This is a genomic window from Actinomyces sp. AC-20-1, assembly GCF_023369555.1.
GTDB lineage: Bacteria > Actinomycetota > Actinomycetes > Actinomycetales > Actinomycetaceae > Actinomyces.
Genome location: NZ_JACJVC010000016.1, coordinates 1 through 57,671, shown reverse-complemented (window position 1 = coordinate 57,671; position 57,671 = coordinate 1). Strand labels below are relative to the sequence as shown.

Here is a 57,671-nt window from a genome sequence, read left to right as displayed (position 1 = left end):
GCGGTCCTCACCGGGCGGGCGGTGCCCGGCGCCTCCTTCGCCGTCGGCGAGCTGCGCCTGCCGCGCGCCGTCATCGGGCTGCTGGCCGGCCTGGCCTTCGGGATGGCCGGGACCACCTCCCAGACGATGCTGCGCAACCAGCTCGCCAGCCCGGACATCATTGGTATCACCTCGGGGGCCTCGACCGCCGCGGTCTACTGCATCCTCGTCCTGGGCTGGTCCGGCACCCGGCTCAACCTCGTGGCCGTGGCCGCGGGGCTCCTCACCGCGGGCCTCATCTTCGTCCTCTCCGGGCGGGGCCGGGCGCAGGGCGGGCGCCTCATCCTCATCGGCATCGGCGTGTCCTCCATGCTCGGCTCCGTCACCGCCTACCTCCAGCTCACAACCTCCCAGTACAACGTCGCCGCCGCCATGCGCTGGCTCAGCGGGTCCCTGTCCTCCTCGCAGTGGTCGGAGGTGCCCTACCTGGCCGGCGCGGTGCTCGTGTGCGCGCTGCTGCTGGGCGGTGCCGGACGCGACCTCAGGGTCCTGCCCCTGGGCGACGAGACCGCCACCGGCCTGGGGGTGGGCGTCGAGCGCACCCGCCTCCTGCTCGTGCTCACCATGGTGGCGCTGTCCGCCTTCGCCACCGCCGCCACCGGCCCCATCGCCTTCGTGTCCTTCCTGTCCGGCCCCCTGGCGGCCCGGCTCGTGGGGCGCACCGACCGCACCCTCCTGCTGCCGGCCGGGCTCATGGGCGCCGTCATCGTCCTCGGCGCCGACCTCGCCGGGCAGCACCTCTTCCCGACGACGCTGCCCGTGGGCGTGGTCACCGGGATCGTTGGCGCCCCCTACCTGGTCAGCCAGCTCATCCGCATCAACCGACAGGGAGCCTCCGCATGAGCGACCGCGCTGTCAGCCGCACCCTGGCCACCCGTGGCCTGCGCTCGGGCTACGGGCGCCGCGTCGTCGTCGACGGCGTGGACCTGGCCGTGCCCACGGGGGCGATCACCGTCATCGTGGGCGCCAACGCCTGCGGCAAGTCCACGCTGCTCAAGACGATGGCCCGGATCCTCGCCCCCAGCTCCGGCTCCGTCCTGCTCGACGGCGAGGCCATCAGCACGGTGCCCACCCGCGTGCTCGCCCGGCGCCTGGGGCTGCTGCCCCAGCAGCCCATCGCCCCTGAGGGCATCGCCGTCGCCGACCTCGTGGGACGCGGACGCCACCCCCACCAGGGCCTGTTCTCCTCCTGGACCGCCCAGGACCGCCAGGTCGTCGAGGAGTCGCTGACGGCCACCGGCACCACCGACCTCGCCGACCGCGCCGTCGATGAGCTCAGCGGCGGCCAGCGCCAGCGCGTGTGGATCGCCATGGCGCTCGCCCAGCGCACGGACGTTCTCCTGCTGGACGAGCCCACCACCTTCCTGGACCTCACCCACCAGGTCGAGGTCCTGGACCTGCTCACCGACCTCAACCGCACGCGCGGCACCACCGTCGTCATGGTCCTGCATGACATCAATCTCGCGGCCCGGTACGCCGACCACCTCATCGCCATGCGCGAGGGGAGGATCGCCGCCAGCGGGGCCCCGGGCGAGGTCCTGTCCGCCGGGCTCATGAGGGACGTGTTCAACCTCGACGCCATGGTCATCACCGACCCGGTCTCGCGCACCCCGCTCATCGTCCCGCGCGGGCGCCACCACGTCCTCGACGGCGGCGCCGTGCCCCAGGAGGCCGTGCCCGACGGCGACGTCCCCGTCGCGTCCGCCACCGCCCCGGAGGCCCGGGTCTCATGAGCGCCCCCTTCCCCTTCTTCCACGTGAGGGTGGCCGCCGTGCGCGACCTGTCCCCCTCGATGCGCCGCCTCACCTTCACCGGCCCGACCCTGGACGACTGGGCGGACACCGGCTGGGACCAGCGCATCAAGCTCGTCCTGCCCGCCCCCGACGGCGGCTACGCGCACCTGCCCGCCTCCGGCCCCGACTGGTACCGGCAGTGGCTCTCACTTCCCGAGCCCCAGCGCCCGCCGATCCGCACCTACACCACCCGGGCGGTGCGGCCGGCAGGACAGGGGCTCACCGGTGACGGGACGGCCACGGAGGTCGACGTCGACATGGTCGTCCACACCGGGCCTGACGGCCCCGAGGGGCCGGCAGCCCGCTGGATCGAGGCGGCCGGTCTCGGCACCGGGGCCGTCCTGCTCGGCCCGTCCCGCTCGTGGCTGGCGACGCAGGAGCCCGGCGCCCATCTGCGCGGCGGCATCGACTTCGTCCCGCCCGCCGTCACCGAGCGTTTCCTCCTGGGCGGAGACGAGACCGCCGCTCCTGCCATCGCCCGCATCCTCCAGGACCTGCCCCGGGAGGCCCGGGGCGTGGCCGTCGTCGAGATGCCGCGTGCCGCCGACGCCGCCTACCTGCCCGCCCACCCCGGCTTCGAGGTGCGGGTCCTGGGGCGCGAGGGCGCCGCGCACGGCTCGCTACTGGTCGAGGGCGTGGCCCGGGCCGTGGCCGAGATGTGCCCGGTGGGACGGCCGCACGAGGTCGAGGAGATCGGCCTGGACGAGCTGTTGTGGGAGGTGCCGCGCCACGCCAAGGGCGGGGCGGCGCTGTCGCGCACGAGCCTGTACGCCTGGCTGGCGGGGGAGGCCTCGGCGGTACGAGCCATGCGCCGCCACCTTGTGGCCGAGCGGGGCCTGGACCGGCGCACCGTCGCCTTCATGGGCTACTGGCGCCTGGGCCGGGCGGAGGGCTGAGCAGCCGGGCGGCGCTCAGCCGACCTGGGACGCGCTCGACGACGTTGGCGTCACAGCAGACGCGATGAGACGCCGCGAGGCCCGACACCGACCGTTGACGCTGGGGCATTCCTTAACCGGCCTCAGCGGTCACAGCCCGATGCGCCGACGCGACGGTCCCGGATCGACGTCGAGTTGTGGGAATGCTCAACGTCCTCGCATATGAGTACCAGGCGGTGGATACTGGTCCGGTCCACGAGACAGCGGCGCCCACGGTCCTCGTGCTGCTCGTCGAGCTTGACCGGCTCCTCGATGTGTGACGCTCTCCTGCATGCCAGACCCGCGGGGGAGGGCGGAATCACAGAGCCGGTCGCACCCCGGGCGACCACGGCCGATGGGCGTCGCCGCCCGCCCGGTGCTGGTCGGCGGGGCCGCAGAGACCACCGCATCCGAGGAGGAGCACACCATGAGCACCACCCTGAACACCGTCGCCGTCATCGGCGCGACCGGGACCATCGGTCGTCTCGTCGTCAACGAGGCCCTCAGGCAGGCAATCGCCGTGCGTGCCCAGACCCGCAGCGCCGCCCGCGCCCGGCGGGTGCTGCCCGGTGGCCGCGAGGGCGCCGCCGGCCTCACGGTCGTCGAGGCGGATCCGACGAGCTCGGCCGACCTCGCGAGCCTGGTCACAGGTGTCGACGCCGTCGTCCTCACCCACAGCGGGGACAGCGACGGACGTGACGGCGAGTCCTTCTACGAGGTCGTGCTCGCGCTGCTCGACGCCCTCGACGCGGTTGGCGAGGGCGCCGCGCACGTGCACCTGAGCCTCATGACCTCCATGAACGCCTCCCGCCCCGGTGGCACCTACCCCTTCATGGACTGGAAGCGCCGCGCCGAGCGCCTGGTGCGCGCGAGCGGGCGGCCCAGCACGATCATCCGTCCCGGCTGGTTCAACCACCAGGGCGCCGAGGACACGGGCATCGAGATCCTCCAGGGCGACCGCGTCACCTCCTCGCGCGGCGTCGACGCCGCGCACGTGGCCCGGGTGCTGCTCGCAGCCGCCGCCTCGCCGTCGGCCCTCGGTCGTACCGTCGAGGTCTTCTCAGCGCCCGGCCCCGCCGTCAGCGGCCCGGAGGACGTTGAGGCCCTGTTCGCCGCCACCCGGCCCGACGACGCCACCGGCTGGGGCGTCGACGACCAGCGGCACGTGCCCCTGTCCGAGGAGCCCGCGCGGGTCCAGGCCGACGTCGCCCGATTCGACCGGTGAATGGGGCGGTGAACATGACGGCTAAGAGCATCTGGGACCGTCTGAGTGACGGTGACGACGTCAGTCTCTTCGAGCAGGAGTACACCGACATCGTGCGGGTCGAGTTCGCCCGTTGCCGGGACGTCATGTTCCGCATCAACCACACCCCGCCGGCCGACCCGGGCCTGCCGGCGCTGTGGGCCGAGCTGCTGGGAGTCGAGGGTGGGCTGGATCCGAGCATCCGGCTGCTCGCCCCCGTGCAGATCGACTTCGGCAGGCGCATGCGCATCGCCCCGAATGTCCTTATCAACCACAGCTTCACAGCGATGTCGATCGGTGGCATCGATATCGGCGAGGGGACCTTCATCGGGCCCAACGTCTCCATCGTCACCGACAACCACCGCCTCGATGACGTCACCGTGCTCAACTGTCACCCGGTGCACGTCGGACGCCGGGTGTGGATCGGTGTGGGCGCGTCCATCATGCCCGGGACGAGTGTCGGTGACGATGCCGTTGTCGCCGGGGGCGCGGTGGTCACCAAGGACGTTCCCGCCGGCGCCGTCGTCGCCGGGGTCCCGGCCCGGGTCATCCGCCACAAGGGCTGAGGGCAGTGACGGCACGCTCCGGGCATGTGGGCGGTGCTCGCGGTCACCGAGGTCTTCCGGTCCTCGAGGACCTACGCGCCCATCGGGTCAGGATCTGGGATGCTGAGCCCATGACTGCTGTCACGGCCGCCGACACGTGCGCCAGGGACACGGGACGTCGGTCGACGCGGGCCGTCACCGTGCTCCAGGGGGACCTGCGCGCCGCGCTGGCGCAGGCCGGCGACCCGCAGCGCGCCGAGCAGCAGCGGCGCTATCTCAAGTCGAAGATGCCCATGTACGGCGTCGGGGTTCCCCAGACCCGTCGCCTGGCCGTCGAGGTTGCACGGCGCCACCCGTCACTGTGGGTCGATGCCGCCACCTGGGAGACGACCCTGCGCGTCCTGTGGGACGGCGCCGAGCGGCGTGAGGAGCGCTTCGCGGTGCTCGCCGTCATTCGCGCCCGGCTCGGGGGCGGACACGCCGAGAGGGCGCGGTCCCTGGAGCTCTACCAGCACCTTGTGCGCAGCGGGGCCTGGTGGGACCTGGTGGACGAGACGAGCCACGCCGTCGGCGCGGTGCTGCTCGCGCACCCCGACCAGGCCGACCGGATGCGCCGCTGGGCGCGCGACGAGGACCTGTGGGTCAGGCGCAGCGCCATCATCTGCCAGCTCCAGCACAAGGACCGCACCGACCGGCGCCTGCTGACTGACGTCATCGAGGCCAACGAGGGTGACCCGGAGTTCTTCATCCGCAAGGCCATCGGCTGGGCCCTGCGCGACCACGCCCGCACGGACCCCGCCTGGGTCCGCGCCTTCGTCGACACCCACCCGGGGCTGTCCCCGCTCAGCCGCCGGGAGGCGCTCAAGCACCTGTGAAGCGCGTCCGCGCGCGCCAGTAGGCTGGGCGCAGTATGAACGCGATGGACTCCCTCTTCGGCTCCCTGCCCATGCCCGGCCAGAGGGGCGGCGCCACACCCCCGGCCGAGGCCGCCCTGCCGGCCCTGGCCCCCGCCTCCCTCGACCTCGACGACGGCTGGGCCGACTCCCTGCTCGACGCCGAGGTCCCTGAGGACCCCGGCTACGAGCCCGACGACGAGGCCCCCTCTGCCCAGGAGCGTGCCTCGGTGGCCGGCGGCTGGGAGGAGCGCCAGGCCGAGACCGCCGCCCGCGTCGCCCGTGCCCAGGCCCGGGCCGCCGAGGCCCGTGCCCGTGACGGAGCGGACCCCGCCCCCGGCACGGGCGCCGTCGGCACCCACCGGGGCCTCGCCGTCGGCGACCCCGCCTCCCTCACCCGCGGCCTCAACGGGCCCCAGGCCGAGGCCGTCACCCACGCCGGCACCCCCCTGCTCATCCTCGCCGGGGCCGGAAGCGGCAAGACCCGGGTCCTCACCCACCGCATCGCTCACCTGCTCGCCACCGGCCGCGCCCGCCCCGGCGAGATCCTGGCCATCACCTTCACCAACAAGGCCGCCGCCGAGATGCGCGAGCGCGTCGCCTCCCTCATCGGCCCGGCCGCCGAGCGCATGTGGGTGTCCACCTTCCACTCCGCCTGCGTGCGCATCCTGCGCCGCGAGCACGACGCCCTGGGGCTGCGCTCCACCTTCTCCATCTACGACGCCGCCGACTCCCAGCGCCTCATCACGCTCGTCGTGCGCGAGCTCGGCATCGACTCCAAGCGCTTCACCCCCAAGACCTTCGCCCACCGGGTCTCCGACCTCAAGAACGAGCTCGTGACCCCCGCCGCCTTCGCCGAGCACGCCGTCACCTTCAACCCGCTCGAGCGCCACCTCGTGGAGGTCTACCGCACCTACCAGGCGCGCCTGGCTGCCGCCAACGCCCTCGACTTTGACGACCTCATCATGCGCACGGTCCAGCTCCTGCAGACCAAGCCCGCGATCGCGGAGATGTACCGGCGCCGCTTCCGCCACGTCCTCGTCGACGAGTACCAGGACACCAACCACGCCCAGTACGTGCTCGTGCGCGAGCTCATCGGCGGGCCCGGCACCTCCGGCGCCTCCTCGCCGCTCGCCCAGGGCGAGCTCACGGTCGTCGGCGACTCCGACCAGTCGATCTACGCCTTCCGCGGCGCCACCATCCGCAACATCGAGGAGTTCGAGCAGGACTACCCCAGCGCCCGCACGATCCTGCTCCAGCAGAACTACCGCTCGACCCAGAACATTCTCGACGCTGCCAACGCCGTCATCAGCCACAACTCCGGGCGCCGCAAGAAGGAGCTGTTCACCGACTCCGGTGCGGGCGCCCCCGTGGTCGGCTACGTCGCCGACTCCGAGCACGACGAGGCCCGCTGGATCAGCCAGGAGATCGACCGCCTCGCCGACGACGAGGGCGTGCGCCCGCGCGACGTCGCCGTCTTCTACCGCACCAACGCGCAGTCGCGGGCCCTGGAGGAGGCCTTCCTGCGCTCCGGGCAGCCCTACAAGGTGGTGGGCGGCACCCGCTTCTACGACCGCCGCGAGGTCAAGGACGCCATCGCCTACCTGCGCGCGGTGGACAACCCCGACGACGACGTGAGCGTGCGCCGGGTCCTCAACGTCCCCAAGCGGGGCCTGGGGGACAAGGCGGAGGCGGCTCTGGCCGAGCACGCCGCCCGCCACGGCGTCTCCTTCGGCCAGGCGGTCGCCGACGCCGCCGGGGCTCCGCGCCCGGCCGCCTCCGGCGGTGAGGCCGGCGACCTCGACGCCCCGGGCACCGAGCCTCCCGCCGTCGAGGGCCTGGCCACCCGGGCGCGCACGCAGGTGACCCGCTTCCACGAGCTGCTCACGGGCCTGCGCCACCAGCTGGCCGCGGGCGACGGCGTGGCGGACCTCCTCGACTCCGCCCTCGACGCCTCCGGATACCTCGCCGAGCTGCGCGCCTCCGACGACCCGCAGGACGCCAGCCGCATCGAGAACCTGGCCGAGCTGCACGCCGTCGCCACCGACTTCCAGGCCGCCAACCCGGACGGCACGCTGGCGGACTTCCTCGAGCGCGTGAGCCTCGTGGCCGACGCCGACCAGCTGCCCCCGGCCGCCGACCTCGCCGACGACGAGGCCCGCGAGGCCGCCGAGCAGGGGCAGGTCACGCTCATGACCGTCCACACCGCCAAGGGCCTGGAGTTCCCGGTCGTGTTCGTCACCGGCATGGAGGACGGCACCTTCCCGCACGCGCGCTCCCTGGCGGAGGACAGCGAGCTCGCCGAGGAGCGGCGCCTGGCCTACGTGGCCCTCACCCGCGCCCGTCGGCGCCTGTACGTCACGCGGGCGGCGGTGCGCTCGGCGTGGGGCGCCGCCCAGGCGATGCCGGAGTCGCGGTTCCTGTCCGAGATCCCCACCGAGGTCATGGAGTGGAAGCGGCTGGCCTCCTCCATGGACGCGCTGCGCGGGGGCGGGACCGGCTGGGGCGCCTCCTGGGACGAGGGTGGTTTCGGCTCCGGGCGGGGCTCCTACCGCCGGGGCGGGAGCTCGGGCGGCTACTCCGACGACGACGACTTCGCCCCCGCCGTCGGCTCGGGCCGCGCGAGCGGGCGTACGGGCCGGCTCGGGCGGGTCGAGACCTCCCAGGACCGCGTCCAGGCCAAGCGCGAGGCGGGCCGGGCCCGGCGCGGGGCGGCGGTGCCCACACGCCTGGACGGCTCGGCGTCATCGGCCCAGGAGACCCTGCCGGAGGCGGTCGCGGGCCTGCGGGCCGGGGACCAGGTGCGTCACAGGACCTACGGTGTCGGCACGGTCGAGCGGATCGAGGGCTCGGGCCGCTCGACGACGGCGCACGTGACCTTCACGATCGACGGCGCCCCGGCCACCAAGCGCCTCATCCTGCGCCTGGCGCCCATGGAGAGGGTCTGAGCCGGGGCCTCGCACCGAGGACCGGCCGTGCGAGGATCGGAGCGTGAACGTACCTGCTGTGCTTCCGCCAACGCCCGCTGACGCAGCCGAGGACGCCCGCCGCCCCGCGCGCCGTCCCTGGCTCCAGGCCCTCGCCCTGCTGGGTGTCTGCGTTGTGGCCGAGGCCGCGTCCGGCGTGCTCCTCGGCGCGGCGACGGCACTGGGAAGGGAACCGGGGGCCTCGCTCATGCTCCTCATCGGATCCTTCGCCGCCGTCGCCGTGGTCGTCCTCCTCGCGCCCTGGGTCGTGCGCCGCCTCACCGGTGAGCCCACCGTCCTGCTGAGCCGTCCGGGCGCGCTGGGCGAGCTGGCGGCCGGGCTCGTCATGGGCACGGTCCTCATCACCATGGTCTTCGCCGTGCTCGCGCTCGCCGGCGCCTACCGGGTGACCGACGTCGGCTGGTCCACTGGCATCACGGTCGGCCTCTACACGGGCCTCGTCGCCGGCTTCGCCGAGGAGCTGCTGTTCCGCGGTGTGCTGTTCCGGCTCGTCGAGAAGCGCGTCGGCACCCTCTGGTCGCTGGCGGTCAGCTCACTCGTCTTCGGCCTGCTCCACCTGGCCAACCCCGACGCGACCCTGCCCGGGGCGGTCGCGATCGCCGCAGAGGCCGGGATCCTCCTGGCCGCCTGCTACGTCCTCACCCGGAGGCTGTGGTTCGCGATCGGCGTGCACGCCGCCTGGAACTTCGTTCAGGGCGGCGTCTTCGGCTCGGACGTCTCCGGGTCGGGAACCGGCCGGGGGCTCCTCGAGGGCAGCTTCTCCGGCCCCGTGTGGCTCACCGGTGGTGACATGGGCGTGGAGGCCTCCGTCGTCGCCGTGCTCATCTGCCTGGTGGCAGGAGCCGCTGTCCTGGCCGTGGCGCGCCGGCGCGGCCTGCTCCTGGCCAGGGCGGAGGCACCGGGGCGCCGTCGCTGACCGACGGCGCCGGATGAGCGGGCGGTGCGGGCTCTGGCGGTCCCCAGGTTGAGGCCCGGCCGGAGCCCGCCCACCTGCTCAGCTGAGCCCGAGCGCCACCTGCGCCTCGAGACGGTCCATGGCGGGGGAGGACAGCACCAGGCGCAGCACGTTGCGGGCGGTGCGCTGCAGCTCGCCCAGGGTCAGGTGCTCACCGCTGGCGTCCTGGGGGTCGAAGGCCTCGAGGATGAACTGGTCGTGGCCGTCGTCGCGCTCCTGGTGCTCCCAGCTCAGGGCGCCCGGCATGAGGACGTCGTCCTGGGCGCGCAGGCGGTAAGCGGAGTCGGACAGTGCCGGGAAGCCCGGGTCCTGGGCGCTCTGGACCCACCAGTCGGTGATGACGACGCCCTCGTAGCCCCACTCGCCCCGCAGGATCGTGGTGACGAGGTCGTAGCTGTGGTAGGACCACACGCCGTTGACCTTGTTGTAGGAGGTCATGAGCGTGCGCGGGGCGGCCTCGGCCACCACCATGCGGAAGGCCCGCAGGTAGATCTCGCGCAGGGCCCGGGCGGACACGCGCGAGTCGTTGACCCAGCGGCTGGTCTCCTGGTTGTTGGCCGCGAAGTGCTTGGGGCAGGCGGACACCCCCTGGGACTGGACGCCGCGCACGTAGGCGGCCGCGCAGGCTCCGGTGAGCAGGGGGTCCTCCGAGTAGTACTCGAAGTTGCGCCCGCACAGGGGGTCGCGGTGGATGTTCATGCCCGGGGCCAGCAGGACGTCGGAGCCCTTGCGGCGCATCTCCTGGGCGTGCAGCGCCTCCATGCGCTCGATGAGGGCGGGGTCCCAGGTGGAGGCGAGCGCGGTGCCGCAGGGCAGCAGGGAGGCGAAGGCGGAGACGCGGATGCCGGAGGGCCCGTCCGTCGTCGTCACCGCTGGGATGCCGCGCTCGCGCAGCCGGGCGCGCACGCCGCCGAAGGCGCCGGCGTTGCCGGGCACGCCCAGTGGGGAGCTCATGGTGACGTCGCCGTAGGCGAGCTCGGCCAGGTCCTCGGGCTCCAGGGAGGCGATGAAGGCGTCGAGGCTGACGGTGCCGGCGGCCACGTCCTTGAGGGTGGAGCCGGTGGCGGGGGCCTCGGTGATGGGCTCGGGCAGTCGTGCGAGGACGCGCTCACGCAGGTCGGTGGTGCGCACGGGCGCGGGCTCGGTGGTGCGCAGGGCGGTGCCGTCGGGGGCGTAGGAGACGGTCCAGCGCTCGAAGGGGTGGTCGGGGTCGGGGGCGAGGGCCTCCTCGAGCTGCTCGAGGACCTCGGTCACGGCGACGCTCACGGTGCCGACGGGGGCGGTCTCGCGCACGCTGAGCCCCACGTGCAGCGTGTGCTCGCCGGCCTCGAGGACCCAGGCGTGGGGGTGCCCGGTGGTGCCGGAGTCGTCGAAGGAGGCCAGGCGCTCGACGGGGAAGGTGAGGTCGAGCTCCTCGCTGCCGCCGGGGGCGACCTGCCCGGTGCGGGCGAAGGCGACGAGCTGGCGCGCGGGCACGCCCAGGACGGCGCGGCTGGCGGGGGCGGCGTAGACCTGGACGACGGTGGAGCCGGGGCGCTCGCCCGTGTTGGTGGCGCTCACGCTCATCCTCACGGTGTCCCCGTCGCGCTCGGGGGCCGTGGCGGCCAGGGCGAAGGTGGTGTAGCCCAGGCCGTGGCCGAAGGGGAACTGGGCCCGCTCGGGGGCGAGGGTCTCGAAGTAGCGGTAGCCGACGAAGACGTCCTCGGTGTAGTCGTTGTGCTCCTTGCCGCCGAAGAAGGCGGAGGAGGGGTAGTCCTCGTAGCTGTAGGCGATGGTGTCGGGCAGGCGGCCGCCGGGCTCGACGGCGCCGGTGAGCACGTCGGCGACGGCCCGGGCGCCCTCCATGCCGCCGGGCCAGGCGATGAGGAGGGCGTCGACGCCCATCTCCTCGGCCCAGGACAGGTCCATGACGTTGCCGGAGTCGATGACGACGACGGTGCGCTCGAAAGCGGCCGTGGTGCGCGCCAGGAGGGAGCGCTCGTCGTCGGTGAGCAGGTAGGAGCCGGGCTCGAGGACGTTCTCCCGGTCCTCACCGGCGGCCCTGCCGATGACGACGACGGCGGTGCGCGCGCGCTGGGCCGCGGCGGTGATGGCCTCGTCGGCCAGGGGCATCTCCTCGTAGTGGCGCGGCCACTGGCCCCACTCGGCGCTCGGGGCGCTCTGGGCGGCGCACCAGGCGCGGTAGGTGTCGGCGAGCTCGGTGTCGACGGCGACGCCGGCCTCGGTGAGGCTGTCGAGGAGGTTGGTGGTGTAGGGCGGGTTGACGTCGCCCCCGGAGCCGTAGCCGACGGCGAACCAGTCGATCTGGACGCGGCCGAGGACGGCGACGTCCTCGCCGGGGGGCAGGGGCAGGACGTCGTTGTTGGTGAGCAGGACGGTGCCCTCGGCGGCGGCGCGGCGCGCGGTCGCCACCAGCTCGGGGTCGACCCAGCGGTCGGCCTGTGCGTCCGCGCTTGTGAAGCCCTGTGCGACCTCGCTCGTCGTCATGCTGTCTCTCCCTCGTGACGGGGCCGGCTCCGGTGCGCGGCCTGGGTCGCAGCCTATCGTCAGTCACTGTCCGTTCGGTAGGTATCGGAGGGGTAGGTGCGGCCTCCGGGACGGTGCGGCCGGGCTCAGGCGCTCGCCTCGCCGTCGGGCTCCTGCTCGGCCAGCTGCTCGAGCCCGGAGCGCGTGGACAGCGGCAGCGGCCTGAAGGCCAGGGCGACGACGGCTGCCACCACGAGGACGGGGGACAGGGCGAGCAGCACCGGCGCCAGGGCGTGCTGGTAGGCGTCGACGACGACGGCCGCCCGGGCCCCGTCCATCGCGCGCAGGGCGGCGGGGGTGAGCGAGGCGGCCTCCTGCGCGCTCATGCCCACCTCGGTCAGGCGGGCGGTCAGGCGGGTGGTGAACAGGACCCCGACGACGGCGCTGCCCACGGACACGCCGATCTCACGGAAGAAGTTGTTCGTGCTCGTGGCCGTGCCGAGCATGCGGGCGGGCAGGGCGTTCTGGATGATGAGGACGCTGAGCTGGAGGAACATGCCGATGCCCAGCTGGAGGACGAACACGCCGACGCCGAACCACCACACCGGGGCGTGGGCCGGGATGAGGGCGAGGAGGGCCATGCCGCAGGCGGCCACGAGCGAGCCGAGCACGGGGTACACCTTGTAGCGGCCCGTGCGGGTCACGAGCCAGCCGGAGACGACCGAGCCGAGGAACATGGCCACGGCCCCGGGCACGAGCACCATGCCGGAGGCGGCGGCGCTCACGCCGTGGACCATCTGGAGGTAGGTGGGCATGTAGCCGTTCATGCCGAACATGCACGCGCACATGAGGACGGCGACGACGGTCGCCACGACGAAGGTGTGGTTGGTGAGGACCTGCAGGGGGATGAGCGGGTCGTGGGCGCGGCGCTCGACCGGGACGAGCGCCGCCCAGGACAGGACGGACAGGAGGCTGAGGGCGAGGATGACGGGGCTCGTCCAGGCGTAGGTGGTCCCGCCCCAGGTCGTGACGAGCACGAGGGTGGTGGCGCCCAGGCTGGTGAGCGCCAGGCCTGCCCAGTCGATGCTCACGGTGGTGCGCCGCCCGGGCATCCTCAGGGCCAGGGCGACGGCGACCCAGGCGAAGAGGCCGAAGGGAAGGAAGAACCAGAAGACCGAGCGCCAGCCGAGGGCGTCGGTGAGCCAGCCCCCCAGGAGCGGGCCGAGGACCGCGGCGATGCCGAACATGGCGCCCATGGGGGCCATGTAGGTGCCGCGCACCCGCGGTGGGACGAGGTCGCCGAGGATGGCCTGGGAGCAGACCATGAGCCCGCCGCCGCCCAGGCCCTGCAGGAAGCGGAAGAGGACGAAGGTGCCCATGCCGGTGGCGAGGCCGCACAGGGCGGATCCGGTGACGAACAGGGCGATGGCGAGCAGGTAGAGCTGCTTGCGGCCGACGAGGTCGCCGAGCTTGCCGTTGACGGGCATGGAGAGGGTCTGGCCGAGGGTGTAGGCGGTGATGGCCCAGGACATGTGGGCGACGCCGCCCAGGTCCCCGATGACCGTGGGCAGTGCGGTGGCCACGACGGTGTGGTACATCGCCGTGAGGAACTGGACGGTCATGAGGCAGGCGTAGACGAGCCAGAAGCGGCCGTCGGGGCGGAAGGCCATGGCGTCCTGGCGGTGCCCGGCGCCGTCGTCCCGGGGTGTGCGGCTGGTCCGGCTCATGGGTCTCCTCGCTCGCGGCCCACGGGGTGGGTGGTGGGGCCGCAGCCTCAGTCTCCTGCGCCGCTGGAGGCGGGTGGCGCCCGTGTCGCCCAGGTGTGGCGAAGGTCGCCGTCGGGAACGGAAGCGCGACCCGGCCACAAGATCACGGTTCCATAACGGATGGTGAGTGGCTTTCTCCCGTCGACGCGCGTCGACGTAGTGTGGGTCGCGCCACGCCGTCGACGCGCGTCGATGTCAGCGGAGGGACCCCACCCTCCCGCCGTCGCGGCTCCCGTGTTTCAAGGAGGAAACCCCATGGCCAACGCATTCCCCCGCCGCCGGTTCATCCAGGGCTCAGCGATCGCCGCTACCCTCGCCGCGGCGGCAGCCTGCTCCGGAGGCTCCGGCAGCTCCGGAGGCTCAGGTGGCTCCGACGGCGGCGCCGCCGCCCTCGAGGGCACCGGCCCCATCACCTGGGTCCAGGGCAAGGACTTCTCCGGCGGCAAGGTCCAGGCGCGTCTCGACGAGTGGAACGCCGCCAACCCCGGCGAGGAGGTCACCCTCATCGAGCTCTCCTCCGAGGCGGACCAGCAGCGCCAGTCCTTCATCAACAACGCCCAGACCAAGTCCGACGCCTACGACGTCATCAGCGTCGACAACGTCTGGGTCGCCGAGTTCGCGGCCAACCAGTGGATCGTCGAGCTGCCCAAGGACGAGCTCCACTACGACGACGTCATCGAGGGCGTCTACAACACCGGCCTGTACATGGACCGGCTCTACGCCATGCCCTTCGCGACCGACTCCTCCATCATGTTCTACCGCAAGGACTTCCTCGCCGAGGCCGGCATCACCGAGGTCCCCACCGACTGGGACGGCATCAAGGCCGCCATCGACGCCGTGCGCAAGCTCCCTGGCCACGAGAGCATCGGCGGCTTCGGAGGCCAGTTCGCCAAGTACGAGGGCCTGACCTGCTGCGCCAGCGAGTTCATCAACTCCTTCGGGGCCGCCTACTACGACGACGAGAACAACGTCACCATCAACAGCCCCGCGGCCGTCGAGGGCCTGCAGTTCCTCATGGACGGCTTCAAGGACGGCTACATCCCCCAGCAGGCCCTGGAGTGGAAGGAGGAAGACGGCCGCAACGCCTTCGAGGCCGGCGACCTCCTCTTCTACCGCCAGTGGCCCTACCAGTACTCCAACAACGTCGAGGCGCTGGGCACCGAGAAGTTCGGCATCGCGCCCCTGCCCTCGCTCGGTGGGCACACCTTCGTGCCCACCCTCGGCGGCCACAACTGCGGCATCTCCGCCTACTCCAAGAACAAGGCCACGGCCCTGAAGTTCATCAAGTGGTGGACCAGCCCCGAGTCCGAGAAGTACGCCCTCGACACCCAGTCGAACGCCCCCATCAACGCGTCCCTCTACGAGGACCCCGAGATGCTCGAGAAGTTCCCCTACCTCACCACCCTGCGCGAGTCCCTCGACTCCGCCGTCGGCCGCCCCAAGGCCGTCTCCTACGGTGACGTCACCGCTGCGATCCAGGACGCCTTCTACCCGGCGATCCAGCAGCAGACGACCGCCGAGGAGGCCATCGCCGGCCTCGAGAGCGCGCTCAAGGCGATGGCCTGACGCACACGGCTCACGCCCAGGTCCTCGGGGGCGGCGCACCCGCCGCCCCCGAGGACCGGCAGAGCCCGGTGCGCAAAGGAGCCCCATGAGCACGAGCACGTACCCAGCCGCGGTTGTCAACCACCGGTCCAAGGCCTCCAAGGCGCAGGCCCGCCTGGCCTGGACGTTGATGGTCCCGACGATCGCGGTCCTGCTGATCGTCATCATCATCCCGGTCTTCCAGTCCCTCTACCAGTCCCTCTTCGGCAAGGCCGGGCTCGACCCCGAGACCGGCTTCGTCTCCGACACCGAGCCCTTCGTCGGACTGGCCAACTACACCGACATCTTCACCGAGGCCGGTGCGCGCTTCTGGACGGCCGCCTACAACACGACCCTCTTCGGCGTCGTCACCGTCGTCCTCGAGACGGTCCTGGGCGTCGCGATGGCGCTCATCATGCACAAGGCCATGCGCGGGCGCGGCTTCGTGCGCGCCGCCATCCTCGTGCCCTGGGCCATCCCCACCGCAGTCTCCGGCATCCTGTGGGGCTGGATCTTCAACCAGAACGGCGTGGCCAACGCCATCCTCGGGCAGCACATCATGTGGGCCTCTGGCGACGCCGCCGCCAAGCTCACCATCATCATCGCCGACGTGTGGAAGACCGCCCCCTACATCGGCCTGCTCACCCTCGCCGGCCTGCAGGTCATCCCCGACGAGGTCTACGAGGCCGCCAAGATCGACGGCGCCAACGCCTGGCAGCGCTTCACCCGCATCACCCTGCCGCTGGTCAAGCCCGCGCTCGTCGTCGCCGTGCTGTTCCGCACCCTCGACGCCCTGCGCATGTTCGACCTGCCCTACATCCTCATCGGCCCGCGCAAGAGCTCCGTCGAGACGATCTCCATGCTCGTGCAGGACGAGGCCTCCAACCTCCGCTACGGCTCCGCCGCGGCCTACGCGCTCATCCTCTTCCTCTACGTCTTCATCTTCGCCTTCGCCTTCGTCAAGATCACGGGCGCCGACCTCGGGGCCAGCGTCGAGAAGAAGAAGACCACAGGAGGCAAGCTCAACGCCTCCGTGTTCCTGCCCCGGCGCCGTCGCTCCCCCCAGCCCGCCGCCCTGACCGAAGGAGGACGCTCATGAGCACCGCGACCACGGCCGCGCCCGGGACCAGGAGGAGGAAGACCGACTGGGCGGGGATCCTCTCCTCCTTCGGCATCGTCCTCATCGTCATCTACTGCCTGGCCCCCTTCTACTGGATGATCGTGTCCTCGCTGCGGCCGGACACGGAGATCTTCGAGAACTCCTGGTGGCCGAGGAACCCCTCCTTCGAGAACTACGAGGCGGTCTTCTCCGCCAAGAACAACTTCGCCTCGGGTCTGGTCAACTCGCTCATCGTCTCGGTCATCGTCACCGTGGTGGCGCTCGCGGTCGCGACCTTCGCCTCCTACGCGCTGGCGCGCCTGAGCTTCCGCGGCAAGGGCTTCCTGCTCCTCGTGGTCCTGGCGACCTCGATGTTCCCGCTCGTGGCGATCATCGTGCCGCTGCTGAAGAACTTCGCCGCGTGGGAGTGGATCAACACCTACCAGGCGATGATCATCCCGGACCTGTCCTTCTCACTGCCGCTGGCGGTGTGGAACCTCACGAGCTTCTTCCGGCAGATGCCGCTCGAGCTCGAGCAGTCCGCCATGGTGGACGGCTGCACCCCGGGCCAGGCCTTCCGCAAGGTCATCCTCCCGCTGGCCGCCCCCGGCATCTTCACCACCGCCATCATCATCTTCATCGGCGCCTGGAACGAGTTCCTCGTCGCCGTGACGATGATCAACGACCCGGCGATGCAGCCCGCCACCGTGCTGCTGTCGAAGTTCACGGGCGCTGCCCAGTTCAACACGCCCTTCGGCTCCCAGATGGCGGCCGGAGTCATCATGACTCTGCCGCTGGTCATCATGGTGCTGCTCTTCCAGCGCCGCATCGTCGCCGGCCTCGCCGCCGGCGGGCTCAAGTCCTGAGAACCCGTCCCCGACCCCGCCGCCGCGCCTGAGGGCCCGCGCGCGGCGCGCGCCGTCCTGGCCCGCTCCTGACCCAGACAAGGACATCCTGCATGAGTGACGCACAGCCCCCCACCCGCACCGACCTCGACGCCTGGTGGCGCGACGCCGTCATCTACCAGGTCTACCCGCGCTCCTTCGCCGACTCCGACGGCGACGGCCTGGGTGACCTGAGGGGCATCACCTCCCGGCTCGAGCACATCGCCTCCCTCGGCGTGGACGCCGTGTGGATCTCACCCTTCTACCCCTCTCCGCAGGTGGACGCCGGCTACGACGTCGCCGACTACCGCGACGTCGCCCCCGAGTACGGCACCCTCGCCGACTTCGACGCCCTGACGCAGCGCGCCCACGAGCTCGGCCTCAAGGTGGTCATCGACCTCGTGCCCAACCACTCCTCCGACCAGCACGCCTGGTTCCAGGCGGCCCTCACCGCCGCCCCGGGCTCACCCGAGCGGGCCCGCTACCTCTTCCGCCACAGCCCGGACGGGCCCCCGAACAACTGGGGCAGCCTCTTCGGCGGCCCCGCCTGGGAGCCGGTCCACCCGCTCACCGGCCGGGAGGCGGACCGCGGCTGGTGGTACCTGCACCTCTTCGCCGCCGAGCAGCCCGACTTCGACTGGACCAACCCCGAGGTCCACGAGATGTTCAACGACGTCCTGCGCTACTGGGTCCTCGAGCACGGGGTGGACGGCTTCCGCGTCGACGTGGCCCACGGCCTGGTCAAGGCCGAGGGCCTGCCCGACGACGAGGTCGGCCCCGACCGCTGGGCCGACGGTGACGATGAGGGCGGTGGCCGGCCCAAGGCCCCCGACGTCGGCCCCATGTTCGACCAGCCGGGGGTCCACGACGTCTACCGGGAGTGGCGCGGCGTCCTGGACGCCATCCGCCCCGACCTGCTCCTCGTCGCCGAGGCCTGGGTGCAGCCGCCCTCGCACACGGCCATGTACGTCCGCCAGGACGAGATGAGCCAGGCCTTCAACTTCGACTTTCTCAAGTCCCCCTGGGACGCGTACCACCTGCGCGAGGTCATCGAGACCACCACCGGCCACAACGACGCCGTCGGCGCGCCCACGACCTGGGTCCTGTCCAACCACGACGTCGTGCGCCACACCAGCCGCTTCGGCTACCCGCCCGGCACGAGCACCGAGCGCGGCATCGGCCCCGGCAACCCGCAGCCGGATGAGGCCCTGGGGCTGGAGCGCGCCCGCGCGCTCACGCTGTTCGCCCTGGGGCTGCCCGGCAGCGCCTACCTCTACCAGGGCGAGGAGCTGGGGCTGCCGGAGCACACGACGATGGCCGACACCGCCCGGCAGGACCCGACGTGGCTGCGCACCGGCCAGCAGGTCCGCGGCCGCGACGGGTGCCGCGTCCCGCTCCCGTGGAGCGCCGACGGCCCCGCCTACGGCTTCAACAGCACGGGTGCCACCTGGCTGCCGCAGCCCGAGGGCTGGGGGCGCTTCGCCCCCGCCGAGCAGGATGGCGTTCCCGGCTCGACCCTCGAGATGTACCGCGCCGGGCTGCGACTGCGCCGCGAGCGCGGACTGGGCCGGGGGAGCACCGAGTGGCTCGAGGCGCCCGAGGGCGTGCTCGCGGTGCGCAACGGCCGGACCGTCCTCGTCCTCAACACGGGCGACGAGGACGTGGCGCTGCCCGTGGAGGGTAGTGTGCTCGTCGGCTCCTCGACGCCGTCCGGCCCGCAGGGCGTCCTGGCGGCCAACAGCTGCCTCTGGCTCGACGTCTGAGAGCCGCGGGCCCCGCCCACTGACCCGAGGAGGATCTGCGATGCCGGTGACGCGCGCGGACGTGGCACGGCTGGCGGGGGTCTCGCCCTCCACCGTCACCTACGTCCTCACGGGCGACCGCTCGGTGAGCCGGGGCACGCAGGAGCGGGTCCTTCAGGCCGTGGAGCGGCTCGGCTACCGCCCCAACGCCTCGGCCGCCACCCTCGCCTCGCGACGGGTGCGCAGCGTCGGCGTCCTGCTGCGCATGAGGCGCACCGCCGTCGAGGCCGGGGACCTGCCCTACGTCGACGGCATCCGCTCGCGCGTCGAGCCCGAGGACATCCAGGTCGTCATCCCCATGGGCCTGCGCGAGGACCCCGTCGGGGGCGTGCGGGCCCTCATCCGCTCGCAGTCCATCGGCTCGGCGATCCTCATGGACGTCGCTGCCGACGACGAGCGCGAGGAGGTCCTGCTGCACGAGGGCGTGCCCACCGTCCTCATCGGCCGCTCGGGACGCTTGGGCGGGGCCCCGAGCATCGACGCGGACTTCACGCAGATGGCCGTCCTGGCCCTGGACCACCTGGCCGCCCTCGGTCACCGCCGCGTCCTGCTGCTCACCCGCGTGGACGACGACGAGCGCTCGCGCGCCTACGTCCTGCAGCGCGGCGCGCTGCTGAGCGCCTCCCAGGACCGGGGCGTGACCGGGGTGCTGCGCTGCCTGCCGTCCAACCCGGTGCACGGGGCGCGGCTCGTGCACCGCAATGGGCTCGTGCAGGGCTGCACCGCCGTCGTGAGCAACAACCCGGCCGCGCTGTCCGGTGTGCTCGCGGGCGCCGCGACCCTGGGGCTGCGTGTGCCCGAGGCCTTCTCCGTCATCTCGGTCGGCGTGGACACCCGGCTGGGGGAGGGCAAGCGCCTGGTGACGGCCTCCGCCATCGACGCCCACGCCATGGGCTACGAGGCGGGCGACATGCTGCTGCGCCTCATCGCGCACCCGGGGCACGAGGAGCACCTGCTGCACGCGCCCCGGCTGCACGAGAGGGGGACGACGGCGCCGCCGCCCTCCCTTCATTGAGGCAGGCGCGCCTCACAGGCCCCAGCGCCGGAAGCCGCCCTCGGTCGAGATCACCTGGCCGGTGACCCAGGCGGCGTCATCGGTCAGCAGCCAGCAGATGAGCCGGGCGGGGTCCTCGGGCCGGGCGGGCACGCCCCCGGGGAAGGCCGGGGCGAGGGAGCGCTCGAGCCCGGTGTCCATGTAGCCGGTGTTGACCGGGCCCGGGTTGACGGTGTTGACCCGGATCCCGAGGCCGGCCAGGCCGTCGGCCAGTGAGGAGGTGGCGCCCGCCAGCGCCGCCTTCGAGGTGATGTAGGCGATCTCGTCCGCCATCGGGCCCAGGATCTGGCCGGAGCTCATGAGGACGGCGCTGCGCCGGGCCCGGCCGCCGGCGAGCGCGTCGTCGTCGGGCAGCGCGGCCATCGCCTTCAGCAGGAGGAGCGAGGCGCGGGCGTTGACCTGCCAGTGGTGGTCCAGGTCCGCGACGCTGACCTCCTCCAGCCGGCCGTCGTGGCCGGAGGAGGCGTGGTTGCACACGAGCGCGTCCACCCCGCCCAGGGCGGCGCGGGCCCGCGCGATGACGCGGGCGGGCGCCTGCGCATCGCGCAGGTCCTCGCTCACGTCCTCCAGCACGGCCCCCGGCGCCAGGTGGGAGCGCACGGAGTCGAGGGTGGCCTCGACGCTGTCCGCGCCCCAGGGCTGCTCGGCGTCGTGGGGCGCCCAGTGGTGCAGCAGGAGGGAGGCGCCCATGTCGGCGGCGCGGCAGGCGACGGCGTGGCCGATGCCGGCACGGCGGCTGACGCCGGTGACGACGACGCGGCGCCCGGCCAGGGGCGTGGCGGTGAGGGAGCTCATACGGCCATCATCACACGCGCCCCCGGGCGGGCCCGCGGCGGGCGAAGCCCTCAGGCCACCTCGGAGACCGCGGCCACGACGTCCTCCGGGACGCCCGCAGCGCGCATCGCCGACAGCAGGGCGGTCCCGGTGGCCCCTGCCTGGACGGCGACCCAGGCCCGGTCCTTGACGAGGTAGTCGATCTGGGCGGGCTCCAGCAGCCGGAAGACCTCCTGCGCGGTGTCCGGGGTGCGCACCGAGACGCCCTCCAGCTCCACGCTCACGCCCTCGCCCGGCCGCACGGGCCCCAGCAGGACGTCCACGCCGGCGCCCAGGGTGAAGCCGTCGGCCTCGCGCTCGCGCACCTCGGCCGGGCGGCCGTCGACGGTGGCGGAGCCCACTGCCGCGCTCAGCAGGTGCAGGACGACCTCGCGCTCGGCGGGCACGACGCCGTCGGGACCCTCCTGGGCCAGCTCCACGCGGGCGGTGCCCGCGGCCCCGTCCCAGGTCAGGGCGACGCGGGTGCGCACGACGGCGTCCTGGCCGGGGTCGGCCGAGCCGTCGTCCTCCTCCATGACGATCTCGCCGTCGGCGCCGGGCACGAGGAGGAGGCCCAGGGCGCGCGGGTTGGCGCCGGCCGCCTCCGTGAGGTCGTCGGCCAGGGGCACGACGCTGCCGGCGCGGGCCAGGACCGGGACCTGGGCGAGGTCGCGGTGGAAGGTCAGGCCGTGGCCCTCGGTGCCGACCACCTCGTAGCGCCGGCCGGTGGGCAGGTCGAACCAGACGCCCTCGGGCACCCAGGCGGACTCGCTTGCCAGGGAGCTGACCGGGTCGGTGCGCGTGGTGACCGGGATGACGAGCAGGTCGCCGAAGAGGTACTCGCGGCGGTTCTCGTAGGCGCCCATGCGCCAGGGGTGGTCGTGGAAGACGGGGCGGACGGGGCCGACGCCCTCGGTGTGGGCGCGCCGGGCCCACGTGTACAGGTAGGGCACGAGGCGGTGGCGCAGGCGCAGGTAGGCGTCCATGGTGGCGCGGGCGTCGCGCGAGTAGCGCCACGGCTCCTTGGAGTTGAACACGGAGCTCGTGGAGTGGAGCCGGTTGACGGGGGAGAAGCAGCCGAGCTGGACCCAGCGGGCGGCCATCTCGGAGTCCTTCTGGCCGAGCATGTGGCCACCGATGTCGTTGGACCACCAGTAGTAGCCGATGTTGGCGGCGGTGGCGGTGAACTCGGGCTGGTAGCGCAGGGAGTCCCAGGTGGCGCAGGTGTCCCCGGAGAAGCCGACGGGGGTGCGGTGGCTGGAGGCGTCGGCGAAGCGCGAGAAGGTGACGGGACGGCGCCGGTAGGTCTCGGTGCTGCCGTCGCTCAGCGTGCGGGTGCGCTCGCGGCCGGAGTCGAGGTAGTGCACGTGGTTGAGCATCCACAGCGGGTCGAGGCCCGGGATGTCGGTGACGCCGCCCTGCTGCCAGTCGAGCCACCAGAAGTCGACGCCCTGTTCCTCCAGGGGGTGGTGGGCGTGGGCGAGGTAGGCGGCCACGAAGTCCGGGTCGCCCACGTTGAAGGCGATGTCCTCGCCGCTGGCGGGGTCCTTGCCGAGCGTGCGCATCATGGGCTCGTAGGCGGCCTCGTGGCGGCGCACGCCGGCGGCCGGGTGGAGGTTGAGGGTCACCTGCATGCCCCGCTCGTGCAGGGCGTCGAGGAAGCCCTTCGGGTCGGGGAAGAGGTCGGTGTTCCAGGTGTAGCCGGTCCAGCCGTTGCCGATGGCGGGGTCGATGTCCACCCAGTGCCAGTCCATGTCGATGACGGCCACGGAGAAGGGCAGGTCCTCGGCCGCGAAGCGGTCCATGAGGGCGAGGTAGGACTCCTGGCTGTAGGGGTGGTAGCGGCTCCACCAGTTGCCCAGCAGGGTGCGCGGCACGAGCGGGGTGGGGCCGGTGAGGGCGAAGAAGTCGGCCAGGGCGCGCTTGTACTCCTGGCCGTAGCCGAAGAGGTAGAGGTCCTCGTCGTCGGTGGAGCCGTCCACCGGGCTGGTGCCGGGGCGCGGGCGGACCCACTCGTCCTGCTGCACGAGCAGGGAGCGCGAGTCGTCGATGACGCTCAGGCCGTGCAGGGCGAGCAGGCCGGGCTCGACGCGCACGCGGCCGTCGGCCTCGTCCAGGGTGCGGCAGGTGCCGCCGAGGTTGGTGGGGAAGGTCTCGTCCGCCTCCCAGGTGTCCCCGTGGTACCAGGTGCCGCCGTGGAGGTTGAGGACCCCGGTGCGCAGGGAGACCTTGAGGCCCGAGCGGGAGAATCCGCGCGAGGGCTGGTAGGTCAGGTGCAGGTGCTCGGTGAGGACCTCGACGCGGTCCTGGCCGCGGCGCACCTCGAAGGCGGGCACGGGCCCCAGGTCGCGGTTGACGACGAGCTGGGTGGCGGCGTCGGTGAAGGTGCCGGAGGCCGAGCGCTCCATGCGGATGAGGCGGTCGGTGAGGACGGTGAGGCGGACGTCGTGGCCGACGGTGACGACGGCCTCGGGGCGGGCCGGTGCCAGGCGCAGGTCGGCGGATCCGGGGGAGAGGGGGGAGGTCATGCGTGTCAGCCCTTTACTGCAGCGGCAGCAGCGCCCGCGATGAAGCGCTTCTGGAAGATGAGGTAGACGATGAGGACGGGGAGGACGGAGATGGTCGTGGCGGCGAACAGGCCGCCGTAGTCGGTACCGTAGCGGCCGTTGAACGTGGTCAGCCCGACGGCGAGGACCTGTTTGTCCTCACTGTCGATCATGAGGTAGGGCCACAGGTAGTCCTCCCACGCCCACAGGAACTGGAAGATGGTCAGCGCCGAGATCGGGTTGCGGCTCATCGGCAGGACGATGCGGTGGAAGATGTAGACCTCGCTCGCCCCGTCGATGCGCGCTGCCTCAAGGATCGCGTCGGGGACGTCATCCATCGACTGGCGCAGCATGAAGATGCCGAAGCCGCTCAGGACGACGGGCAGGATGAGGGAGAGGTAGCTGTCGCGCAGCCCCCACGCCTCGAACATCGTGTAGCGGGGGATGATGGTCACTGCCCACGGGATCATCATGGTGCCCAGGATGAAGCCGAAGACCGCGTTGCGGCCGCGGAAGCGGTACTTGGCCAGCACGTAGCCGCACAGGCAGCTGGTGTAGATCGTCACGGCGGTGATGACGAGCGCGACGCCGAGCGAGTTGGCGAAGAACCGGACGAAGTTGAACTTGTCCTGCAGCCCGAGGAAGTTCTCGAGGGTCCACTGGCGGGGCAGGAGGGTCTGGTCCAGGGAGCGGATCTCCGAGTTCGGTTTGAACGCCGAGAAGAGCATCCAGATGAAGGGGAAGACGGTGGTTGCCCCGAGGACGAGCAGGACGCCCTCGAGCACGATGGTCTGGAGCCGCTTGCTCATGACCTGCCTCCTGAGTGACGGGCGCTGACGCCGAAGGACACGGCGGTCAGTGCGGCGGTGATGATGAGCAGGACGAAGGCGATCGCCGACGCGTAGCCGAAGTCGTACTGCTGGAAGGCCTCGTCGAAGATGATGTAGGAGATGAGGAAGGTGGACTTGCCGGGCCCGCCCTGGGTCATGATGAGGATCTGGACGTAGGCCTGCGCGTAGCTGATGAGTGACGTGATGACGACGAAGACCGTCATGGGGCGCAGCAGGGGCAGGATGATGCGACGCAGGCGCTGCCAGGAGCCGGCGCCGTCGACGGCGGCGGCCTCGAGGGCGTCCTCGGGCAGCGAGTGGAGCGCGGACAGGAAGAGGATGACGGCGTAGCCGAAGTCCTTCCAGATGGTCATGAGCATGACCGCGGGCAGCGCCCAGGTCGAGTCGTACAGCCAGTTGATGTCGATGCCGAGGAAGGTGTGGAAGACGCCGACCTGAGGGTTGTACATCATCTTCCACACGTAGGCGATGGCGACCATGGGCGTGACGGTCGGCATGTAGAAGACCGCACGGAAGAAGGTCTTGTGACGCGTCACCTTCGACCAGATCGCGTAGGCCAGGGCGAGCCCCAGCACGACCCGCGCCACGATGACGACGACGGAGAAGTAGAGCGTGTTCGTCAAGGAGGTCCAGAAGGTGGGGTCGTGCAGGAGCTCGGTGTAGTTCTCCCCTCCGATCCACCGGTAGGTCCCGTTGAGAGGGTTCCACTGGTGGAACGAGCCCAGGAGCGCGGTGGCGATCGGGTAGACCAGGAGCACCGCGTTGAAGGTGATGATGAGGGCGACGACGCTGTTGCGCAGGGTGCGTTCGCCCTTGTAGGCGCGGCGTCGGCGGCCGTGCTGTGCGGCGGTGGGGCGCGCGGGTGTCGTGGAAAGCGGGGCTGTCATGACGAATGGCGGGCGGGCAGGACGGCGTCTGCCCGCCCGCCAGTCCTCCTTCGTGGGGATGTGTGGCCGGGCGCGGGTGACGCGGGGGCTCAGCCCCTGGCCTCGTCGGCGTGGACGTACAGGTTCTCGACGGCGGTGAACTCGGTCTTGGCGATGTCGGCGTCGATCGTGCTCTTGGCGGTGGCCAGGGCCTCATCGACCGGCACACCGTTGTACAGGACGTCGGAGACGGCGATCTTCATGTTGTCCTCGACCGTGGCGGGCATCGGGCCGGGCCACACGTACCGGTCGATCGACCCGAGGACACGGGTCACCGGGTGCTCCTTGACCTCCTCGTTACCGGCCAGGGCCACGCTGGAGGGGAACAGGCTGTAGTTGAGGCACAGCTGGACGAGGAGGTCGTTGCTCGTGAGGAAGAACTTGAGGAAGTCCTGCGCGACCTGCCGGGCCCCCTCCGGCGCGTTCTTGTTGATCCCGAACGTCGACTCGCCGTTGTAGCGGTCGTAGGCGTAGGGGGCGGAGCCCTCGGTGTTGACCGGCGTCTGGAAGGTGCCGAAGTCGATGGAGGGGTACTCGTCCTTGAGGCTGCCGTAGTAGTGGCCCCAGCTGTACGTCATGGCGGACAGCCCCTGACCGAAGGCCTCGTCGGAGTTGCTGCCGAAGTCGGGCGAGCCGACGTGGTCGACGTCGTAGAGGTCGGTCAGGAAGGCGAGGTCGGTCTTGACGGTCTCGGTGTCGAGCTGGACCTTCGTGCCCTCCTTGTCGAACAGGTTGTAGCCCGACTGGTAGTGCTTGCCGAGCAGGAGGACGTAGGCGGAGGTGTTGAAGTTGAACCCGGCCTGCTGGAAGGAGTCGCCGTCGCGGATGGTGAGCTTCTTGGCGACCTCGCGGAACTCGTCCCAGGTGACGGGCACGTCCGCCTCCGTGAGGCCGGCGGCCTGCCACATGGCCTTGTTGTAGTAGATGAGCCCGGTCATGAGGCCGTAGTCGATGTAGTAGACCTTGCCGTCCACGAGGTGGCCGTCGACGCCGACGAAGTCCTGCGTGAGGGCGTCGAGGTCAACGTCGTAGGCCTCGCAGTAGGGCAGGACGTTCTCGTGGTGGGAGTTGTGGATGTTGAAGATCGCCGGGCCGTCCTCGCCCTGGAGGGCGAGCGGGAGCTTGGTCCAGTAGTCGTCCCAGGGCTGGTTGACGATCTTGATCTCGACGTTGGGGTGGATCTTCCGGTAGGCGTCGGCGAAGGCTCTGAACTGCTCGTCGCCGTCCCACAGCCACCAGTCCAACGTGATGGGCTCTCCGTTGTTGACCAGGGTGTTCGGGTCGTAGGTGAGGTTGACCCCCTGGATGTCGAGTCCCTTAGCGGCCTGCGTGTCCTGGACGGTGGCGGGCTCGTCGGCTCCGCTCGAGCAGGAGGTGAGCGGGATCAGCACGGCGAGGGACGTGGCGCCGAGGAGGAAGGAACGGCGGGAGGGGAGCGGTGCGGGTGCCATGGGGACTCCTTTGTCGAGGCGAGGTGTGCGGTCCGGCGTAGGTGTTGCGCTAAACCTTGGTTTAACGGTACGCTTTTGAGTGTGAGGTGGTCAACACCTCGCCAGGATCAGGGGGAGCGCCATGGCCACACTTCGGGACGTCGCCCGACTCGCCGGGGTCAGCGCGATGACCGTGTCCAACGTCATCAACGGGCGGGAGGGCAAGGTCTCCGCGGCAACCATCGCGAGAGTGAGGGCCGCCGTCGAGGAGGTCGGCTACGTGCCCAACGCCTCGGCCCGTTCCCTGGCGTCCTCCTCCTCGCGGATCATCGCGCTGGTCTACGGAGCCGTCCCGGGCCGAGCCGCCCTGGACTCCCCCTACGAGTCGCTCTTCGTGGGCGCCTGCGAGGAGCGGGCCCGCGACGGGGGGTTCGCGCTCATGTTGTGCGGCGCCACGCGGGTGACGGACACGATCGCCCAGCTTCGCTCCTGGAACGTGTCCGCGGCGGTCGTCATGGCGACCACCGCCACCACCCCCCGCGACTTCGCGAGCCGGATCGCTGCGCCGACGGTGTTCGTCGACGCATACGAGGACCTGGACGAGGTCTCCTACGTCGATATCGACGACGCGGGCGGGGCGCGGCTCGCCGGGGAGAAGATCGCCGCGGCCGGCCACCGCCACGTCGCCTTCGTCGGACCCTCCACCGCAAGACCGGGAGTCGTGCGCGCCAGGCTCGACGGCCTGAGGCGGGGGCTCGCCGAGCACGGTGTGGCCCTCAGGCGCCGCGACATCTTCCTCGCGGAGGTCGACTTCGAGCAGGGGCGGACCCTCGCCCACCGCCTGGTGCAGGGGCGCAGGGAGGTCACGGCCGTCTTCGCCTCCGGTGACCTCCTGGCGCTGGGAATCGTCGCCGGACTGAGGCAGTGCGGCCGTGACGTCCCCGGGGACGTGTCCGTCGTCGGCTTCGACGGGTTGGACATGTCCACGTACACCGTTCCCCCGCTGACGACCGTGCGTCAGTCGGTCCGCGACAAGGCCACGACAGCCGTGGACTACCTCATCGAGGCCATCGGGGAGGACGAACCAGCTCCTCGCGGGACGGTCCTGCCCGTCACCTGGGTCCCCGGAGCGACCCTTGCGAGCCCGCCCGCCCCCACGACGACCCGAGAAGGAGACGCACTATGACCGCCCCCGACCCGATCCACGTGCCGGAGGGGAGGGAGCACCCCTACGACCACGGCGACGAGGAGCGCGTCCCCCTGCTACCGGTCGCGGGTGAGCCCGTCAGGCTCGGGATCGTCCCGGGAGACCCGCTGGCCGGGGCCGTCGTCGAGATCGAGACGCGCGCCGGCGCACGCGAGCACATCGCCTTGCAGCCCTCCGATGCCGTGAGGTCGGTCATCGGGGCCGAGGGGCATCTGGCCGCCGCGCAGGCGGCCGCCGTCGGTCCGGCCGGTTGGACGGTAACGATCCCTCGTGCACCCGAGGGGCCGTGGCGCTACCGCTTCCTCCTCACCCGGCTCTCCGGGCGGAGCACGCGCACCGACTGGTTCCCAGTGGAGTCGGCGCAGTGGGTGCCCGGCCCCGCCCGAGGAGAGGCGGGGCGGCTGCTGTGCCGTCGGGCGCTCGAGGACTCGGTCACCTGGCTGACCTCGTCGGCCGGTACCCACGGCGTGCGCTTCGCCATGCGGCTGGAGCACGACGAGCACGTCGTCGGGCTCGGCGAGCGCTACGACGCGCTCGACCAGCGCGGGCACGACGTCGACCTGCGCGTCTTCGAGCAGTACAAGGGGCAGTGGCGCACGCCCTTCACCTACTTCCCCATGCCCTTCGCCCATGTCGTTGGCGCGTCAGGATGGGGGTTCCACGTGGCCACTGCGGGCCGCACTCGCCTCGCCATCGCCTCCGACGACCCCGACGCGCTCATCGTCGAGATCGAGCTGGGACGGGCCGAACGGTGTCCCCAGGTGGAGGTGCCCGTGTGGGACGGTGCCCCCGAGGAGGTTCTGGCCGCCTACACGGCGTGCACGGGACGCGGCGAGGAGCTCCCCGAGTGGGTCTTCGGACTGTGGGCCTCCGGCAACGAGTGGAACACCCGCGACAGGGTCATGGAGCAGGTCGAGCGGCACGAGCGGGAGGGGATCCCCGTGTCCGTGGTGGTCATCGAGGCGTGGAGCGACGAGGAGGGGTTCTGCGTCTTCCGCGACTCGCGCTACCGCGGGGACCCCTCCCGGCCCTACTCCTACGAGCACTTCGAGTTCCCGGCCGACGGCGCCTGGCCCGACCCCGCCGGAATGGTCGCCGAGCTCCACGACCGGGGCGTGCGCGTCATTCTGTGGCAGGTCCCCCTGCAGAAGGACGAGCCGGGCCTCGGCGCACTTGCCGCCGCCCAGCGCGACGCCCTGCTGGAGTCCGGCCACGTCGTCCGCCGGGCTGACGGACGTCCCTACGCCAACCGCGGCTGGTGGTTCCCCGGCGCGCTCATGCCGGACCTGACCACCGCGGAGGGGGCGCAGTGGTGGACGAGCTGGCGTCGCTACCTCGTCGCGGATGTGGGCGTCGATGGGTTCAAGACCGATGGCGGTGAGCACGCCTGGGGAAGGGGCCTGCGCTTCGGCGACGGCAGCGTCGGAGAGGCGGGGGCCAACCTCTACCCGGTGGCCTATGCGCGCGCCTACGGAGATCTCCTGCGCCGCGAGGGCCGGGCCCCGGTCACCTTCTCCCGCTCCGGCTTCACCGGTTCCCAGGCCCACGGCGCCTTCTGGGCGGGCGACGAGGGCTCGACCTGGGAGGCCTTCCGTGCCGCGATCCGGGCGGGACTGACAGCCTCGGCCTGCGGCGTCGTCTACTGGGGGTGGGACATCGCCGGGTTCTCCGGCGACGTGCCCGAGGCCGAGCTCTACCTGCGGTCCTGGGGGGCGTCCGTCTTCATGCCCGTGATGCAGTACCACTCGGAGTTCAACGGGCACCGCGCCCCGTGCCGCGACAGGACGCCCTGGAACATTGCTGAGCGCAGGTCCTGCCCATGGGTCGTGGACTGTGCGCGAGAGCTCGTCGCGGTGCGCCAGGGCCTGCGCCCCTACCTGGCGGAGCAGGCCGTACAGGCCCTGCGTGGTGGCAAGCCGCTCATGCGGGCCCTGTTCTTCGAGACCTCCGATCCAGTGATCTGGGACTACGAGACCGAGTACCTGCTGGGTGACGACATCGTGGTCAACCCTGTGACCGAGCCAGGGCGCGGTCCGTGGAGGATCTACGTGCCTGCCGGGCGCTGGGTCGATCCGTGGACCGGTGAGAGGGTGCTCGGAGGCACCGTGCACGAGCGGGACTACCCCCTCGGCGAGGTGCCGGTGCTGGTCCGGGCGCAGCGGTGGCGGGATCTCGGACCCGTCTTCGCCGGAGCGCGCTCCGGTCAGACGCGGTCCACGGCCTGCCCGTGACCCGGGACACCGGCGCGAGCACGGTAGTGCCGCGGGCCAGCGGGGCACCGTCGTGCTCGCGCACGGTGAGGCGGGGGAGATCGGCGTCAACCCGTCGTGCTGCCGCGACCGCAGCCAGGCGCGCGATCCGGTGCCCTCGCTCGAGGTCCTTGGTGCGACCCGCCTGAGGAGGGCGCCCGCCCGCGGCTGACCGGGCTCCGGCCGAGCCCGTGCGCCCGGTCCTGCACCGCGTCATCCACGCCGAGAGGTTTACCGCTCTACCCGCGCGGCGTACCCTCCTGCCACCGGCACGCACGGGCGCCCCTGCCCGCCGACCGACCACGGGCGGCCCGCTCGCCCCGGTACCGCCGCCCACCGCGACACCGACGTCGACCACCGTCCCCAGGAGGACCCATGAGCCACCCCGCCCTCGTCACCAGCCCCCGCCACGTCGGCCAGGAGGCCGACTGGTGGCGCCGCGCCGTCGTCTACCAGGTCTACCCCCGCTCCTTCCAGGACACCGACGGCGACGGCTACGGCGACATCCCCGGCATCACGAGCCGTCTCGACCACCTCGACGCCCTCGGCGTCGACGTCGTGTGGCTCAGCCCCGTCTACCGCTCCCCCCAGGACGACAACGGCTACGACATCAGCGACTACGAGGACATCGACCCCCTCTTCGGCAGTCTGAAGGACCTCGACGACCTCATCGCGGGCCTGCACGCGCGCGGCATGCGCCTGGTCATGGACCTCGTCGTCAACCACACCAGCGACGAGCACCCCTGGTTCGCCCAGTCCCGCTCCTCACGCGACAACCCCAAGCGCGACTGGTACATCTGGCGCCCGGCGCGCGAGGTCGCGGGCCTGGTCCCGGGCGAGCCCGGGACCGAGCCCACCAACTGGGGCTCGGCCTTCTCCGGCTCCGCCTGGCAGTGGGACGAGGCCACCGGCGAGTTCTACCTCCACCTGTTCTCCGTCAAGCAGCCGGACCTCAACTGGGAGAACCCCGAGGTCCGCGCCGCCGTCTACGACATGATGGGCCGCTGGCTCGACCGCGGCGTCGACGGCTTCCGCATGGACGTCATCAACCTCATCTCCAAGACCTACCCGCTGGCCGACGGGCCCCGGGGGGAGGGCGACCTCTACGGCTCGGGCTTCGCCGCCGTCGCCAACGGCCCGCGCATCCACGAGTTCCTCCACGAGATGAACGAGACGGTCCTCGCCCCGCGCCGCCGCCACATCCTCACCGTCGGGGAGGCGCCGGGCGTCACCCTCGCGGACGCGCCGCTCTACACCGACCCCGCCCGCGGCGAGCTCGACATGGTCTTCCAGTTCGAGCACGTGGGCCTGGCCGAGGGCCCCGGTGGCAAGTTCGACCCCCGCCCCGTGGACATGGCTGCCCTCAAGGACAACCTCGCCGCCTGGCAGGCGGCCCTGGCCCCCGCCGTCGACGACGCCGGCCGCGTGACCGGCGAGCTCGGATGGGGGTCGAGCTACTGGGACAACCACGACCAGCCCCGCGCCGTCTCCCGCTTCGGCGACGACGACCCCGCCTGGCGCGAGATCAGCGCCAGGACGCTCGCCAGCGTCCTGCACCTGCACCGCGGCACGCCCTACGTCTACCAGGGAGAGGAGATCGGGCAGACCAACACGGTCTTCACGGGCCTGGCCTCCTACCGGGACCTGGAGTCCGTCAACCACTACCACGAGCGCGTCGCCCACGGCGACGACCCTGCCGCCGTGCTGGCCTCCATGACGACCAGCTCGCGCGACAACGCCCGCACGCCCGTCCAGTGGGACGACGGCCCCCAGGCCGGCTTCACCACCGCCGCCCCCTGGATCGACGTCACCCCCAACTACCCGCAGGTCAACGCCGCCGCCCAGGTGGGCGTGCCCGGCAGCGTCTTCGAGCACTACCGGGCCCTCATCGCCCTGCGGCACTGCGACGACGCCGTCGCCCTGGGCACCTTCCGCCTGCTGGACGCCGGTGAGGCCGGCACCTGGTGCGTGCTGCGCGAGCACGTGCGCGCCGACGGCGAGCGCGAGCAGGTCCTGCTGCTGGCCAGTCTCACCCGCCAGGGCGTCGCGCTGGGAGAGGGCTCCGACCTGTGTGCCCTGCTCGCTGCCCAGGGGGTGGACCTGGACGAGTGGTCCGACGCCGAGCGGGTGCTCCTCGCCTCCCTGCCGGTTGATGATGCCGCCGCCTCCGGCACCGGCGCCCCCGAGCACCTGGGGGGCTGGGACTCCGTCATCCTGCGACGCACTGTCTGAGTGCACCGGCCCTGAGGGGGCAGGTGCGGGACGACGGCGGGGCCGCGGTTCGCTGCGAGCAGGTCGCGGCCCCGCCGCCGCCTCGGTGCGCCTCGCCCGGTCATGGCGTCCGAGTGACACCGTCCTGGTGGGTGCTGTCCCAGTGGGTGCTGTCCCAGGGAAGGGCTCTCAGGGGGCGGTGTCTCAGGGACGGTGTCTCAGGAGCGCTGGTCCGGCCGGCCGCTGGTGAGGGCGCAGGCGCACCAGCACGACCCCAGCAGCACGGGCAGCATCCACACCGGCCCGCGAGTCAGCTCCCACACGAAGACCGCCGCGAAGACCGGGGCCCGCTGCGTGACCCCCAGGGTGACGCCGGCACCCGCCAGGGCCGCCGCGCTCACGCTCGCCGGCAGCCCCAGCGCTCCCAGTCCCAGGGCTCCGAGCGCGCCCGCGCTGGCGCCCAGCGAGAAGGAGGGGGCCAGCAGCCCGCCCGTGGCCCCCGCCCCGAGCGTGGCGGCCGTGAGCAACGGCTTGAGGACGACGACGCCGAGCAGCGCCGTCGCGGCAGCCGCCGACGTGGGGCAGAGCAGGGCCGCCTGGAAGGCGTCGCGGCCGTTGCCCAGCAGCACGGGAAGCCACAAGGAGGCGGTCCCGGTCAGCAGGCCCGCGGCCCCGATCCCCAGCGGCAGCGTCCAGCGCCCCGGCAGCGGGTGCGCGCGCACCCACGCCCACAGGCCGCGCGCCGCCCACCCCGCCCCGGCCGCCACGGGCACGACGACGAGGCAGCCGACCAGCGCCGCCCAGCCGAACGGGGCGAGCGGCATCTCGAGGCTGGCGCGCCCGCCCGAGTGCAGCCAGGACACGAGCGTGGCGACGACGCTCACCGGAATGGCGAGCAGTGCTCCCCGTCGTCGGGTGCCGGAGAGCATGACGAGCTCAACGGCGTAGGCGGCCCCGCCCAGCGGGGCGTTGTACATCGCTGCCAGCCCCGCACCTGCAGCGGAGGCGACGAGCAGCGGCCCCCAGGAGCGGTCCAGCCCCAGACTGCGTGCCACCCGGACGGCGACGGCCCCCGCCGCCAGCCGCGGGGCACCCTCACGGCCCACCGAGTTGCCCGAGCCGACCGTGAGGACCTGGAGCACCGCGTCCCCGAAGGGTCGCAGGAGCCCCATCCGGCGGGCGCTGTCCCCACTGAGGTCCGCGACGACGCGCTCGACACCGATGACACCGCCGGTGGCGCGCTGCCACCACCACAGGACCCCGGCGAGCAAGCCGCCCACCGCGGGGGCGAGCACGCGCCTGGCAGTGGTGGCCGCCTCGACGCGCTCGGGCAGCGAGCCCTCGGCGACGCCGTAGAAGAGTGTCTCGAAGCCCTCCAGGAGCAGGGCCATCGCGATCCCCACGAGCCCGGCGGCCGCACCGGCCAGGACGACGGCGAGCAGCAGCCGGACAGTGTGGGAGGCGCTGGCACAGGGGTGGACGGGGGAGCGGGGCATCGCCACGAGGATAGAGGGATGCCGGAGGTGGTGCCGGGCGGGAGTGGCTCTGGGTGGTGCCGGGCGGGAGTGGTGCCGGGTGTGAACGAAGCCGGGTGTTGCCTGGTACGAGTCATGAGCGGCGTGGGGATGTCCCCGGGGCCGGGGTCGGTGCCTCGGATGGGCGACGGCAGGGGGTGCGTGCCGCCATGGCCGTCGCAGGTGGGGGCACGGCTGTCGTCGGCCGTGATGCTGCCGTCGGCAGCATCGTGAGCTGCGGTCCTGGTGGACGGATTCGCTTGGAGCTGCAGTGTTCTTGGGGTTCCGTACGCGGCGTTCCCGTAGTAGACTGTACATATGTTCGAAGCGGTGGTGGGTGGAGTGACCCTGGTAGGCGCGGGTGGCGTGTCGCCATCTGCGCTGGCCGGGACTGCTGGACCTGCCAAGGGCCTCGCCGGGACTGTCCTACCCGCCGGAGCTGCTGTGTCCACTGGGGCGGAGGCTGGCTCGCCCGGCTTTCGCGACCCTCTCGACCGTCTTGGTTCTCGTGACGCCCTGCTGGACCGGTTGTCGGCCATGGCTCCGGGCGGGGACCTCGCCGTCGTGCTGGAGGAGGTTCTGTCCCACCTGCTCGTCGCGGAGGATGACGCTGACTCCTGGCCGGCTGCGGGTGGTGGTGTCTCGGTCCCCTCCCGTGGGGTCGAGGGCGCCGCCGGCGCGCAGACCTCTCAGGGGGCTGCCGGTGCGTCGAGTGCTGAGGGTGCTGTTGGGGCGCCGGCCTCCGAGGGCGCTGTTCGCGTGCCGTCGTCCGGTGGGGCCCCGGCCGGCGGCCGGGGCGGGCGCCCGCAGGATCCGCGTCAGACCGCCTTTCCTCCTCATCTTCTCGACCCTGCGGAGCGGTCCCTGCTGGATGCCGCTGCCGGTCAGCGCCTGGACGCGGCTGGTGGTGGGGCTGCCATGGTGGCTGCTCTGGGGGCCGAGGCTGTGGGCGAGCTGCTTGCTGCGGCCTCGCGGCTTCGGGCCTGGGCGGGCTGGGCCGAGGCGGTGCTCGCGGCGCTGCTGGCGCGCACCGCCGACATGTCCACTCGGGCGGACGAGTGGAGCGCCGCTGCGCCCCGTCCCAGCCGCGACGAGCGCGTCTTCAACGCCTCTAGTGAGATCGCCTGCCGGTTGGGTGTCTCGCGCACCCGTGCCGGCCAGGTCATTGAGCGGGGTGAGGCTCTTCTGGGCGGCCCGCTTGCTCCTGTTGAGCGCCTGCACCGTGCTGGGTTGGTCGATGAGGCCAAGGCTGGGCTCGTGGTCCGTCGGCTCAGGGGCGAGGATCCTGGTGTCGCCCGCGTGGTCCAGGAGCAGGTGCTGCCGGGTGCGCCGCACCGCACCCACTCGCAGCTGGCCAAGGACCTGGACCGGGCGCTGGCCGTCCTGGACCCCGAGGGGGCCGGCGAACGCCGCCGGAGGAACAGCGCGGGGCGCCGGGTCAGCCGTCCGCGTCCTGCTGGTGAGGGCGTGAGTCAGATGAGCCTGCTGCTGCCTACGCCGGACGCGTTCCTCATCGACGCCACGCTCGACGCCGTGGCCGCCAGTGCTCGGGCCATGGGGGACCAGCGGAGCCTGGGCCAGCTGCGTGCCGACGCGCTCACCGGCATGACCCTGGCCGCGCTGCGCGGCAGCCAGGCCGCCGCAGCACGGGCTGTGGCGCAGTCCGCTGCGCAGCCCGCGACTCTCTCGGGCGCCGCGGGCGCAGTGAGAGACGCGAGCACTGCCGAGGTCACGAGCACTGTCGAGGCCCCGAGTGCAGCGGGTATGTCGGCCACTTCGAGAGCACCGGGTGCCGCGGCCGCGGTGGATCCGGCGGGTGCTGTGGACGTGGCCTGCGCGGTCGACGCGGCGGGTGCTGTGGACGTGGCCTGCGCGGTCGACGCGGCGGGTGCTGCGCGCCCGTCTGGTACTGCGAGCGCCGCGGCCGCTCCAACCGCAGCTGTTGGAACGGGTCTGGCGGAACGTCTGGATGCTGTGGGCGCCGCGAGCAGTGCGGACGCCGTGGGGGCTGTGGGCGCAGTGGGTGCTCTGAATGGCGCGGATGTCGTGGACGGTGCGGATGTGGTGAGCTCTGCTGGCGTGCGGGACGGCACCTGCCGCCAGCCCGAGCTGCTGCCCGATGGGGTGCCCCTGACTCGGTTGCTGGCCTCGCTCAGTGGTCTGGTGGGCTCAACCAGTGCGTGGTGGAGCCCGTCGGGCCACGAGCCCGTCTTCCCGCCGCCGGGCCTGAGTGTCCAGGTCGACGTCACCGTTCCCCTCGACCACCTCGTCGACCTGCTCGACACGCCTGCTCCCGCCGACCCTGGCAGCAGTGCGCCCGGCAGCCCCGCCGCCCCGGCCGTGCTGGCCCACACAGGGGCGCCGACCGTCTTGGTCGCCGAGGCGGCGCCGCCTGCCCTGAGGACTGTCGCCCCGGCCGCACCGGACGCTCCGGCAGGTCCCGCCGCCCCAGATGCTCCGGACGTGCTGGCCGGTCCCGCCTCCCCGGCCGCGCCCGCAGCCCAGGTCGCCACCCTCACGGTGGGCGGGCGCACCGCACCCGTCCCGGCCGCCGTCGCTCGTGCGCTGGCCGCCGGGGGGACGTGGCGGCGGCTGGTCACCGACCCGCTCAGTGGCACGGTCCTCGACGTCGGCCGTACCCGCTACCGGCCCCCGGCCGCCTTGGCCGACCTCGTGCGTGCCCGCGACGTCTCGTGCACCCACCCCGGGTGCCAGGTGTCCGCCGGGCGGTGCGATATCGACCATGTGCGGGCCTGGGGCGAGGGAGGCACCACCAGCCTGGACAACCTCACCACCCTGTGCGAGGCCCACCACCGCCTCAAGCACACCCCCGGCTGGGCGCTGACCCGCACCTCCGAGGGTGCCCTGACCTGGCGCACTCCCACCGGGGCGCGTTACGAGCGCCGCCCGGACGGCAGCGTGCGCCGTCTGCCCCAGCGCGTCGGCCCCAGGGGTGCCACCCGTCCCGGTGGGCGGGTGCCCGCGTGGCTCGAGCGGGCGCTGACCGCGCCCGTCATCGCCCGGCTCGAGAAAGGGCTTGAGCTCGCCGCCGCGGCCGATGCCCCTGTCCCGCTCCGGCCCCGGGCCCAGGCCCAGGCCCAGGCTCGGGCGTGGGACCGGGCTCAGCCCCAGGCCCAGGCTCGGGCGTGGGGCCGGGCTCAGCCCCAGGATCAGGCCCAGTCCCGGGCGCGGGTGCAGGGCCGGGACCGGCCCCGCGCGCAGACCCAGGCTCGGGCGCCGATAGAGAGGCGGCCGGTGCTCGAGACCTACGGCCCGCGCCCCGGTGAGAGCGCCGGAGCCTTCGAGTCCGTCCCCTACGACCGGGCCCTGCACGCCCTGGGCCTCGCACCCCTGCTCGACGAGGTCCCGCCCTTCTGAGCGTGCCCCGTCCCTGCCTCCGGGGCGGGGTGGGCCGGCGAGGTGGCCCCGGCCGGACCCGGTGCAGCCGACGCCGCACACCTCGTGCCGCCCCGCGGGCCGGAGCGTGCCGGCCCGGTGCCTGGCGGTGGACCGTGCGGCAGGCCAGACCGAGGGGGCTAGTCCAGCGTGCTGGCCCAGGGCGCTGGCCGAGGGCGTCGGGCGGGCGGGGCCGGAGAGCAGAACCAGCGACACGCTATCGAGTAACTAGTAAGTAGCGTGTGTAGGCTGGCTCTCAGCCACGACAGCCCCACGAGAGCACCCGAGGACCTCAATGACGAGCAGCACCACGAGCGCGCACCCCGCCCCGACCCGCCCCCTGAGCAGCTGGACCGCCGCCCGTCGCTCCACCTACGGGGCCTTCGTCGTCCAGGCCATCGTCAACAACCTCGCCCCGCTGCTCTTCGTCGTCTTCCACGAGCGCCTGGGCATCGACGTCGCCCAGCTCGGGCTGCTCGCCTCCCTCAACTTCGCCGTCCAGCTCGTCACCGACGCCGTCTGCGTCCGCCTCGTCGACCGCGTCGGCTACCGGCCCCTCATGGTCCTGGCCCACGTCCTGGCCGCCAGCGGCCTGCTCCTGCTCGCCCTCCTGCCGCCCCTGCTCGGCGCCCCCTTCGCCGGCCTGTGCCTGGCCGCCACCGTCTACGCCGTCGGAGGCGGGCTCACCGAGGTCCTCGCCAGCCCCATCATCGAGCACATGCCCGCCGAGCCCGGACGCTCCAAGGAGTCCGGCATGGCCCTGCTGCACTCCTTCTACTGCTGGGGACAGCTCGCCGTCGTCCTGGGCACCACCGCACTGCTCGCCGTCGTCGGCCCTGAGCACTGGTGGCTCCTTCCCGCCCTGTGGGCCCTCGTCCCCGCCCTCAACGGCCTCATCCTCACCCGCGTGCCCATGCCGGACACCGTCCCCGACGAGCAGCGCACGAGCCTGCGCTCCCTCCTCGGCGCCCCCGCCTTCCTCCTCGCCCTGGCCCTCATGGCGCTCGGCGGCGCGAGCGAGCTGACGATGAGCCAGTGGTCGAGCTTCTTCGCCCAGCAGGGCACGGGCGTGAGCAAGGAGGTTGGCGACCTGCTCGGCCCCGGCCTGCTCGCCCTGCTCATGGCCATCGCCCGCACCGCCTACGGCGTGCTCGGGGACCGCGTGCCGCTGCGCCCCACCCTCGTCGTCTGCGGCCTGGGCGCCACCGCCTGCTACCTCCTCGCCGCCACCTCCCCGGTCAGCACGGTGACCCTGCTGGCCTGTGCCGCCACCGGCCTCTTCGTCGCCCTCATGTGGCCGGGCGCCACCTCGCTGACCGCCGCCCGCTTCCCCGCCGGGGGCGGCGCCATGTTCGCCGTCATCGCCCTCTTCGGCGACGCCGGCGCCACCCTCGGCCCCGCCGGTGCCGGCAGCCTGGCCGCCTCCGCCACCAATGGCAGCCTGCTCTCCTCGCTCGCCGCGCTCCTGCCCCAGGACTCCGGCACCGGTCTGCGCCCCGCCCTGCTCGTGTGCGCCGTCATCCCGCTGCTCTACTCCCTCGCCGTCCTCGCCCTCAGACCCGGGAAGACACCAGAGACCACCACCCGCTGAGCCGGCACGGGGCCCACCAGGGCCCGCCTCGTCGACCGGTCTCGGTGGCAACAATCGGAAACTCCCCGGCCGGACGTGGCGGACGCCATAGCCTCGAGGAACCGAACGAGGACCGCCACCGCAGCCGGGACGAGCAGGGGACAGCACGGACGGGCACCGTCGAGCGCACGCCGTCACCCCCGCAGCCGACTGCCAGGTGTCTCCACGACGCGGACGACTCCAGGTGAAAGGACACCGAGAACCCATGTGGACCCTGACCGGCTTCGCCGACGAGATCAGCCCCGACCTCGACGAGCAGATCGCCCTCCTGAGCACCCTCGGCGTCCGCCACCTCGAGCTGCGCTCCGTGGAGATGACCAAGGTCCTCGATCTCAGCCAGGACCAGCTCGAGCAGGTCAAGGCCAGGCTCGACGCCGCCGGCATCGCCCTGTCCAGCATCGGCAGCGACCTGGGCAAGATCCTCGTCACCGACCCCTTCGAGGAGCACCTCGAGCGCACCCGCCACGCCGTCGAGGTCGCCCGCCTCCTCGGCGCCCCCTACATCCGCGTCTTCTCCTTCTTCATCCCCGAGGGCGAGGACCCCGCCCAGTACCGCGACGAGGTCCTGCGCCGCACCCGTGCCATGGTCGAGGTCGCCGAGGGCAGCGGCGTCGTCCTGCTCCACGAGAACGAGAAGGACATCTACGGCGACGTCCCCAGCCGCGTCGCCGACCTCCTGAGCACCATCGACTCGCCCTCCTACCGCGCCGCCTTCGACCCCGCCAACTACGTCCAGTGCGGCGTGCGCCCCGTGGACGAGGCCTGGCCCCTCGTCAAGGACCGCACCGTCTACATCCACTGCAAGGACGCCAAGTTCCCCACCGGTGCCGACGACCTCGGTGAGGTCACCCCCTGCGGTGAGGGCGACGGCCAGTGGCCCGAGCTCGTCCGGGTGCTCAAGGACAGCGGCTACAGGGGCTTCTTCTCCCTCGAGCCGCACCTGGGGGACTTCGACGCCTACGGCGCCCTGTCCGGCCCCGAGGGCTGGACCCGCGCCCACACCGCCCTGCTCTCGCTCTTCACCGCCGTCGGCGTCGAGGCCGTCTGAGGCTCGCCCGTGAGCAGCACGAGCCTCACCGCTACCGCCCCCCGGCGCGCCGCCGTCGTCGGCTGCGGGGATGTCGCCGCGATCCACCTCCAGGCCATCACCGACATCGAGGGCATCGAGCTCGTCGGCCTGTGCGACACGGACCCCGACGCCCTGGCCGCGGCGGTCGAGGCCCACGGGGCGCCCGGCTACCGCGACCTCACCGAGCTCATCGAGGCCGCCCGCCCCGACGTCATCCACGTCACCACCCCGCACGACGCCCACGTCGACGCCACCCTCACCGCCCTTGAGGCCGGCATCCACGTCATCCAGGAGAAGCCCGTCGCCCACGAGCTCGACGAGGCCCAGCGGCTCGTCGACGCCGTCGCCCGCCTCCAGGCCGAGGCCGCCGCCGCGGGACGCACCGCCCCCAAGATCGGCATCTGCCTGCAGAACCGCTACAATGTCTCCTCCGTCGAGCTCAAGCGCCTGCTGGCCTCCGGCGCCCTCGGCACCGTCCGCGGCGCCTACGCCACCGTCGCCTGGTCTCGCAGCGAGGGCTACTACCCGTCCAAGCCCTGGCGCGGGCAGTGGGCCCGCTCGGGCGGGGGCCTGCTCATGAACCAGGCGCCCCACACCCTCGACCTCATCCAGTGGCTGCTCGGCGACGTCGTCGGCGTCCAGGGCCATGTCTCGACCGACAAGTTCGCGGGCGTCAGCGAGGTCGAGGACACCGCCTACGCGCGCTTCACCCACGCCGACGGCACCACCACCTGCTTCTACGGCACCGTCAACCTCTCCACCCACCGCCCGGTCGAGATCGAGCTCGACTGCGAGAAGGCCTACGTCACCCTGCGCGACGGGCTCGAGGTCCGCTGGGCCGACGGGCGCACCGAGCGCCACGAGGAGCGCCGGGCCGCCAGCTCCGGACGCTCCTACTGGGGCGTGAGCCACGAGCTGCTCATCCGGGACTTCTACAACCGCCTCGACGAGGCCGAGCCCTTCTGGATCTCGCCGCGTGAGGCCACCCGCTGCCTGGCCATGGCCAAGGCCGTCTACCGGGCCTCGGCGGGCACCCCCGCACCCACAGCCACCCCCATCAGCGTCTGAGGGCCGCGGGGGAGCACCACCCGCTGCCACACCCACCAACCACCGACAACCACACACGTACCCCAAGGAGACCCATGTCCGACAACATCAGGCTCGGCATCATCGGCCTCGGCGCCGAGGGCGGCATGTACGCCGGCTTCATCGCCTCCGGCCGCGTCCCCGGCATGGAGATCGGCGCCATCTGTGACATCCTGCCGGAGAAGAAGGAGGCCGCCGACGGCTACGGCGTCCCCTTCTACACCGACTACCGGCAGATGGTGACCTCCGGCGACGTCGACGCCGTCGTCACCACCGTCCCCCACTACCTGCACCCCGAGGTCGGCGTCTACGCCCTCGAGCACGGCGTCCACGCCCTGGTCGAGAAGCCCGTCGGCGTCTACACCAAGCAGGCCAAGGAGCTCATCAGCTACGCCGCCACCCGGCCCGAGCTCACCTTCGGCGTCTTCTTCAACCAGCGCACCAACCCTCTCTACCAGGACCTGCGCCGTCTCATCGCCTCCGGCGAGCTCGGCGCCCTCAAGCACACCACCTGGACCATCACCACCTGGTGGCGCCCCCAGGGCTACTACGACCAGTCCGCCTGGCGCGCCACCTGGGGCGGCGAGGGTGGCGGCGTCCTCGTCAACCAGGCCCCCCACCAGCTCGACCTGTGGCAGTGGGTGTGCGGCGTGCCCCGCTCCGTCTTCGCCAAGTGCCAGTACGGCTTCCGCCGCGACATCGCCGTCGAGGACGAGGTCAACGCCCTGGTCGACTTCGGCGACGGCGCCACCGGCTCCTTCATCACCTGCACCAACGACATCGCGGGCACCGACCGCCTCGAGATCCTGTGCGACAAGGGCAAGGTCGTCGTCGAGGACTCCCAGACGGTCACCATCACCCGCCTCAACGAGGACGAGCGGACCCTGTCCGCCGGCATGAGCATGGAGGACGTCAAGAACCTCTTCACCGGAGCGCTCGACCCCACCACCCTCATGACCACCGAGACCAAGGACTACGGCTCGGTGTGGGGCGAGCAGCACTGCGAGGTGCTGCGCAACTTCGCCGCGGCCGTGCGCGGCGAGGAGGAGCTGCTGGCCCCCGGCGCCGACGGCATCCACGGCGTGCGCCTGGCCAACGCCATCCACCTGTCCTCCTGGACCGGCCAGGAGGTGTCCATCGAGGACTTCGACGAGGACACCTACCTCACCCTGCTCAACGAGCGCATCGCCGCCGAGGGAGCCTTCGAGGAGCGTGCCTGAGATGACTGCCACCACCACGCGGACCACGCCGGTCCTCGGCGTCCAGATGATGATGCTCAAGGACCAGGTCGCCGAGCAGGGCATGTACGCCGTCCTCGAGCGCCTGGCAGCCCTGGACCTCCACGCCGTCGAGGTCTCCCAGATCCCCATGACCGAGGCCAACGTCGCTGACCTCGAGCGTGCCCGGGGCGAGCTCGGCATCGAGGTCGCCGCCCTGTCCACGGGGCTGCGCCACCAGGAGGGACGGGACCTCCACACCCTCGATGAGGACTTCGACACGCTCGTCGCCCACTGCCGGCGCCTGGGCTGCCGCTTCCTGCGCATCGGCATGATGGACTTCTCCGCCATGGTCTCCAAGGAGGCCACCGAGGCCTGGGCCGCCGAGGCCAACGGCTACGCCTCCCGGCTCAAGGTCGAGGGCATCACGCTGTGCTACCACAACCACCACGTGGACCTGCACAAGTTCGACGGCGAGCGGATCTTCGACATCGTGCGCCGCGTGGCCCCGGACCTGCACTTCGAGGTCGACCTGCACTGGGTCCAGCGCGGGGGCATGGCGCCGCTCGACATGCTCGCCCAGTACGCGGGCGTGTGCCGTCTCATCCACGTCAAGGACTACCGGGTCACCGAGCTGCCGGCCGAGGCCCTGGAGCTCATGGAGCAGGGGCGCTTCCTCGAGGGCTACGAGAAGTTCGTCAACATCATCGAGTTCGCCGAGGTCGGTGCGGGCAACATGAACTGGCCGGCCCTGCTGCCCGCCGCCGCCGAGGCGGGAGCCGAGTTCTACCTCATCGAGCAGGACCTCACCTACGGGCGCGACCCCTTCGACTGCATCCGGGACTCGCGCGAGTACCTGAGGTCGATCGGCTACTGAGCCCACCCGACGACGGCCCGGCCGCCCTGCGCACCAGGACGGCCGGGCCGTCGCCGTCGTGGGACCACCGGGGCCGGGCCGCACCGGTGAGGAGGCAGGGGACGACGGCGGAGACGGTGGCAACATCTGTCAACACGGCCGGCCCCGCACCCCGCGGTGCCACGCTTGAGCCGTTCCTCACAGGCCCGACGACGTGCCCGCCACGCGTGAGGCCCCAGCCACGAGAGGCCCCGGAACAGCCGCACCCACCAACGAGGACGAGACCAGGCATGAAGCTCACCATCGACGGGATCAGGGACACCGCCGCCTACGCCGCGGCCGGCATCACGCTGCCCGCCTTCGACGTCACCGCCATGCAGGAGCGCGGCCGGACCGACCCCCGCTGGCTGCACGTCGGCCCCGGCAACATCTTCCGCGTCTTCCTCGCCCGCATCGCCGACGACATGCTCTCCGACGGCCGCCACTGGCCCGTCACCGCCGTCGCCCCCATGGGTCCGGACGAGCTCGACACCCAGCTCGGCGCCCACGACTACCTCAGCCTGGGCGTCACCCTCAACCCGGACGGCACCCGCGACCAGCGCGTCATCGCCGGCATGAGCGAGGGCCTGGCCACCCGCCGCCCCGAGGACCACGCCCGCCTCCTGGACCTCATCAAGGACCCCCGGGTCACCCTCGTGTCCTTCACCATCACGGAGAAGGGCTACGCCGTCCACGACTCCACCGGGGCCCTGTCCGACGACGTGCGCCGGGCCACCGCCTCCGACCCGCGCGCCTACCAGCCGCACACGATGGCTCTCATCGCCTCGGTGCTGCTGCACCGCTTCGAGCACGGCGGCGCCCCCCTGACCCTCATGAGCTGCGACAACTTCAGCCACAACGGGGACAAGCTGCGCGACTCCGTCCTCACCGTCGCCCAGGGCTGGGAGGAGGCCGGCAGCGTCAGCGCCGCCTTCGTCAACTGGCTCGCCGACCGCAGCCAGGTCGCCTTCCCCATCACCGTCATCGACAAGATCACCCCCCGCCCCAACGCCTCCATCGCCGCCGACCTGCTCGCCGTCGGCGTCGAGGACGCCGGCATCACCACGGTCGGCCGCACCGCGGTCGCCGGCTTCGTCAACACCGAGCCCACCGAGTACCTCATCATCGAGGACTCCTTCGCCGCCGAGCGCCCGCCCTTCGAGCGCTACGGCGCCCACGTCGTGGCCCGCGAGGTCTGCGACGAGTTCGAGAACATGAAGGTCACCACCTGCCTCAACCCCCTGCACACGGCCCTGGCCGTGGCCGGCGTGCTCCTGCGCATGCCGACCATTGACGCCGAGATGCGCGACGACGCCCTCAGGGCCCTCGTCACCCGGCTGGGGTGGGTGGAGGGCCTGCCCGTGGTCTCCGACCCCGGCGTCGTCGACCCCGCCGACTTCCTCACCGAGGTCCTCGAGGTCCGCTTCACCAACCCCTACCTGCCCGACGACCCCGCCCGCATCGCCATGGACACCTCCCAGAAGATGCCCATCCGCTTCGGTGAGACCCTCAAGCGCTACCGCGAGCGCGGCCTCGACATGGGCTGCCTGCAGGCCATCCCGCTCGTCATCGCCCTGTGGTGCCGCTACCTCATGGGCGTCGCCGACGACGGCGCCCCCTTCGAGCCCGCACCGGACCCGCTCTACGACGAGCTGCACGCGCACGTCGCCGGGGTCGGCCTCTCCGGGCCGCTGACCCCCGAGCAGGCCCGTGAGGTCCTGCACCCCATCCTGTCCAACGCCGCCCTCTTCGCCCTCGACCTCACCGGCACCCCGCTGGCGGCCAAGGTCGAGTCCTACTTCACCCGGCTCGTGGCCGGCCCCGGCGCCGTCCGCACCACTCTCGACAAGGAGCTCCTCTGATGAACATGACCTTCCGCTGGTACGGAGAGGGATTCGACCCGATCCCGTTGCAGCACATCAAGCAGATCCCCGGCATGACCGGCATCATGGGCGTCCTGTCGGACAAGGCGGCCGGAGAGGTCTGGGGCGCCGAGGAGATCGGCGCGCTCGTCAGCCAGGTCAACGCGGCCGGACTCGACTGCGAGGTCATCGAGTCCGTCAACGTCCACGAGGACATCAAGATGGGCCTGCCCACGCGCGACGAGTACATCCGCAGCTACTGCACGACGCTGGAGAACCTGGCCGAGCACGGCATCAAGGTCGTCATCTACAACTTCATGCCGGTCTTCGACTGGCTGCGCACCGAGCTGGCCCACGTCAACGAGGACGGCTCCACCTGCCTCTACTACGACCACGCCGAGGTCGAGGGCATGACCCCGCGCGAGATCGTCGAGCGCACCGCCCGCGACTCGAACGGCCTGACCCTGCCCGGCTGGGAGCCCGAGCGCCTGGGCCACCTCGACGAGGTCATGGAGCGCTACCAGGGCATCACCCGCGAGCAGATGCGCGACAACTACCGCTACTTCCTCGAGGGCATCATCCCCACCTGCGAGAGGGTCGGCATCCGCATGGCCGTCCACCCCGACGACCCCGCCTGGGACCTCTTCGGCCTGCCGCGCATCTGCAACACCCGCGACGACCTCGACCGTATCGTGCGCATGGTGGACTCCGAGGCCAACTCCCTGTGCGTGTGCTCCGGCTCGCTGGGCTCCAACCCGGACAACGACGTGCCCGCGATCTTCCGCGAGTTCGGTGAGCGCGGCCGCATCGCCGCGGCCCACGTGCGCAACGTCAAGTACCTGGGCGACAAGCACTTCCAGGAGGCGCCGCACGTCTCCGCCACCGGGGACCTCGACATGGCCGCCATCATCGAGGCGATCCACGACACCTGCCCGGACGTTTACGTGCGCCCCGACCACGGCCGCATGATCTGGGGCGAGACGGGCCGGCCCGGCTACCCGCTCTACGACCGCGCCCTGGGCGCCACCTACCTCACCGGCCTGTTCGAGGCCACCGCCAAGCTCAAGGCCCGCGCCTGAGCGTGGCACCGGCCGGTGGCTCGCCCCCTCACCTCACCCCGGCCACCGGCCCCGAGAGCACGGGGAGGGCGCCCGCCATGACGGCGGGCGCCCTCCCCGTCTCGTGTGCGCGCCCCGGGGCGCGCACACCGCTCAGAGCTTGAAGGCCTCGCGCGGGATGGCGTCGACCAGGTCCGCGCTGATGCGCAGCGCGTCCTCCATCTCGACGCGGCCCTCGGCCACGAGCCGCGCCAGGAAGGCCGAGTCGCAGCGCCGGGCGATGTCGTGGCGCGCCGGGATCGAGCAGAAGGCGCGCGTGTCGTCGATGAAGCCGCTCGTCTTGTACAGCGTCGCGTAGCCCGTCGAGGCGGCGCGGAAGCGCAGGATCGCGTCCGGCTCGTCGATGAACCACCACGGCACCCCCACGTACACGCTGCGGTACCAGCCGGCCAGCGGCGCGAGCTCACGCGAGTACAGGGTCTCGTCCATCGTGATCGGGATGAGGTGGAAGCCCTCGTGGTTGCCGTAGGCCTCCAGCAGCGGCTGCAGCGCGCGCGTGAGCTCGGTGGCCATCGGGATGTCGCCGCCCACGTCCGCACCGTAGCGCTCGAAGGTGCGCGTGTCGTGGTTGCGGTACACGGCCGGGTGCAGCGTCATGACCAGGCCGTCCTCGCAGGCCAGGCGGGCCTGGTCGTTGACCATGTGGCGGCGCAGGCGGTCGCCGTCGCCGGAGTCGATCGTGCCCGCCAGGGCGCGCGCGTACAGGACCTCGGCCTCGGCGTCCGGCAGGCGCTCGGTGCCGGCGTCACGGTGCGAGTGGTCCGAGGACACGGCCCCGTTGCTGACGAAGAAGGCGCGACGCCGACGCATCGCCTCGACGTGCCCGGCGTAGGTGGACACGTCGGCCCCGCTGACCTCGCCCAGCCGCTCCGTCAGCGCCCTGAAACCCGGTCGGGCCGGCTCGAGGTAGGCGTCGGGGCGGAAGGTGGGCACGACCCTGCCCGTCCACGTCGGGTCCTCGGCGAGCACGCGGTGCGAGGCCAGGTCCGAGCAGGGGTCGTCCGTCGTCGCCAGCACGGCGATGTTGAAGCGCTCGTAGAGGGAGCGCGCGGAGAACCCGGGCGTGTGGATCGCGGCGTCGATGGCGTCGTAGATCTCGTCGGAGGTCTCGGCCGAGGGGCGCACCCGGATGCCGAAGACCTCGTGGAGCTCGTGGGTGAACCAGGAGCGCACCGGCGTGCCCGCCAGCTTGTCCCAGCTCTCGCACAGGCGGCTGAAGGCGCGGCGTGACTGCTCGGGCGTGCGCTCGGTGCCCACCGGCACACCCATCTCCTCCAGCTCGACCCCCGCCAGGGAGTGCAGCAGGCGGTTCGTGTAGTGGTCCGGGGTGAGCAGCAGGCTCGTCGGGTCGGCGAAGGTGATGTCCTGAGCCAGCCACTCGGGCGGGACATGGCCGTGGGGCGAGACGATCGGAGCCTTCTCGACCGTGGCGAGGAGCTCACGGGCGATGGCGCGGGTGGTCGGGTCGGCCGGCAGGAGCCGGTCGGGGTCGAGCGTGAGCGGTCGGGGGTCCGTCATGGGGTGTCTCCTTGTGCGGGGGCGGTGGTCGGTCAGGAGCCGGGGGAGGGGGCGAGGAGCGCCGGCGGGTGCCCCGGGGCGGGACCGACGCTCTGGCGGTGCTTGAGGCTCATTTCGAGCAGCGTCACCAGGGGCTGGGCCTGCGAGCGGTGGCGCAGGAAGCCGACCATCGCCGTCGACGCCGAGGAGCCCAGCGTGCGCGAGCCGGTCGCCAGGGAGGTCAGCCCCGGGTCCGTGAGCGAGGACAGGCCCGCGTTGTCGATGCCGACGACGGACACGTCCCCCGGCACGTCGAGCCCTCGGGCCATGGCGGCCTTCATGAAGCCGATGGCGAGGATGTCGTTGTAGCCGACGACGACGGAGGTCGGGCCGGCGGCCCAGGCGTCCACCGAGCGCACCCCGCCCATGACGGTGGGCGGGAAGGGGCCGATGCGGTGGGCGCGGATGCCGGCCGCCCGGCAGGCGGCCCCAAGGGCCTCCCAGCGGGCGCCGTTGGCCCACGAGCCGGTGGGGCCGGCCACGTAGGTCAGGCTCGTGTGGCCCAGCGGCGCGAGGTGGTCGACGAGCAGGCGCATGCCCTGCTGGGAGTCCGGCAGGATCGAGGTGACGCCCGGGACCTGCCGGTTGAGGGAGACGACGGGCACCACCCGGTCGAGCTGCTGGATGGTCGCGCTCGTCATGCGCGAGGCGGACAGGACGATGCCGTCGATGAGGTGCAGGACCCGCTCGATGGCGGCCTTCTCCTCAGCGGCGTTCTCACGGGAGTCGAGCAGCAGGACGGTGTAGCCGTTGGCGGCGGCGTGCTCCTGCAGGCCGATCATGAGCTGGGTGAAGTAGGGGTTGCCGACGTCGGCGATGACGAGGGCGATGACGTAGGTCTCCTCCGCGCCCGCCTCCACGCGCCGCGGTGCCGTGCGCTTGTAGCCCAGGCGGTCGGCCGCCTCGTGGATGCGCCTGGCGGTCTCGGTGGACACCCGTCCGGGGCGAGAGAGGGCGCGCGAGACGGTGGAGGGGGCGACCCCGGCCGCCTCGGCGATGTCGTAGATCGTGACGGTCTTGCGACGCGGCCGGGTGCCGGCGTCGTCCATTGGTCCTCCTGGGGTGGGTGGGTGCGGGAACGGCGTGCTCAGCAGCCCTGCTGCTCGCGCATGGCCAGCCAGCGCCGGCGCACCTCGTAGGCGACGGCCTTCGGGCTGCGGTCGCGTGCGAACATGCCCTTCTTGTTGCCTCCCACCCGGTTGATGCCGGTGGAGGTCTGGAAGTCGGCGAAGTTCCACATCTGCTCGCCCTGGACGGCGTCGACGTCGTCGAAGACCCGGTGGTACATGGCGAGCATGTCGCGCTGGAAGTCCTCGCTCCACGGGCGTGCCAGCACGTCGCGCAGGCCCAGCATGGTGTCCGCGCCGTACTCGCAGAAGAGGATCGGCTGGCCGGGGGCGTGCTCCACCCAGGCCTCGAGCTCGGCGCGCAGGGCGGCCTCGGCGGCCTCGAGGTCGCCGGTGTCGACGTACCAGCCGTAGTAGCGGTTGACCATGATGACGTCGAAGAGGTCGGTGAGCCGCTCGACGTCGGGGGTGGCGAGCATGAAGTTGACGTAGCCGACAGGCCGGGTGGGGTCGGCCTCGCGGGCGGCGGCGGCCACGGGCGCGAAGTAGTCGTGAGAGGCCTCGGTGGCGGACTCGGGCTCGTTGGCGACCGACCACAGGACGACGCTGGGGTGGTTCTTGTCGCGGGCGATGAGCTCGCGCGTGACGGCGACGTGGACGTCCCGGGTGGCGTCGTTGACGGTTGCGGGGGAGAAGGTGTCGAGCTTCTTGGAGGCGAAGAAGCCGCCGGCGATGCCCGTGTTGAGGCCCACGGCGGGGGTCTCGTCGATGACGACGAGGCCGAGCTCGTCGGCCAGGTCCATGACCTCCTCCGCGTAGGGGTAGTGGGAGGTGCGGAAGGAGTTGGCGCCCTGCCAGCGCATGAGCTCGAAGTCGTGGACCATGAGGACGTCGTCGTGGCCCTTGCCGCGCACGATGTTGTCCTCGTGGCGGCCGTAGCCGCGGAAGTAGAAGGGCTCTCCGTTGATGAGGAAGCGGGAGTCCCTGACCTCGACGGTGCGCACGCCGAAGCGCTGCGGGTAGACGTCGCTCACGCCGTCGGCGGTGGCGGTGACCTCGAGGGTGTAGAGGTGGCCCCGGCCGGGCCGCCACAGGGTGACGTGGGGGATCTCGACGGTGCCGGTGGCGCCCTCGGCCGTGGCGACGACGGTGCCGTCGGCGTCCAGGACGCGCACGCCCACCTCGGCCTCGGCACTGGTGGTCACCGTGTAGCCGACCGTGCCGGTGCGCTCGCCCTCCTCACCCGAGAAGCCGGTGACGACGGTGACGTCGCTGACGTGGACGGCGGGCCGGGTGACGAGGCTGACGCTGCGGTGGATGCCCGCGTAGTTGTAGAAGTCGTGGAAGTACCGCTGGACGGTGCGGCCCTGGCTGGTCCGCCCGAGGTAGCCCGGCGGGATCGTCTGCCAGGACAGGCGGTTGTCGACGGCGACGGTGAGGCGAAAGGTGCCGCCGGGGCGCACGTGCTCGGTGATGTCGGCCTCGAAGGGGAGGTAGCCGCCCGCGTGGGTGGCGACCTCGACGTCGTCGACCCACACGGTGGCGTGGTGGGTGACGGAGCCGAAGCGCAGGACGAGGCGGTCCTCGCCCAGCCGGGAGGGGACCTGGACCTCGCGCTGGTACCAGGCGAGGCCCACGTGGTCGTGGACGGAGACGTCGGTGGTGACGTCGTTGTAGGAGGCCGGCACCGGCATCGGGCGGGGCCCGGGAAGCGGGGCGGCGAACCAGCGCAGGGCCAGGCCCTCGTCCTGGGCGGGGTCGAGCTGGAAGCGCCACACGCCGTCGAGGCTGCGGACGTCGCGTGAGGGGGTCTGGCGGACGGATAGCATTCGGGCTCCTCCTGCGGTGGGGCTCGCGGCGGTGCGAGGCAGGGCCTCATTGTCTCGGGGCCCAGGATGCCTCGAGGCAGTTGCCCGAAGTTGCCACCCGGGCCGCACGAAGGTGCTGACGCCGCGTCATTCCGCCGCGAGCCCGCCGGAAACATATGGCAACAGGAGGGTGCCCCTGGGCGCGTGAGTGAGCCTTAGTCGTCAGCGCAGACGTGGTCGAGGCCACATCTGCAGGCGAGGACGAGTGCGCGAGCCCGTCCCGCCCGCCGCAACGACGCGACCAGACAGGAGACACCACCCCATGTCAGCTTCCCCCGTGACCGCCCCCGGCGTGCTCACCCCCAAGCGGCCCTTCGGGATCCGCGACAAGGTCGGATACATGTTCGGCGACTTCGGCAACGACTTCACCTTCATCCTCCAGGCCGCCTTCTTCATGGTGTTCTTCACCAACGTGGTCGGCATCGACCCCGCCCACGTCGGCACCCTCCTGCTCGTCGCCCGCGTGTGCGACGGCTTCACCGACGTCGGCATGGGTGTGCTGGTCGACCGTCTCCCGCTCAAGGTCCCCGGCACCCGCTTCCGCCGCTGGATCAAGTACATCTGCGTGCCCGTCGCCGTGGCCAGCGTGCTCATGTACATGTCCTTCGTCGCGGACTTCGGCTCCTACGGGCTCAAGGTCGTGTGGATGTGCGCCACCTACTTCCTGTGGGGCTCGGTGACCTACACCGCCATCAACATCCCTTACGGCTCCATGTCCTCCGTCGTGTCCCCCGACCCGGACGACCGCGCCGAGCTGTCCGTGTGGCGCTCCACCGGAGCCACCCTGGCCAACATCGCGATCATGACCGTCCTGCCGCTGGTCGTCTACAAGACCAACGCCGAGGGACAGTCCGTGCTCGACGGCCCCTCGATGACCATGGGCGCCGCGGTCTGCTCCGTCCTCGCCGTCGCCTGCTACCTCGCCTGCTACTTCCTCGTCGAGGAGCGCGTGGACTCCACACCCGCCAAGGGAGAGCAGATGGGCATCGGCTCGATGCTCGCCGCCGTCTTCTCCAACAGGGCCCTGCTCGGCCTCATCGCCGCCGCCCTGCTGCTGCTCGTGTCCATGCTCTTCGGCAACGGCATGCTCAGCTACCTGTTCCTCAACTACTTCGGCAACGGCAAGATCCAGTCGGTGGCCTCCATGGCCTCCCTCGCCCCGACCCTCGCCCTCGTGCTCGTGGCCCCCTGGCTCTCGCGCCGCTTCGGCAAGGCCGAGGTCGGCATCGTCGCCATGAGCGTGGGCGGCGTGCTCATGATCACCGCCTACGTCCTCAAGATCGAGTCCGCCACCACCTGGATCATCTTCTACGCCGTCGCCATGTTCGCCATGGCCTGCTTCAACTTCCTCGTCTGGGCCTTCATCACCGACGTCATCGACTACCAGGAGGTGCGCACCGGTGAGCGCGGCGACGGCACGGTCTACGCCGTCTACTCGTGGTCGCGCAAGCTCGGCCAGGCGCTGGCCGGCGGCCTGACCGGCTGGGCCCTGGGGTGGATCGGCTACGACACCGCGGCCGCCACCGCCGGCCACGCCCAGAGCGGGTCCGTCGTCGACGGCATCTACATGCTCTCCAACCTCGTGCCCGGCATCGGCTACATCCTCGTGGCCCTGGCCATCCTCCTGCTCTACCCGCTCAAGAAGAAGGTCGTCGAGGCCAACAACGCCGTCCTCGCCGAGCGCCGCGCCGCCGCCAAGGTGGCCTGAGCGCCAGCGAGGCTGGACGCGCACGGGCCGGGCCCGGAGGCTGAGACCTCCGGGCCCGGCCCGTTGCTCAGTCGGCCTCGGGGATGAAGGCCGGCAGGGCGCTGAGCGGGATCGGGCCGTCGTTGTCGTTGACCAGGCCGATGGCGTCGCGCATGCTCATCCACCACTGTGACAGCGGACGGCGCTTGTCCAGGTCCAGCTCCTCGTGCATCCGCGCGAGCGGGTGGCTGACGAGCCGGCCCCGCACGAGCCCCACGTAGGAGGCCGCGAAGGTCCCCGACCCGAGCTCGGCCGACAGCAGGCCGAGAGCGTGGTGGACGAGCTTGGTGGCCATGATGCGGTCGAAGGCGGTCGGGTTGCCGCCCTGCTGGATGTGGCCGATGATCGCCTCGCGCACGTCGTAGAGCCCGCGGCCCTCCTCGGCGAAGATCTTCGCCAGCACGTCCGTCGTGTAGTTCTCGCTCGCCTTCTCGTTGCGCACCACGAGGTAGAGCTTGCGGCCCGAGCGGAAGGACTCCACCATCCGCTCGGAGTCCGCGGCCAGCTGCTTGAGCGTGATGCCGTCCTCATTGAGGTAGACGCGCTCGGCGCCCGTGGCGATGCCGCTCATGAGCGTGAGGTAGCCGCAGCGGCGCCCCATGGTCTCGGTGACGAAGCAGCGGTGCGAGGCGGCGGCTGAGAGCTTGATCGCGTCCAGGGCCTGCACCGAGGCGTTGAGCGCCGTGTCCGCCCCGATGCTCAGCTCCGATCCCGGCAGGTTGTTGTCCACGCTGGCCGGCACGCACACGATGGGGATGTTGAAGGCGGGGTAGCGGTCGCGCTCGGTGACGAGCAGGTGGGCGGCGAGGTAGGCGTTGTAGCCGCCGATGACGAGCAGCGCGTCGATCCGGGCGGACTCGATGGCGCGCCCGAGCGCGTAGAGCTGCTCGACGCGCGGGACCTCGCGGCGGGTGCCGAGCTCGGCGCCGCCGTCGCCGACCCAGCCCTCGACGTCGTCCCAGCTGAGCTCATCGACGTTGCCGTCCAGCAGCCCGGGGAAGCCGCCGTGCACGCCGAGCATCGTCATCCCGTGGTCGAGCCCCAGGCGCACGGCCGCACGGGCCGCCGTGTTCATCCCTGGCGCCAGCCCGCCGGCGTGGACGACGGCGACGCGCTTGGCGGTGGCGGGGCCGGTGCCCGTGGGGGCCTCGGACTCGTGGTGGAGCCCGCCCGGGGCGGCGGGGGAGAGCTCCGGCGGGGTGGACATCGTCTCGAAGATCGAGATCATCTCGGCGAAGGAGCCGCCGCGCGAGCGGACCGCCGCCTCGTAGTCCCTCGAGGCCACCAGGTCCTTGATCGCACGGGTGGCCGCCACCTGCTCCATCATCGGCAGGCGGTGGATGCGGTTGTGGTGCTCGGCGATGATGACGGGCTCGGACCCGGTGGTCGCCAGGATGGCCTCGCGGGCCGCCGCGCAGCCCAGCAGCGTGGACATCCACCGGTCGTAGGCCGAGGGCTGGCCACCGCGCTGGACGTGGCCGAGGATCGTCACCCGCGGCGTCTCGCCGGTGCGCTCCTTGATGACCCGGCTGACGTCGTCGGCGGTGATGCGGTTGCCGTCGCGGTCGGTCGCGCCCTCGGCGACGATGACCATGGACTCGCGGCGCCCCGCCTCGCGGCCCTTGGCGAGCTTGAGGCACATGTCGTCCTCCCAGCCCTCGGCGGGCGGCATCTCCGGGATGAGGACGTAGTCGCAGCCCCCGGCGACGGCGCTCATGAGGGCCAGGTAGCCGCAGTGGCGCCCCATGACCTCGACGATGAAGGTGCGCTGGTGGGAGGCGGCCGTGGAGGAGATGTCGTCGATGGCGTCGAGGATGCGGTGCAGGGCGGAGTCCGTGCCGATGGTCATGTCCGCGCCCACGAGGTCGTTGTCGATGGAGCCGACGATGCCGGTGACCATGAGCGCCGGGTGGGCGTCGGCCACCTCCTGGCTCAGGCGGCCCGCGGCGACGAGGTCGGCCAGCAGGCGCGGCCAGTTCGTGCGGAACTCGTCCGTGCCGGTGAGGGAGCCGTCGCCGCCGATGACGACGAGGCGGTCGATGCCGTGGTCGAGCAGGTGCGCCGCGGCGTCCATCTGCCCCTCCCACGTGCGGAACTCGTCCGAGCGGGCGGTGCCGATGACGGTCCCCCCGCGGTGCAGGACCGCGCTGACCGAGTCCCACTCGAGGGGGCGGATCCCGTCGCCGCCGGCGACGGCGCCGGCCCACCCCTCCATGACGGCGTAGGGCTGGGCGCCCATGCGCAGGGCGGCGCGCACGACGGCGCGCACGGCCGCGTTCATGCCCTGGGCGTCACCACCGGAGGTGAGCACGCCGATACGTGCCCTCGCGCCGTCGGGCGTGAGGACGGGGGAGGGGGTCTGCTCGAGGGCGACGGGGCTCATTCGGGCGTCCTTCTGTGAGGGGACAGGTCCGGGCCCCATTGTGGTCGCTCAGTGCCGGGGCGTCACGCGATCGGGGCCGGGCCCGGCCCGCGGCCCCCGGATCGGGACGGTCGTGGGCCCGTCGGCGCGGGCCCCGGGCGGGCGGGGCGGACCAAGGTCCCGGCATTGAGGTGTCTCGCCCCGTTCTGCCAGGTGCCTGCCAGGCGCTCGCGCTACCCTCGGCGCACCAGCCGGGCTCACCACGAGGTGGGCCGCACCGCCCGACGACGGGCTCAACCGGGAAGGACTCCACGCTCGATGGACCTGTACGAGTACCAGGCCAGGGACCTCCTCCAACGTCACGGCGTGCCCGTGCTCCACGGAGAGGTCGCCGCGGACCCCCTGGCCGCCGAGGAGACCGCCCAGCGGCTGCTGACCGACCAGTGCCCGCTCGTCGTCGTCAAGGCCCAGGTCCGCACCGGTGGGCGGGGCAAGGCCGGCGGCGTGCGCCTGGCCCGCACCCCCGCCCAGGCCCGCGAGGCGGCCGAGGCCATCCTCGGCATGGACATCAAGGGCCACACCGTCCACCGGGTCCTCGTCACCGAGGGCGCCGACATCGCCCAGGAGCTCTACGCCTCCTTCCTCCTCGACCGCGCCGAGCGCCGCTGGCTGGCCCTGTGCTCCACCGAGGGCGGCATGGACATCGAGACCCTCGCCAAGGAGCGGCCCGAGGCCCTGGCTCGCGTCGGCATCGACCCGCTCGAGGGCGTCACGCCCGAGGCCGCCGCCCGCATCACCGCCGCCGCCGGGATCGCCGAGCCCCTGGCCGACCGCGTCGCCGAGGTCCTCGTCCTGCTGTGGCAGGCCCTCGTGGCCGAGGACGCCACCCTCGTCGAGATCAACCCCCTCGCCGTCACCCCCGACGGCACCGTCCTCGCCCTCGACGCCAAGGTCAGTCTCGACGACAACGCCGCCTTCCGCCACGAGGCGGTCCCCGACGCGCACGAGGGCGACGGCGCCGACCCCCTCGAGGCCCGCGCCCACGCCCTCGGCCTCAACTACGTGCGCCTTGAGGGCGAGGTCGGCGTGCTGGGCAACGGCGCCGGCCTGGTGATGTCCACCCTCGACGTCGTCGCCGGAGCCGGCACCCGCCACGGCGGCGTGCGCCCCGCCAACTTCCTCGACCTGGGAGGCGGCTCCTCCACCGAGGCGATGGCCACGGGCCTCGAGCTCGTCGCCTCCGACCCCCAGGTGCGCGCCGTCCTCGTCAACGTCTTCGGCGGCATCACCTCCTGCGACACCGTCGCCGGAGGCGTCATCGCCGCGGTCGAGCGCCTGGGGGGCCTCGACAAGCCCGTCGTCGTCCGCCTGGACGGCAACCGCGCCGAGGACGGGCGCCGCATGCTCGCCCAGGCCGCCCTGCCCGGCGTCACCGTCGTCGACACCATGGACGGGGCCGCCGACGTCGTCGCCCGCCTCGCGCACGAGGCCACCGCCCCCCGCACCGACACCCCACAGGAGGCCTGAGCCATGAGCATCTTCCTCACCGAGGACGACCTCGTCATCGTCCAGGGCATGACCGGCTCCGAGGGCCGTCGCCACACCCGCCGCATGCTCGGCGCCGGCACCCGCGTCGTCGCCGGCGTCAACCCCCGCAAGGCCGGCACCACCGTCGCCTTCGACGTCGAGCCCCTGGGGCCCGGCGCCGCGGGCGTGGCCGCCGGCACCGTCGAGGTCCCCGTCCATGGCACGGTCGCCGAGGCCCGCGCCGCCACCGGCGCCCGGGTCTCCGTCGTCTTCGTGCCCCCCGCCCACGTGCGCGCCGCCGTCACCGAGGCCGTCGACGCGGGCATGCGCCTGGTCGTCATCATCACCGAGGGCGTGCCCGTCGCGGACGCCACCTGGGCCATCGCCTACGCCACCGCCCACGGCACCCGCGTCATCGGCCCCAACTGCCCCGGCATCATCTCCCCGGGACGCTCCAACGTCGGCATCACACCACCGGACATCACCGGCCCCGGCCCCGTCGGCCTCGTGTCCAAGTCCGGCACCCTGACCTACCAGCTCATGCACGAGCTGGGCGACATCGGCTTCACCACCTGCATCGGCATCGGCGGGGACCCGGTCGTCGGCACCACCCACATCGACGCGCTCGCGGCCTTCGAGGCCGACGAGGACACGCGCCTGGTCGTCATGATCGGTGAGATCGGCGGCGACGCGGAGGAGCGGGCGGCCGCCTACATCGCCTCCTCCATGACCAAGCCGGTCGTCGCCTACGTGGCCGGCTTCACCGCCCCCGAGGGCCGGACGATGGGCCACGCCGGCGCCATCGTCTCCGGCTCCTCGGGCACCGCTGAGGCCAAGAAGACCGCCCTGGAGGCCGTCGGCGTGCGCGTGGGGCGCACCCCCTCGGCCACGGCCGCGATCGCCCGCGACCTGCTGCGCGGCCTCGACGGCGGGCCCGACGGCGGCGAGGAGTGAGCACCACCCGCCCCCTGCCGCGCACCCTCCTGCCCCGCGACTGGCCCTTCGCCGTGCGCACCGGGCTCGAGGCGGCCCTGGGAGGGTGGGTCGTCGCCGTCGTGCCCACCCTGGCGGTCTTCGTGGCCACCTCCTCCCTGGACGCCGCCGCAGTGCTGTCCGTGGGCGGTGCCGTGCGCACGGGCACGGCCCTGTGGAGCCTGGCCCTGGGCGGCTCCTACGGCGCGGCGGACGGTCCCGACGGCGTCCTCGGCCTGCCGCTGCTGGGCCTGAGCCTCGTCGTCGTCCTCCTGGCCCGCTCGGCCGTGCGCCGCTCCCGGCTGCTGGGAACGGCCTCCGCCGCCTGCGCCGTGGCGACCAGCGCCCTGGCCACCGCGCTCCTGCTCGTCCTGGCCACCCCCGCGGGCTCGCGCACGTGGCCGACAGCGCTCGTCCTGCCCGCCCTCGTGGCGCTCCTGGCCGCCGCCGACCTCCAGCGGCGCGGCGCCGGGTCCGCGGCCCTGGCCGGCTGGTGGGCGCGCCGGCCCGCCTGGGCGGACCCGACC

At 72.3% G+C, this 57,671-nt stretch carries 40 protein-coding genes (1 of these 40 running past the window's edge); 28 read left to right on the top strand and 12 right to left on the bottom strand.

Features of this window, described 5'->3' with window-relative positions; all coding sequences use genetic code 11:
* The 8 genes from H6X67_RS09305 to H6X67_RS09270 all read left to right on the top strand — a co-directional run.
* Window positions 1-882, top strand: the 3' portion of a protein-coding gene (locus tag H6X67_RS09305) for a FecCD family ABC transporter permease (RefSeq protein ID WP_249367771.1). The gene continues 186 nt to the left of window position 1, outside the view; only the last 882 of its 1,068 coding nucleotides appear in the window; the start codon falls outside the window, past its left edge; its stop codon occupies window positions 880-882.
* Entirely contained in the window at window positions 879-1,772 is an 894-nt protein-coding gene (locus tag H6X67_RS09300; RefSeq protein WP_249367770.1) for an ABC transporter ATP-binding protein, read from the top strand. Before H6X67_RS09305 ends, H6X67_RS09300 begins: the two co-directional genes overlap by 4 nt.
* Window positions 1,769-2,728 carry a siderophore-interacting protein gene (locus H6X67_RS09295; protein ID WP_249367769.1) on the top strand — a complete coding sequence of 320 codons (960 nt, stop codon included), beginning with the start codon at window positions 1,769-1,771 and terminating at the stop codon, window positions 2,726-2,728. Before H6X67_RS09300 ends, H6X67_RS09295 begins: the two co-directional genes overlap by 4 nt.
* 445 nt (window positions 2,729-3,173) lie before the next feature.
* Entirely contained in the window at window positions 3,174-3,971 is a 798-nt protein-coding gene (locus H6X67_RS09290) for an NAD(P)H-binding protein (protein ID WP_249367768.1), read from the top strand.
* 14 nt (window positions 3,972-3,985) lie between these two features.
* Window positions 3,986-4,555, top strand: coding sequence for a DapH/DapD/GlmU-related protein (locus H6X67_RS11905; RefSeq protein WP_283251371.1), 570 nt, complete (start codon window positions 3,986-3,988; stop codon window positions 4,553-4,555).
* A 110-nt stretch (window positions 4,556-4,665) separates the two neighbouring features.
* Window positions 4,666-5,409, top strand: coding sequence for a DNA alkylation repair protein (locus tag H6X67_RS09280; RefSeq protein WP_249367767.1), 744 nt, complete (start codon window positions 4,666-4,668; stop codon window positions 5,407-5,409).
* A gap of 35 nt (window positions 5,410-5,444) precedes the next feature.
* A complete protein-coding gene (locus H6X67_RS09275) occupies window positions 5,445-8,375 on the top strand; it encodes a UvrD-helicase domain-containing protein (RefSeq protein ID WP_249367766.1) in 2,931 nt (976 codons plus the stop codon).
* Between the two features lie 43 nt (window positions 8,376-8,418).
* Window positions 8,419-9,330, top strand: coding sequence for a CPBP family intramembrane glutamic endopeptidase (locus H6X67_RS09270; RefSeq protein ID WP_249367765.1), 912 nt, complete (start codon window positions 8,419-8,421; stop codon window positions 9,328-9,330).
* Between the two features lie 78 nt (window positions 9,331-9,408).
* Here the strand turns inward: H6X67_RS09270 and H6X67_RS09265 are convergent, their stop codons facing one another.
* Together H6X67_RS09265 and H6X67_RS09260 are read right to left on the bottom strand one after the other, a co-directional pair.
* Complete coding sequence (locus H6X67_RS09265) at window positions 9,409-11,856, bottom strand: glycoside hydrolase family 3 protein (RefSeq protein ID WP_249367764.1); 2,448 nt, start codon at window positions 11,854-11,856, stop codon at window positions 9,409-9,411.
* 125 nt (window positions 11,857-11,981) lie between these two features.
* Window positions 11,982-13,562: an MDR family MFS transporter gene (locus H6X67_RS09260; protein WP_249367763.1), complete on the bottom strand. Its 1,581-nt coding sequence runs from the start codon at window positions 13,560-13,562 to the stop codon at window positions 11,982-11,984.
* 294 nt (window positions 13,563-13,856) lie between these two features.
* On the opposite strand from H6X67_RS09260, the gene H6X67_RS09255 reads away from it, so the two are divergent.
* The 5 genes from H6X67_RS09255 to H6X67_RS09235 all read left to right on the top strand — a co-directional run bounded on the left by H6X67_RS09255 (window position 13,857) and on the right by H6X67_RS09235 (window position 19,985).
* Window positions 13,857-15,167 (top strand): ABC transporter substrate-binding protein, encoded by a 1,311-nt coding sequence (locus H6X67_RS09255; protein ID WP_249367762.1) that lies wholly within the window; start codon window positions 13,857-13,859, stop codon window positions 15,165-15,167.
* Between the two features lie 85 nt (window positions 15,168-15,252).
* Window positions 15,253-16,284 (top strand): carbohydrate ABC transporter permease, encoded by a 1,032-nt coding sequence (locus H6X67_RS09250; protein ID WP_249367761.1) that lies wholly within the window; start codon window positions 15,253-15,255, stop codon window positions 16,282-16,284.
* Window positions 16,281-17,150 (top strand): carbohydrate ABC transporter permease, encoded by an 870-nt coding sequence (locus tag H6X67_RS09245; protein ID WP_249367760.1) that lies wholly within the window; start codon window positions 16,281-16,283, stop codon window positions 17,148-17,150. Before H6X67_RS09250 ends, H6X67_RS09245 begins: the two co-directional genes overlap by 4 nt.
* Window positions 17,151-17,242: 92 nt before the next feature.
* Window positions 17,243-18,931 (top strand): glycoside hydrolase family 13 protein, encoded by a 1,689-nt coding sequence (locus H6X67_RS09240; protein WP_249367759.1) that lies wholly within the window; start codon window positions 17,243-17,245, stop codon window positions 18,929-18,931.
* 40 nt (window positions 18,932-18,971) lie between these two features.
* Window positions 18,972-19,985: a LacI family DNA-binding transcriptional regulator gene (locus tag H6X67_RS09235; RefSeq protein WP_249367758.1), complete on the top strand. Its 1,014-nt coding sequence runs from the start codon at window positions 18,972-18,974 to the stop codon at window positions 19,983-19,985.
* 12 nt (window positions 19,986-19,997) lie between these two features.
* Here H6X67_RS09235 and H6X67_RS09230 read toward each other — a convergent pair whose 3' ends face one another.
* The 5 genes from H6X67_RS09230 to H6X67_RS09210 form a co-directional block, all read right to left on the bottom strand.
* A complete protein-coding gene (locus H6X67_RS09230) occupies window positions 19,998-20,819 on the bottom strand; it encodes an SDR family oxidoreductase (protein ID WP_249367757.1) in 822 nt (273 codons plus the stop codon).
* A gap of 50 nt (window positions 20,820-20,869) precedes the next feature.
* Window positions 20,870-23,365, bottom strand: a complete 2,496-nt coding sequence (locus H6X67_RS09225) for a glycoside hydrolase family 31 protein (protein ID WP_249367756.1) — start codon at window positions 23,363-23,365, stop codon at window positions 20,870-20,872.
* Between the two features lie 5 nt (window positions 23,366-23,370).
* Complete coding sequence (locus tag H6X67_RS09220) at window positions 23,371-24,192, bottom strand: carbohydrate ABC transporter permease (protein WP_249367755.1); 822 nt, start codon at window positions 24,190-24,192, stop codon at window positions 23,371-23,373.
* Complete coding sequence (locus H6X67_RS09215) at window positions 24,189-25,121, bottom strand: carbohydrate ABC transporter permease (RefSeq protein WP_249367754.1); 933 nt, start codon at window positions 25,119-25,121, stop codon at window positions 24,189-24,191. The genes H6X67_RS09220 and H6X67_RS09215 overlap by 4 nt, the downstream gene beginning before the upstream one ends.
* 89 nt (window positions 25,122-25,210) lie before the next feature.
* Entirely contained in the window at window positions 25,211-26,611 is a 1,401-nt protein-coding gene (locus H6X67_RS09210) for an ABC transporter substrate-binding protein (protein WP_249367753.1), read from the bottom strand.
* Between the two features lie 121 nt (window positions 26,612-26,732).
* Between H6X67_RS09210 and H6X67_RS09205 the strand changes: the two genes are divergently transcribed.
* The 3 genes from H6X67_RS09205 to H6X67_RS09195 all read left to right on the top strand — a co-directional run bounded on the left by H6X67_RS09205 (window position 26,733) and on the right by H6X67_RS09195 (window position 32,278).
* Window positions 26,733-27,776 (top strand): LacI family DNA-binding transcriptional regulator, encoded by a 1,044-nt coding sequence (locus tag H6X67_RS09205; RefSeq protein WP_249367752.1) that lies wholly within the window; start codon window positions 26,733-26,735, stop codon window positions 27,774-27,776.
* On the top strand, window positions 27,773-30,028 hold the full coding sequence (locus H6X67_RS09200) for a glycoside hydrolase family 31 protein (protein WP_249367751.1): 2,256 nt from the start codon (window positions 27,773-27,775) through the stop codon (window positions 30,026-30,028). Before H6X67_RS09205 ends, H6X67_RS09200 begins: the two co-directional genes overlap by 4 nt.
* A gap of 393 nt (window positions 30,029-30,421) precedes the next feature.
* The gene (locus H6X67_RS09195; RefSeq protein WP_249367749.1) at window positions 30,422-32,278 is read left to right on the top strand and encodes an alpha-glucosidase; all 1,857 of its coding nucleotides are present in this window, start codon (window positions 30,422-30,424) and stop codon (window positions 32,276-32,278) included.
* Window positions 32,279-32,475: 197 nt separating this feature from the next.
* Here H6X67_RS09195 and H6X67_RS09190 read toward each other — a convergent pair whose 3' ends face one another.
* Window positions 32,476-33,753, bottom strand: coding sequence for a chloride channel protein (locus tag H6X67_RS09190; protein ID WP_249375225.1), 1,278 nt, complete (start codon window positions 33,751-33,753; stop codon window positions 32,476-32,478).
* 936 nt (window positions 33,754-34,689) lie between these two features.
* Between H6X67_RS09190 and H6X67_RS11900 the strand changes: the two genes are divergently transcribed.
* The 8 genes from H6X67_RS11900 to uxuA all read left to right on the top strand — a co-directional run bounded on the left by H6X67_RS11900 (window position 34,690) and on the right by uxuA (window position 46,005).
* A complete protein-coding gene (locus tag H6X67_RS11900) occupies window positions 34,690-37,149 on the top strand; it encodes an HNH endonuclease signature motif containing protein (protein WP_283251370.1) in 2,460 nt (819 codons plus the stop codon).
* Window positions 37,150-37,462: 313 nt separating this feature from the next.
* Window positions 37,463-38,758 (top strand): MFS transporter, encoded by a 1,296-nt coding sequence (locus tag H6X67_RS09180; RefSeq protein ID WP_249375223.1) that lies wholly within the window; start codon window positions 37,463-37,465, stop codon window positions 38,756-38,758.
* 244 nt (window positions 38,759-39,002) lie between these two features.
* A complete protein-coding gene (locus tag H6X67_RS09175) occupies window positions 39,003-39,845 on the top strand; it encodes a sugar phosphate isomerase/epimerase family protein (RefSeq protein WP_249369321.1) in 843 nt (280 codons plus the stop codon).
* 9 nt (window positions 39,846-39,854) lie between these two features.
* Window positions 39,855-40,934, top strand: a complete 1,080-nt coding sequence (locus H6X67_RS12015) for a Gfo/Idh/MocA family protein (RefSeq protein ID WP_249369319.1) — start codon at window positions 39,855-39,857, stop codon at window positions 40,932-40,934.
* Window positions 40,935-41,008: 74 nt separating this feature from the next.
* Window positions 41,009-42,172, top strand: a complete 1,164-nt coding sequence (locus H6X67_RS09165) for a Gfo/Idh/MocA family protein (protein WP_249369318.1) — start codon at window positions 41,009-41,011, stop codon at window positions 42,170-42,172.
* A 1-nt stretch (window position 42,173) separates the two neighbouring features.
* A complete protein-coding gene (locus tag H6X67_RS09160) occupies window positions 42,174-43,046 on the top strand; it encodes a sugar phosphate isomerase/epimerase family protein (RefSeq protein ID WP_249369316.1) in 873 nt (290 codons plus the stop codon).
* A gap of 269 nt (window positions 43,047-43,315) precedes the next feature.
* Window positions 43,316-44,926, top strand: coding sequence for a mannitol dehydrogenase family protein (locus H6X67_RS09155; RefSeq protein WP_249369314.1), 1,611 nt, complete (start codon window positions 43,316-43,318; stop codon window positions 44,924-44,926).
* Window positions 44,926-46,005: a mannonate dehydratase gene (uxuA, locus tag H6X67_RS09150; RefSeq protein WP_249369312.1), complete on the top strand. Its 1,080-nt coding sequence runs from the start codon at window positions 44,926-44,928 to the stop codon at window positions 46,003-46,005. Before H6X67_RS09155 ends, uxuA begins: the two co-directional genes overlap by 1 nt.
* A gap of 132 nt (window positions 46,006-46,137) precedes the next feature.
* On the opposite strand, the gene uxaC is transcribed toward uxuA, so the two are convergent.
* From uxaC to uidA, 3 genes are read right to left on the bottom strand one after another with little or no spacing between them, the layout of a single operon-like run.
* Complete coding sequence (gene uxaC / locus H6X67_RS09145; RefSeq protein WP_249369310.1) at window positions 46,138-47,562, bottom strand: glucuronate isomerase; 1,425 nt, start codon at window positions 47,560-47,562, stop codon at window positions 46,138-46,140.
* Window positions 47,563-47,594: 32 nt separating this feature from the next.
* A complete protein-coding gene (locus H6X67_RS09140; protein ID WP_249375222.1) occupies window positions 47,595-48,650 on the bottom strand; it encodes a LacI family DNA-binding transcriptional regulator in 1,056 nt (351 codons plus the stop codon).
* A 38-nt stretch (window positions 48,651-48,688) separates the two neighbouring features.
* Window positions 48,689-50,497, bottom strand: a complete 1,809-nt coding sequence (uidA, locus tag H6X67_RS09135; protein ID WP_249367998.1) for a beta-glucuronidase — start codon at window positions 50,495-50,497, stop codon at window positions 48,689-48,691.
* Between the two features lie 301 nt (window positions 50,498-50,798).
* Here uidA and H6X67_RS09130 point away from each other — a divergent pair, with 301 nt between their 5' ends.
* On the top strand, window positions 50,799-52,244 hold the full coding sequence (locus tag H6X67_RS09130; RefSeq protein ID WP_249368000.1) for an MFS transporter: 1,446 nt from the start codon (window positions 50,799-50,801) through the stop codon (window positions 52,242-52,244).
* A 67-nt stretch (window positions 52,245-52,311) separates the two neighbouring features.
* Here the strand turns inward: H6X67_RS09130 and H6X67_RS09125 are convergent, their stop codons facing one another.
* On the bottom strand, window positions 52,312-54,666 hold the full coding sequence (locus H6X67_RS09125) for a 6-phosphofructokinase (protein WP_283251369.1): 2,355 nt from the start codon (window positions 54,664-54,666) through the stop codon (window positions 52,312-52,314).
* Between the two features lie 297 nt (window positions 54,667-54,963).
* Here H6X67_RS09125 and sucC point away from each other — a divergent pair, with 297 nt between their 5' ends.
* The 3 genes from sucC to H6X67_RS09110 all read left to right on the top strand — a co-directional run.
* Window positions 54,964-56,172, top strand: a complete 1,209-nt coding sequence (sucC, locus tag H6X67_RS09120; protein WP_249368002.1) for an ADP-forming succinate--CoA ligase subunit beta — start codon at window positions 54,964-54,966, stop codon at window positions 56,170-56,172.
* Between the two features lie 3 nt (window positions 56,173-56,175).
* Window positions 56,176-57,126 (top strand): succinate--CoA ligase subunit alpha, encoded by a 951-nt coding sequence (sucD, locus tag H6X67_RS09115; RefSeq protein ID WP_249368004.1) that lies wholly within the window; start codon window positions 56,176-56,178, stop codon window positions 57,124-57,126.
* A partial coding sequence (locus H6X67_RS09110; protein WP_249435512.1) for a cell division protein PerM occupies window positions 57,123-57,671 on the top strand: 549 nt, incomplete at its 3' end. The genes sucD and H6X67_RS09110, both read left to right, overlap by 4 nt.

Coding starts and splice junctions, on each gene's coding strand:
- H6X67_RS09225 (WP_249367756.1), bottom strand. CDS start 23,365: ATGACCTCCCCCCTCTCCCCCGGATCCGCCGACCTGCGCCTGGCACCG.
- H6X67_RS09300 (WP_249367770.1), top strand. CDS start 879: ATGAGCGACCGCGCTGTCAGCCGCACCCTGGCCACCCGTGGCCTGCGC.
- H6X67_RS09175 (WP_249369321.1), top strand. CDS start 39,003: ATGTGGACCCTGACCGGCTTCGCCGACGAGATCAGCCCCGACCTCGAC.
- H6X67_RS09165 (WP_249369318.1), top strand. CDS start 41,009: ATGTCCGACAACATCAGGCTCGGCATCATCGGCCTCGGCGCCGAGGGC.
- H6X67_RS09200 (WP_249367751.1), top strand. CDS start 27,773: ATGACCGCCCCCGACCCGATCCACGTGCCGGAGGGGAGGGAGCACCCC.
- H6X67_RS09195 (WP_249367749.1), top strand. CDS start 30,422: ATGAGCCACCCCGCCCTCGTCACCAGCCCCCGCCACGTCGGCCAGGAG.
- H6X67_RS09245 (WP_249367760.1), top strand. CDS start 16,281: ATGAGCACCGCGACCACGGCCGCGCCCGGGACCAGGAGGAGGAAGACC.
- H6X67_RS09275 (WP_249367766.1), top strand. CDS start 5,445: ATGAACGCGATGGACTCCCTCTTCGGCTCCCTGCCCATGCCCGGCCAG.
- H6X67_RS09240 (WP_249367759.1), top strand. CDS start 17,243: ATGAGTGACGCACAGCCCCCCACCCGCACCGACCTCGACGCCTGGTGG.
- H6X67_RS09235 (WP_249367758.1), top strand. CDS start 18,972: ATGCCGGTGACGCGCGCGGACGTGGCACGGCTGGCGGGGGTCTCGCCC.
- uxuA (WP_249369312.1), top strand. CDS start 44,926: ATGAACATGACCTTCCGCTGGTACGGAGAGGGATTCGACCCGATCCCG.
- uxaC (WP_249369310.1), bottom strand. CDS start 47,562: ATGACGGACCCCCGACCGCTCACGCTCGACCCCGACCGGCTCCTGCCG.
- H6X67_RS09215 (WP_249367754.1), bottom strand. CDS start 25,121: ATGACAGCCCCGCTTTCCACGACACCCGCGCGCCCCACCGCCGCACAG.
- H6X67_RS09255 (WP_249367762.1), top strand. CDS start 13,857: ATGGCCAACGCATTCCCCCGCCGCCGGTTCATCCAGGGCTCAGCGATC.
- H6X67_RS09155 (WP_249369314.1), top strand. CDS start 43,316: ATGAAGCTCACCATCGACGGGATCAGGGACACCGCCGCCTACGCCGCG.
- H6X67_RS09160 (WP_249369316.1), top strand. CDS start 42,174: ATGACTGCCACCACCACGCGGACCACGCCGGTCCTCGGCGTCCAGATG.
- H6X67_RS09220 (WP_249367755.1), bottom strand. CDS start 24,192: ATGAGCAAGCGGCTCCAGACCATCGTGCTCGAGGGCGTCCTGCTCGTC.
- H6X67_RS09230 (WP_249367757.1), bottom strand. CDS start 20,819: ATGAGCTCCCTCACCGCCACGCCCCTGGCCGGGCGCCGCGTCGTCGTC.
- uidA (WP_249367998.1), bottom strand. CDS start 50,497: ATGCTATCCGTCCGCCAGACCCCCTCACGCGACGTCCGCAGCCTCGAC.
- H6X67_RS09260 (WP_249367763.1), bottom strand. CDS start 13,562: ATGAGCCGGACCAGCCGCACACCCCGGGACGACGGCGCCGGGCACCGC.
- H6X67_RS09140 (WP_249375222.1), bottom strand. CDS start 48,650: ATGGACGACGCCGGCACCCGGCCGCGTCGCAAGACCGTCACGATCTAC.
- H6X67_RS09130 (WP_249368000.1), top strand. CDS start 50,799: ATGTCAGCTTCCCCCGTGACCGCCCCCGGCGTGCTCACCCCCAAGCGG.
- H6X67_RS09125 (WP_283251369.1), bottom strand. CDS start 54,666: ATGAGCCCCGTCGCCCTCGAGCAGACCCCCTCCCCCGTCCTCACGCCC.
- H6X67_RS09210 (WP_249367753.1), bottom strand. CDS start 26,611: ATGGCACCCGCACCGCTCCCCTCCCGCCGTTCCTTCCTCCTCGGCGCC.
- H6X67_RS09180 (WP_249375223.1), top strand. CDS start 37,463: ATGACGAGCAGCACCACGAGCGCGCACCCCGCCCCGACCCGCCCCCTG.
- H6X67_RS09280 (WP_249367767.1), top strand. CDS start 4,666: ATGACTGCTGTCACGGCCGCCGACACGTGCGCCAGGGACACGGGACGT.
- H6X67_RS11905 (WP_283251371.1), top strand. CDS start 3,986: ATGACGGCTAAGAGCATCTGGGACCGTCTGAGTGACGGTGACGACGTC.
- sucD (WP_249368004.1), top strand. CDS start 56,176: ATGAGCATCTTCCTCACCGAGGACGACCTCGTCATCGTCCAGGGCATG.
- H6X67_RS09205 (WP_249367752.1), top strand. CDS start 26,733: ATGGCCACACTTCGGGACGTCGCCCGACTCGCCGGGGTCAGCGCGATG.
- H6X67_RS09265 (WP_249367764.1), bottom strand. CDS start 11,856: ATGACGACGAGCGAGGTCGCACAGGGCTTCACAAGCGCGGACGCACAG.
- H6X67_RS09190 (WP_249375225.1), bottom strand. CDS start 33,753: ATGCCCCGCTCCCCCGTCCACCCCTGTGCCAGCGCCTCCCACACTGTC.
- H6X67_RS09250 (WP_249367761.1), top strand. CDS start 15,253: ATGAGCACGAGCACGTACCCAGCCGCGGTTGTCAACCACCGGTCCAAG.
- H6X67_RS09295 (WP_249367769.1), top strand. CDS start 1,769: ATGAGCGCCCCCTTCCCCTTCTTCCACGTGAGGGTGGCCGCCGTGCGC.
- H6X67_RS09290 (WP_249367768.1), top strand. CDS start 3,174: ATGAGCACCACCCTGAACACCGTCGCCGTCATCGGCGCGACCGGGACC.
- H6X67_RS11900 (WP_283251370.1), top strand. CDS start 34,690: ATGGTGGCTGCTCTGGGGGCCGAGGCTGTGGGCGAGCTGCTTGCTGCG.
- sucC (WP_249368002.1), top strand. CDS start 54,964: ATGGACCTGTACGAGTACCAGGCCAGGGACCTCCTCCAACGTCACGGC.